The organism is Streptomyces cucumeris (assembly GCF_024295805.1).
GTDB lineage: Bacteria > Actinomycetota > Actinomycetes > Streptomycetales > Streptomycetaceae > Streptomyces > Streptomyces cucumeris.
Genome location: NZ_JANCLX010000003.1, coordinates 114,067 through 171,737, shown reverse-complemented (window position 1 = coordinate 171,737; position 57,671 = coordinate 114,067). Strand labels below are relative to the sequence as shown.

General features: G+C 73.2%; 35 protein-coding genes, 1 pseudogene and 1 riboswitch (2 of these 37 only partly in view). Of the genes and pseudogenes, 24 read left to right on the top strand and 12 right to left on the bottom strand.

Annotation, left to right across the window (positions count from 1 at the left end; translation table 11 throughout):
• On the bottom strand, positions 1-610 hold the 5' portion of the coding sequence (locus tag NMK44_RS06005; RefSeq protein WP_302887838.1) for a YqcI/YcgG family protein. 185 nt of this gene lie to the left of the window's left edge; the window shows 610 of its 795 coding nt (coding positions 1-610); its start codon is at positions 608-610; its stop codon lies off the left edge, out of view.
• Positions 611-910: 300 nt separating this feature from the next.
• Here NMK44_RS06005 and NMK44_RS06000 point away from each other — a divergent pair, with 300 nt between their 5' ends.
• Together NMK44_RS06000 and NMK44_RS05995 are read left to right on the top strand one after the other, a co-directional pair.
• On the top strand, positions 911-2,461 hold the full coding sequence (locus NMK44_RS06000; protein WP_254739031.1) for a methyltransferase: 1,551 nt from the start codon (positions 911-913) through the stop codon (positions 2,459-2,461).
• A 393-nt stretch (positions 2,462-2,854) separates the two neighbouring features.
• The gene (locus tag NMK44_RS05995; protein WP_254739029.1) at positions 2,855-3,547 is read left to right on the top strand and encodes a LuxR C-terminal-related transcriptional regulator; all 693 of its coding nucleotides are present in this window, start codon (positions 2,855-2,857) and stop codon (positions 3,545-3,547) included.
• Between the two features lie 20 nt (positions 3,548-3,567).
• Here NMK44_RS05995 and NMK44_RS05990 read toward each other — a convergent pair whose 3' ends face one another.
• The gene (locus NMK44_RS05990; protein ID WP_254739027.1) at positions 3,568-4,341 is read right to left on the bottom strand and encodes a thioesterase II family protein; all 774 of its coding nucleotides are present in this window, start codon (positions 4,339-4,341) and stop codon (positions 3,568-3,570) included.
• 339 nt (positions 4,342-4,680) lie between these two features.
• Here NMK44_RS05990 and NMK44_RS05985 point away from each other — a divergent pair, with 339 nt between their 5' ends.
• The 3 genes from NMK44_RS05985 to NMK44_RS05975 are packed head-to-tail and all read left to right on the top strand — an operon-like array spanning position 4,681 to position 19,093.
• Complete coding sequence (locus tag NMK44_RS05985) at positions 4,681-8,097, top strand: non-ribosomal peptide synthetase (RefSeq protein ID WP_254739025.1); 3,417 nt, start codon at positions 4,681-4,683, stop codon at positions 8,095-8,097.
• Positions 8,094-12,386: a type I polyketide synthase gene (locus tag NMK44_RS05980; RefSeq protein ID WP_254739023.1), complete on the top strand. Its 4,293-nt coding sequence runs from the start codon at positions 8,094-8,096 to the stop codon at positions 12,384-12,386. Before NMK44_RS05985 ends, NMK44_RS05980 begins: the two co-directional genes overlap by 4 nt.
• Positions 12,387-12,388: 2 nt before the next feature.
• Positions 12,389-19,093: an SDR family NAD(P)-dependent oxidoreductase gene (locus NMK44_RS05975; RefSeq protein WP_254739021.1), complete on the top strand. Its 6,705-nt coding sequence runs from the start codon at positions 12,389-12,391 to the stop codon at positions 19,091-19,093.
• Between the two features lie 76 nt (positions 19,094-19,169).
• Here the strand turns inward: NMK44_RS05975 and NMK44_RS05970 are convergent, their stop codons facing one another.
• The gene (locus NMK44_RS05970; RefSeq protein ID WP_254739019.1) at positions 19,170-19,655 is read right to left on the bottom strand and encodes a carboxymuconolactone decarboxylase family protein; all 486 of its coding nucleotides are present in this window, start codon (positions 19,653-19,655) and stop codon (positions 19,170-19,172) included.
• Positions 19,656-19,828: 173 nt separating this feature from the next.
• Here NMK44_RS05970 and NMK44_RS05965 point away from each other — a divergent pair, with 173 nt between their 5' ends.
• Positions 19,829-20,779, top strand: coding sequence for an RNA polymerase sigma-70 factor (locus NMK44_RS05965; protein WP_254739017.1), 951 nt, complete (start codon positions 19,829-19,831; stop codon positions 20,777-20,779).
• Between the two features lie 234 nt (positions 20,780-21,013).
• On the opposite strand, the gene NMK44_RS05960 is transcribed toward NMK44_RS05965, so the two are convergent.
• From NMK44_RS05960 to NMK44_RS05935, 6 genes are all read right to left on the bottom strand, one after another.
• A complete protein-coding gene (locus NMK44_RS05960) occupies positions 21,014-21,865 on the bottom strand; it encodes an energy-coupling factor ABC transporter ATP-binding protein (RefSeq protein ID WP_254739015.1) in 852 nt (283 codons plus the stop codon).
• Complete coding sequence (gene cbiQ / locus NMK44_RS05955) at positions 21,862-22,608, bottom strand: cobalt ECF transporter T component CbiQ (RefSeq protein WP_254739013.1); 747 nt, start codon at positions 22,606-22,608, stop codon at positions 21,862-21,864. Before cbiQ ends, NMK44_RS05960 begins: the two co-directional genes overlap by 4 nt.
• A 6-nt stretch (positions 22,609-22,614) precedes the next feature.
• Positions 22,615-22,983 (bottom strand): energy-coupling factor ABC transporter substrate-binding protein, encoded by a 369-nt coding sequence (locus NMK44_RS05950; RefSeq protein WP_254739011.1) that lies wholly within the window; start codon positions 22,981-22,983, stop codon positions 22,615-22,617.
• A complete protein-coding gene (locus NMK44_RS05945; RefSeq protein WP_254739009.1) occupies positions 22,980-23,684 on the bottom strand; it encodes an energy-coupling factor ABC transporter permease in 705 nt (234 codons plus the stop codon). The genes NMK44_RS05950 and NMK44_RS05945 overlap by 4 nt, the downstream gene beginning before the upstream one ends.
• 30 nt (positions 23,685-23,714) lie before the next feature.
• Positions 23,715-23,896, bottom strand: a riboswitch (cobalamin riboswitch).
• Positions 23,897-24,028: 132 nt separating this feature from the next.
• Positions 24,029-24,661 (bottom strand): response regulator, encoded by a 633-nt coding sequence (locus NMK44_RS05940; RefSeq protein WP_254739007.1) that lies wholly within the window; start codon positions 24,659-24,661, stop codon positions 24,029-24,031.
• Positions 24,619-25,941, bottom strand: a complete 1,323-nt coding sequence (locus NMK44_RS05935; protein ID WP_254739459.1) for a sensor histidine kinase — start codon at positions 25,939-25,941, stop codon at positions 24,619-24,621. The genes NMK44_RS05940 and NMK44_RS05935 overlap by 43 nt, the downstream gene beginning before the upstream one ends.
• A gap of 213 nt (positions 25,942-26,154) precedes the next feature.
• On the opposite strand from NMK44_RS05935, the gene NMK44_RS05930 reads away from it, so the two are divergent.
• Both NMK44_RS05930 and NMK44_RS05925 read left to right on the top strand, forming a co-directional pair.
• Positions 26,155-26,958 (top strand): ABC transporter ATP-binding protein, encoded by an 804-nt coding sequence (locus NMK44_RS05930; protein ID WP_254739005.1) that lies wholly within the window; start codon positions 26,155-26,157, stop codon positions 26,956-26,958.
• Positions 26,952-29,411 carry an FtsX-like permease family protein gene (locus tag NMK44_RS05925; RefSeq protein WP_254739003.1) on the top strand — a complete coding sequence of 820 codons (2,460 nt, stop codon included), beginning with the start codon at positions 26,952-26,954 and terminating at the stop codon, positions 29,409-29,411. Before NMK44_RS05930 ends, NMK44_RS05925 begins: the two co-directional genes overlap by 7 nt.
• Positions 29,412-29,418: 7 nt before the next feature.
• On the opposite strand, the gene NMK44_RS05920 is transcribed toward NMK44_RS05925, so the two are convergent.
• A complete protein-coding gene (locus NMK44_RS05920; RefSeq protein ID WP_254739001.1) occupies positions 29,419-30,843 on the bottom strand; it encodes a carotenoid oxygenase family protein in 1,425 nt (474 codons plus the stop codon).
• A 228-nt stretch (positions 30,844-31,071) separates the two neighbouring features.
• Here NMK44_RS05920 and NMK44_RS05915 point away from each other — a divergent pair, with 228 nt between their 5' ends.
• The 3 genes from NMK44_RS05915 to NMK44_RS05905 all read left to right on the top strand — a co-directional run bounded on the left by NMK44_RS05915 (position 31,072) and on the right by NMK44_RS05905 (position 34,363).
• Positions 31,072-32,295, top strand: coding sequence for a PP2C family protein-serine/threonine phosphatase (locus tag NMK44_RS05915; protein WP_254739457.1), 1,224 nt, complete (start codon positions 31,072-31,074; stop codon positions 32,293-32,295).
• 74 nt (positions 32,296-32,369) lie between these two features.
• Complete coding sequence (locus tag NMK44_RS05910) at positions 32,370-33,917, top strand: sensor histidine kinase (RefSeq protein ID WP_254739455.1); 1,548 nt, start codon at positions 32,370-32,372, stop codon at positions 33,915-33,917.
• Positions 33,914-34,363, top strand: coding sequence for a response regulator (locus NMK44_RS05905; RefSeq protein WP_254738999.1), 450 nt, complete (start codon positions 33,914-33,916; stop codon positions 34,361-34,363). The genes NMK44_RS05910 and NMK44_RS05905 overlap by 4 nt, the downstream gene beginning before the upstream one ends.
• 18 nt (positions 34,364-34,381) lie before the next feature.
• On the opposite strand, the gene NMK44_RS05900 is transcribed toward NMK44_RS05905, so the two are convergent.
• Positions 34,382-35,866 carry an aminotransferase-like domain-containing protein gene (locus NMK44_RS05900; RefSeq protein ID WP_254739453.1) on the bottom strand — a complete coding sequence of 495 codons (1,485 nt, stop codon included), beginning with the start codon at positions 35,864-35,866 and terminating at the stop codon, positions 34,382-34,384.
• 116 nt (positions 35,867-35,982) lie between these two features.
• Between NMK44_RS05900 and NMK44_RS05895 the strand changes: the two genes are divergently transcribed.
• Positions 35,983-36,618 (top strand): LysE family translocator, encoded by a 636-nt coding sequence (locus NMK44_RS05895; protein ID WP_254738997.1) that lies wholly within the window; start codon positions 35,983-35,985, stop codon positions 36,616-36,618.
• On the opposite strand, the gene NMK44_RS05890 is transcribed toward NMK44_RS05895, so the two are convergent.
• Positions 36,576-37,556 (bottom strand): helix-turn-helix transcriptional regulator, encoded by a 981-nt coding sequence (locus NMK44_RS05890; protein WP_254738995.1) that lies wholly within the window; start codon positions 37,554-37,556, stop codon positions 36,576-36,578. The genes NMK44_RS05895 and NMK44_RS05890 overlap by 43 nt on opposite strands.
• A gap of 601 nt (positions 37,557-38,157) precedes the next feature.
• Between NMK44_RS05890 and NMK44_RS05885 the strand changes: the two genes are divergently transcribed.
• The 12 genes and pseudogenes from NMK44_RS05885 to NMK44_RS05830 all read left to right on the top strand — a co-directional run.
• On the top strand, positions 38,158-39,774 hold the full coding sequence (locus NMK44_RS05885; RefSeq protein ID WP_254738993.1) for an AMP-binding protein: 1,617 nt from the start codon (positions 38,158-38,160) through the stop codon (positions 39,772-39,774).
• A 2-nt stretch (positions 39,775-39,776) separates the two neighbouring features.
• Positions 39,777-40,067, top strand: a complete 291-nt coding sequence (locus NMK44_RS05880) for an acyl carrier protein (RefSeq protein ID WP_254738991.1) — start codon at positions 39,777-39,779, stop codon at positions 40,065-40,067.
• Positions 40,064-41,194: a hypothetical protein gene (locus NMK44_RS05875; protein WP_254738989.1), complete on the top strand. Its 1,131-nt coding sequence runs from the start codon at positions 40,064-40,066 to the stop codon at positions 41,192-41,194. The genes NMK44_RS05880 and NMK44_RS05875 overlap by 4 nt, the downstream gene beginning before the upstream one ends.
• Positions 41,187-42,029: a tryptophan synthase subunit alpha gene (trpA, locus tag NMK44_RS05870; protein ID WP_254738987.1), complete on the top strand. Its 843-nt coding sequence runs from the start codon at positions 41,187-41,189 to the stop codon at positions 42,027-42,029. The genes NMK44_RS05875 and trpA overlap by 8 nt, the downstream gene beginning before the upstream one ends.
• Positions 42,026-42,400, top strand: a complete 375-nt coding sequence (locus NMK44_RS05865; RefSeq protein ID WP_254738985.1) for an ectoine synthase — start codon at positions 42,026-42,028, stop codon at positions 42,398-42,400. The genes trpA and NMK44_RS05865 overlap by 4 nt, the downstream gene beginning before the upstream one ends.
• A gap of 41 nt (positions 42,401-42,441) precedes the next feature.
• Entirely contained in the window at positions 42,442-43,581 is a 1,140-nt protein-coding gene (locus tag NMK44_RS05860) for an acyl-CoA dehydrogenase family protein (RefSeq protein WP_254738983.1), read from the top strand.
• Between the two features lie 38 nt (positions 43,582-43,619).
• Positions 43,620-44,309: a transglutaminase-like domain-containing protein gene (locus NMK44_RS05855; RefSeq protein ID WP_254738981.1), complete on the top strand. Its 690-nt coding sequence runs from the start codon at positions 43,620-43,622 to the stop codon at positions 44,307-44,309.
• A 17-nt stretch (positions 44,310-44,326) separates the two neighbouring features.
• Positions 44,327-45,703 (top strand): TrpB-like pyridoxal phosphate-dependent enzyme, encoded by a 1,377-nt coding sequence (locus tag NMK44_RS05850; protein WP_254738979.1) that lies wholly within the window; start codon positions 44,327-44,329, stop codon positions 45,701-45,703.
• 27 nt (positions 45,704-45,730) lie between these two features.
• Entirely contained in the window at positions 45,731-46,396 is a 666-nt protein-coding gene (gene trpF / locus NMK44_RS05845) for a phosphoribosylanthranilate isomerase (protein ID WP_254738977.1), read from the top strand.
• A complete protein-coding gene (locus NMK44_RS05840) occupies positions 46,393-47,124 on the top strand; it encodes a beta/alpha barrel domain-containing protein (RefSeq protein WP_254738975.1) in 732 nt (243 codons plus the stop codon). Before trpF ends, NMK44_RS05840 begins: the two co-directional genes overlap by 4 nt.
• Positions 47,121-48,581: a UbiD family decarboxylase domain-containing protein gene (locus NMK44_RS05835; RefSeq protein ID WP_254738973.1), complete on the top strand. Its 1,461-nt coding sequence runs from the start codon at positions 47,121-47,123 to the stop codon at positions 48,579-48,581. Before NMK44_RS05840 ends, NMK44_RS05835 begins: the two co-directional genes overlap by 4 nt.
• A 113-nt stretch (positions 48,582-48,694) precedes the next feature.
• Positions 48,695-57,671, top strand: a pseudogene (locus NMK44_RS05830) (amino acid adenylation domain-containing protein) (its annotated part continues 29 nt past the right edge of the window); the annotation flags it as partial.

The following is a 57,671-nucleotide window of genomic DNA, read 5'->3' as shown; positions in this document are numbered from 1 at the left end:
AACCCAGCTCGGGGGAGGCTTCGACGGCGTCGTACCGGCTCAGCCGCTTGCGTATGATCCGCCGCGAGGCCGCCCCCGCGGGGGTGTCGGCACCCAGCTCCTCGAAGACCCACCGGGGCTGGAAGGTGATGAAGAAGCCGGGGCTGTGACGGCTGCGCCGCAGCCGGTGCGCCGGGGTGTTGCAGACCACGAAGACCGGTGTGCCGCCGAAGCTGAACTCCCACCAGGGGTCGTCGGTGTCCCGGGGGACGTCCGCCGGCCACGGCTCGGTGTCCGTGTCGTGCAGATACTGCAGCACCGCCCAGAACCGCTCGCGGTACTCGGCCATGGTGCGGGTCCCGTCGTCCTGTCCGAAGAAGACCACCAGGGAGGTCTCGCGCCCGAGTTCACGGTACTGCTCGAGATACCTGATGAGCATGTCGTCGAGGGCGGTCCAGGTCTTCTCGTCGTCCAGCGACTCAACGAAGCCGAAACGCAGACTGTTTCGCTTCACCCCGGACACCGCGAATGTGCAGGGGAACGGGGAGGTATCCGAAAGAAGGGTCTCCCGCAAGTTCCGAAGGTATTCGGAGCCCCATTCGGGTGTGGTACCGATGACGGCATCTGACATTTCAGTTATCACCCCGGGGGTCGCTATTCCGCTGGTGGCTTTCCTTTTCTCGGTCATTGCTCGGCCAGGACGCTACCAGCGCTGGCCGGGGCCGGTCTTCCAACCTGGGTAGACATTGTTCCGTGCAACCAGGAGTGGAAGAGTCCGGGTACTTGTGCACCAAGAGGTGCACTGCAGGGAGCGTCCCGGTGGAACCTTCCGGGCGGTAATCCCGGTGGGTATCATGTGCGCGAATCCGGTGTGGCCGCCGTATTGAGGCGCAATCAAGAGGCCATCTCTACGCATCAAAAGGAGAAGTGCATGTCTGCTCCCGATTCGGTGATATCCGGTGCGGTGGACGGTGCGGCGGCGCTGGAACGGATCCTTGACGCGCACCCCGGTGTCGACCGCTCGGCCGTACTGACCGGGGAGGGGTCCGACGGCACCCCCCTCCACACCGCCTATGTGGTCCCGCGCCGGAACGACGCCGTCGTGGACGACGGCGCGGCGCTCGGTCGCCAGTACGTGGCCGAATGGCAGGGCGTGTACGACCACGTCTACGCCCAACAGGCCCCGGAGGACCCGACCTTCGACACCCGGGGCTGGCTGAGCAGCTACACCGGTGGTGAGCTGACCGCGGAGGACATGCAGGCCTGGGTGGACGGGACGGTGACGAGGATCAGCGGTCTGGGTGCCCGCCGCATCCTCGAAGTCGGTTGTGGCACCGGGCTGTTGCTGCACCGGCTGGCGGGCGGGACCGACCGCTATGTGGCGAGTGATATCTCCGCGCGTGCGGTGGAGCGGATCCGGGACTCCTTCGGCGGCCGGCTGCCGGACGGGGTGGAGCTGTTCCAGGGGCCCGCCGACGACTTCTCGGCCGTCGCCCCGGGGTCCGTCGACGGCTTCGTGGTGAACTCTGTGTCGCAGTACTTCCCGGACGAGGAGTATCTGGACCGGGTGGTCCGCCAGGCCGTGGACGCGGTGGCCGAAGGAGGTTTCCTTTTCATCGGGGACGTGCGCTCCGCGGCGGTGCACCGGGCGTTCAGCGCCGGCCTCGAACTGTCCAGGGCCCCGGAGCGGGCGCCGGGTGAGAAGGTCCAGACGCTCGTCGAGCGGCGCTGCTGCACCGGCACCGAACTCCTCATCGACCCCTGCTACTTCACCACCCTGCGGACCCGGCTGCCCCGGGTGGCGCAGGTGTCCGTCCTGCCGCGGCGGGGGACGCGCCGCACGGAGATGAACCGGTTCCGCTACGACGCGGTGATCCGGCTCGACGCGGTGCCCGGGGGAGAGGTGGCCGTGCCCGCATGGCAGCCGTGGGAGAGGGACCGCTGGACCCCGGAGCAACTGCGCCGCCACCTCGAGGCGGAGCGGCCCGCCGGCCTCGGTCTGCTCGGCGTCCCCAACGCCCGGGTGCTGGCCGACCACATCGCCTCCGAACTGCTGGCCCGGCCCGACCGCCCGGCGCAGGCGGCGGAGGTGATACGGACGGCCCGGGACGCCGCCGCACACGCGGTCGACCCCGAGGAGATGTGGGCGCTCGGCGACGACCTGCCCTATGCGGTACGGCTGAGCTGGGCCCGTTCGCTGCCGGACGGCGCCTTCGACCTCGCCCTGGTGCGCCATGAGGCTTCCGGGACACCCGCGCCCGGGGTGCGCTTCCCGGACGAGCCCGCCCCGCCCCGGCGGCCGGTCAACCGGCCCTGGTACGGGCGGGTGGAGAACCTCAGCCCGGCCAAGCTGCGCGCCCATGTGCGCGAGCGCGCGGGCGACGGCCCGATGCCCGGCCGCTTCGTCCTGCTCGAGACCTTTCCGCTCACCGCGGAAGGCCGGATCGACACCGAGGCGCTGCGTGCCTTCCAATGGGCGTGATCCAGCCATGGCCGAGGCGCACCACTGTGGTGGGGTGGCTGAATCACATGCCAATAGATGACACTGACAATGATTGTCATCGCACAAAGTCCGTGCAATCTCGCGGTAAAACCAACATCCCGGGTTAATTAACTAGGCCACCCCATGGCCGAGCTGCGAAAGGAAATGGGAATCGCGCCATTCTGGAAACGGTTCCTGTTTCAGATGGTGCTCGCTTAGGCTGTGCGAGTAGCAGGCTGCGCACCTCTGTGTGTCAAAGGCGCGCCGACAGATACGTACCGACTTGTCTACAGGGGGAACTTGGCGATGACAGGCATGCGTGTGATGCGAGGCACGGACGGCCCCGAGAGTCTGGGCGGGACGAGATGCCGGCCGTCCAGCGGGACTTCCGCGGTGAGCCTGTTGCTCGGTGATGAACAGCCCCTGGTGCGCCGGGGCCTGCGCGCGCTCTTCGAGGCCGATCCGGCCTTCCGGGTCCAGGGCGAGGCCAGCAACGGCCATGCGCTGCTGGACCTGGCCCGGGCCCACCGGCCGGATCTGGTGCTGATGGACGCCACCCTGCCCGGTCCCGACACCCTCGATCTGGTGCGCACCCTGGTCGAGGACAGCCCCGCCCCCGTCACCGTGGTGCTGCTCACCTCCGAAGGCGGACTGGCGGACGGCTGGGTCCTCGGTGCCGCCCGCGCCGGGGTACGCGGCTTCCTCTTCAAGCGCGGGTCCCCCGAGGAGATCGTCTCCGGGGTGCGGGACGTGGCCAGGGGTGGCGCCGCGATGAGCCCGGGGATCGTCGGCCAGGTCCTCACGGCGCTGCGCGGTACCCACCGGTCGCCCGCACCGCGCCCCTCCGGGGAGCTGTCCCTGCTCACCTCGCGGGAGATGCAGGTCTTCCGGCTGGTCGCGGAGGGGCTGACCAACCAGCAGATCGCCGATGTGCTGGTGCTGTCGGAAGCCACGGTGAAGTCCCACTTCAACCGCATCTGCCGCAAACTGGCCCTGCGCAACCGTGTCGACGCCGTGATCCTCGCCTATGAGATGGGGATCGCGGGAGCGGTACCGGACCAGCGCTCCACCGCCCTACAGCCCTAGGGCGTGTCCGCAGAGTCCCGCTATCGGGCAGACGTTGGCTGACGCGGCCCCAGCGCGTCCCGCCGCACCTCGGCCACCATCTCCGGCAGGTGGTCGTGGAGATAGAAGTGTCCGCCGGTGAACACCCTCGACCGGAACGTCCCGGTGGTCACCTCACGCCAGCGCAACACCTCCTCGGGCCGCACATGCGGATCGTCGGCGCCGCAGAACGCGGACACCGGCGCGGCGATCCGTGCCCCGGGCTCGGGCCGATAGGTCTCGATCAGCCGGTAGTCGTTCCTGATGGCGGGCAGGAACAGACTCCGGAAGTCCGTGTTGTCCAGGATGGTGTCGGCGGTACCGGCCAGTGAGCGCAAGTCCTCCACCAGGTCGTCGTCGGACAGCAGATGAACCCCGGCGGCCGCCGCCGCATGCGGGGCCGGCCGCCCCGAGACACACAGCCGGGCCAGTCCGCCGGGGCACCGGCGCTCGATGCGCCGGGCCACCTCGAACGCCACGGTCGCCCCCATGCTGTGGCCGAACAGCGCCAGCGGCCGGTCCGCCGACAGCGGCAGCGCCGCGACCACCTCGTCCGCCACCGTGGCCATGTCCGGGGCGGGCGGCTCCTCGAAGCGGTCCTCACGCCCCGGGTACTGCACCACCAGAACCTCGGCCTCGGGGGCGAGCCGCGCCGCCCAACCCTGGTACGAACTGGCGCCGCCGCCGGCATGCGGAAAACAGACAAGCCGTGGTGCTCCCGGAAGTCCCCGGTGCCGTCGTATCCACCCCCGGGAATTCTTCGTTGTCGCAGCCATGTTTCCTCTCCCACGCGTCCGGCGCGCGCCCGACGCCCATGGCCCGGCACGCATCGTCCGCGTCCGGCCCGGTGAATTCCCCACATCCAAGGAGCCGTGAGCGTACATACCCTCCGGGCGTGCGACAAGGACCACACCGGCAAGGGAAAACCTCGGTTGGAGCCCGTAATGGCTACCGCGGTTGGACGACGCCCGCACAACCCGTTGCTACGTTCGGCCGAGGCCAGTGAGAGCGGTTCCCGGCACCATACGCCGACCGCAATTCCAAGGAATTCCCTGACCCGCTCAAGGGCACTTGGCCCGCCGTCTCGAAGCGCGAGAGGTAGGGGACCGGACGCAGTGACGAGTACCGAGGAACAGACGCAGCCCTCACCGGAGGAGCAGCGTCGCGAACTGGCCAGGCTGCTGCTGGCCGAGGCCGGACTGCAAGGATCCGGACCGGCGTTCGAACCTGTCGCCGGGAACGGCGGGGACGGCGGGGCACCCGCACCCCTGTCCTCCGCCGAGCGGCGCATGTGGTTCCTGCGGCAGCTGCGCCCCGACGACATCGCCTACAACCTGTGCGGCGGTGTACGGCTCACCGGGGAGCTGGACCACCGTGTGCTGGCCGAGGTGGTCACCGGCCTGGTGGGTGCGCACGAGATCCTGCGCACCCGCTATCCGGCCGGGGAGGACGGATCGCCGGTCCGCGACGTCCCGCCCGCCGCCGAGGTGCCCCTGCCGCTGACCGACCTCGGTGACGTACCGCCGCCGGAGCGGGCGGACGAGGCGGACCGGGTGATCGCGGAACAGGGCCGCCGCCCCTTCCGGCTCGCGGCCGAACCCCCGCTGCGGTTCCACCTGTTCCGGCTCGCCGCCGATGACCACCTGCTGACCATGACGGTGCACCACATCGCCTTCGACGATCTGTCGTGGGGAGGGGTGCTCGATGAACTCGCCGCCCGCTACGCCACCGCCACCGGTGGATGTGACGTGGCGCCCCCGGCCCACCCCCGGGTGCAGTACGCCGACTTCGCGCGCTGGGAGTGCGACCGCCAGGCCGACGGCGCCTGGGAGGACCAGCTCGGCTACTGGCGCGAGCGGCTGCTGCCCCATCCGCCCGCCCTGGCCCTGCCCGCCGACCTTCGGCCGTCCGGGGCCGCCGCCACCGACGGTGTGCGGCGCGACGCACTGCTCGGCCCCGAGGACAGCCGGGCCCTGCGCACACTGGCCCGGGACCGCGGGGTCACCCTGTACACCGTGCTGCTCGCCGCCTATCAGGCGCTGCTGCACCGCTGGACCGGCGAGAGCGACATCGCGGTCGGCTCACCCGTGGTGACCCGCGGCCGGGCCGAGTTCGAGGACGTCATCGGCAACTTCGGCAACACCGTGGTGCTGCGCACCGACCTCGGCGGTGACCCCGCCTTCGAGGAGCTGCTCCTGCGCACCCGTGACACCTGCGCCGACGCCTTCGCGCACCAGGACATCCCGTACGACCGGGTCACCGAGGCGCTGCGGCCCGCCGGAGCGGTGGGCCAGACCCCGCTGTTCGACGCGGTGTTCTCCTTCGTCACCGCGCGGCCGAGGCGCGTCGCCACCCCCACCGTGCTGTTCGCGGAACACCCCCACCACAACGGCACGGCCCGCTTCCCCCTGGTGGTGGAGGCCCGGGAGACGGACGAGGGCATCGCGTTCGGACTCACCGCCCGTGCCGACCTGTTCTCCCCGGAGGCCGTCGAGCGGATGCTCGGCCATCTGCTCACCCTCGTCCGCGGCGCGACCGGCCGCCCCGGCGACCGGCTGAGCACCCTGCCGGTGCTCACGGCGCACGAGGAGCACCGGGCCCTGGTGGAATGGAGCCGGTCCCATGACGCACCCGCCGAGGACCGGCCACTGCACCGGCTGGTGGCGGAGCAGGCCGCACGCACCCCCGAGCACATCGCCGTGGTGGCCCGTGACAGCGAGCTGACCTACCGGGAACTCGACCGGCGGTCGGATGAACTGGCCGGCCGGCTGCGGGCCCTGGGGGTCGGACCCGAGCGCGTGGTGGGTGTGCACCTGTCGCGTTCACCCGCACTCGTGGTCGCCCTGCTGGCGATCCTCAAGGCGGGCGGCGCCTTCATGCCCGTGGAACCGGACTGGCCCGCGCTGCGCGCCCAGGCCGTGGTGCGGGACGCCGCCCCCGTGCTCGTCCTCACCGACGGCCGTACGACACCGGCGCCGCCTCCGCTGGAGGTGCCGGTGATCGATCTCGCCGCCCCGGCCGCCCCGGCCCACGCGGTCCCGCCCCGCCCTCTCGACATGGAGAACGTCGCCTACGTCATCCACACCTCGGGATCCACGGGCACCCCCAAGGGCGTCATGATCCGGCACCAGGCGATCGCCAACCGGCTGGTGTGGCAGTCGGCCCTGCTGCGGATGACCCCCGAGGACCGGGTTCTGCACAAGGCACCCATGGGCTTCGACATCTCCGTCAACGAGATCTTCCTGCCCCTGGTCAACGGCGCCCGGCTGGTGCTGGCCGACCCCGGCGCGCACGGCGACATCGGCCACCTCGCCGGACTGATCGCCCGGGAGAAGGTCACCTTCCTCTACATCGTGGCCTCGATGCTGGAGGTGCTGCTGGAGCGGGAGGACATCTCCGAGGAGGCCCGCTCGATCCGCCATCTGTGGTGCGGCGGCGAGGCGCTCACCCCCGCGCTCTACCGCCGCTTCCGGGACCGTCTCGACGCGACCATGTACCACGGCTACGGCCCCGCCGAGGCCACCATCGGGGTGAGCTGCCGTGTCTTCGAGGAGCGCGAGGACGGGGCCGTCGTCACCATCGGCCGGCCGAACCCCAACGCCCGTCTCCACCTCCTCGACACGGGGATGCGTCCCGTCCCGGTGGGGGTGCCGGGGGAGCTGTACATCGGAGGCATGCCCCTGGCCCGGGGCTATCTCAACGACCCGCGGCGCACGGCCGAGTCGTTCGTACCGGACCCGTTCGGATCCGGACCCGGCGGACGGCTCTACCGGACCGGGGACCTCGCCCGCTACCGGGCCGACGGGCAGATCGAGTTCATCGGCCGGGTGGACAGCCAGGTGAAGGTGCGCGGTTTCCGTATCGAACTGGGTGAGGTGGAGGCGGCCCTGACCGCCCATCCCGCCGTACGGCAGGGGGTGGCCCTGGTCCGTGCCGGAGGACCGGGCGGCGACCGGCTCACCGCCTGGTGCGTCCCCCAGCAGGAGGCCGCGCTGACCACCGGCGCACTCCGCGACTGGCTGACCGCCCGGCTGCCGCACTACGCGGTGCCCGATGAACTCCACCTGGTGGCCGCCCTGCCGCTCACCAGCGCGGGCAAGACCGACCGCAAGGCGCTGCTCGCTCTTGCCCCCGGCCCGCGGGAGGCCGCCGAGACCCCGTTCATCGCACCCGAGGACGCCCTGGAGCGGGACATCGCCGCCATCTGGAGCGAACTCCTGGACCGGCCCGATATCGGGGTGCGCCACAACTTCTTCGACCTGGGCGGCCATTCACTGCTGCTGGCCCGGGCCCAGGCCCTCTACCACCGCCGGCTCGGCCATGAGCTCCCGCTGGTCGAGCTGTACGACCACCCCACCGTGGCATCGCTGGCCGCCCGGCTCTCCCGGGGCGCCGAGGCCGACGGCGGAGCGGACCTGGACCGGGTCAGGGAGCGGGCACAGCGCCAGCGGCAGCGAGCGGCGCGGCGTGCGGCGGACGCCGCACGGACCGCCCAACAGCGGGCGCGGACGCCCGGAGAGAGGACGCGATGACCACCGTGAACCCCGACGGCGCGGACGACCCCCACGGCACCGAGGACGCCCTCGGAACCGACGACGCCTATGGCACCGACATCGCGATCATCGGCATGGCCGGACGCTTCCCCGGTGCCCGGGACCTCGAGGAGTTCTGGGACAACCTGACGGCGGGCCGGGAGTCGGTCGGCCCCCTGGACACCGCCGACTACCTCGCGGCGGGCGGCGACCCGGCCCGGCTCGACGACCCCTACCTGGTCAGGGTCGCCTCGGTGCTGGACGACATCGCCGGGTTCGACGCCGAGTACTTCGGCTATCCGCCCTCCGAGGCCGAACTCCTCGATCCACAGCAGCGGCTGTTCCTCGAATGCGCCCACCACACCCTCGAACACGCCGGATACGGACCCGGCACCACGGCCGGCTCCGTCGGGGTCTACGCGGGCGCCCTCCAGAGCCGCTACTTCCTCGACCACGTCTACCCCCGGCTGCGCGACCAGGACACCCTCACCCTCCACCACGCCCAGCTCGGCAACGTGGGCAGCACCCTGGCCACCCGGGTGTCCTATGAACTCGGCCTCACCGGCCCCAGCGTCTCGGTGCAGACCGCCTGTTCCACCTCGCTCGTCGCCGTCCACCTGGCCTGCCAGGATCTGCTCGGCCACCACTGCGACATGGCCCTGGCGGGCGGTGTCTCGCTCAACCCGGCCCTGCGCCAGGGGTACCGGTACGTCGAGGGCGGCCCGTTCTCCCACGACGGACACTGCCGCCCCTTCGACGCCGACGCGACCGGCATGATCGCCGCGGAGGGGCTGGGCGCCGTCCTGCTCAAGCGGCTGGAGGACGCCCTCGCCGACGGCGATCACATCCACGCCGTCATCAAGGGCAGCGCCGTCAACAACGACGGCGACCGCAAGGTCGGCTTCGCCGCGCCCAGCGCCGCCGGACAGGCCGAAGTCGTGGTCGCCGCCCAGACGGTGGCCGGAGTGGACGCCGACACCATCGGCTATGTCGAGGCACACGGCACCGGCACCCCGGTGGGTGACCCGATCGAGGTCGCGGCGCTGAAGCGGGCCTTCTCCCGGACCACGGACCGCACCGGCTACTGCGCCCTGGGGTCGGTCAAGAGCAACATCGGGCACACCGACGCGGCCGCCGGTATCGCGGGCCTGATCAAGGCCGTACTGGCGCTGGAACACCGCACCATCCCCGCGACCCTGCACTACCGCTCGGCCAATCCGCTCCTCGGTCTCGACGACAGTCCGTTCTACGTCCCCACCGACAACCGCCCCTGGAAGGAGGGCCCTTCACCGCGCCGGGCGGGGGTCAGCTCACTGGGCATCGGGGGCACCAACGCCCATCTGGTGCTGGAGGAGGCACCGGCCGCCGCGCCGGACCCCGCGCCCGGCCCCGGGCCGGAACCGGACGACACGGCGCTGCTCACCCTCTCCGCCCGCACCCCCGAGAGCCTCGACGCCCTCACCGCACGCCTCGGCCGCCATCTGACCGACCACCCCGGGCTGCCCCTCGCCGATGTGGCGCACACCCTCGCCACCGGCCGCCGCGCCCACTCCTACCGGCGTGCTCTGGTGGCCCGGAACACCATGGACGCGGCCGGTCTGCTGTCCGGCCCGTCCGGCGGTCCGGTCACCGAGGCCGTGGCCGGCCGGCCCGTGGTCTTCCTTCTGCCCGGCGCCGGATCCCAGCACCCGGGTATGGGCCGGGGCCTGTACGACGCCGAGCCGGTCTACCGGCAGCAGATCGACCGCTGTGCGGACATCCTGCGGCCCCTGCTCGGCCGGGACCTCCGCGAGATGCTCTACGGTCCCGAACCGGCCGCCGACGGCCACGGTGTCTTCCCGACCCTCGTGGCCACCGAATACGCCCTGGCCCGGCTGCTGATGTCCTGGGGCGTACGCCCCACCGCCCTGCTCGGCCACAGCCTCGGCGAGTACACGGCGGCCTGTGTGGCCGGGGTGGTGTCGCTGGAGGACGTCCTGCCCCTGGTGGTCCACCGGGAAGAGCTCTTCGCCCGGGCGGCGGGGGAGGGCGGCATGCTCAGTGTCGCCCTCGCCGAGGACGAGGTCTCCCCCCTCCTCGGCGACGGCCTCTCGCTGGCCGCCGTCAACGGTCCGCGGTCCTGCGCCCTCGCCGGGCCGTCGGCCGCGCTGGAACGGGCCGAGCACAGACTCCTCGACGACGGTGTGTCCCACCGCCGTATCCGCTTCCACGCCGCCGCCCACTCGGCCCTGCTGGACCCGGTCCTCGACGACTACGCGCGGACGCTCGCCGCCGTTCCGCTCGCCGCCCCCCGCATCCCGTACGTCTCCAATCTCACCGGTACCTGGATCACCGCGGACCAGGCCACCGACCCCGCGGCCTGGGTGCGCCACACCCGGGAGACCGTCCGCTTCGGCGACGGACTGCGTACGCTGCTGGCCGAAGGACAGCCGGTTCTGCTGGAGGTCGGTCCCGGCGCCGTCCTCACCGGGCTCGCCCGTGAGCGGGGCGGACCGGCCACTCCCGCCCTGTCCACCATGCGGCACCCCCGGGCCCAGGAACCGGACCACCGCACCCTGCTGAACGCGGTGGGACAGCTCTGGGCGCTGGGCGCCGAGGCCGAACCGCCGGTCCCGCACACACACCGCGCTCCCCGGCGGGTACCGCTGCCCGGCTACCCCTTCGCCCGGCGCCGCCACTGGATCGATGTCCACCGGCCGTCCGGGGCCGATCGCGCCACCGCTCCGCCGCCGTCCCCGGAGCCCTTCCCGGTGCAGCTCTCCGCGTATCTGCCGGGGATGGCCCGCGACGAGGAACGGCTGCGCGAGGAGCACCGTGCCCTGCGCCACCCGCGCGAGCTGACGGACCGTCTCGACCGGCTGGCGGTGGCCCATGTGTGCGCCGTGCTCCGCGCCGCCGGGATCGACCCGGTACCCGGCGCCACCGTCGAACGGGAGGCCGTGCACCGGACCTTCGGGACCGTGTCCGCCTACCGGCCGTTCCTCGACGCGCTGCTGGGCCTGCTCACCGATGACGGGATCCTCGTACCGGACGGCGGCGGACTGCGTTTCACCCCGGCCGCCGCCGAGGTCCCCGACCCCGCCGCGCTCACCCGGGAGATCCTCCGGGACCACCCCGGCCAGGCCGAGGACCTCTCCTTCCTCGAACACTGCGTCCGCCACTACCCGCGGGTCCTCGACGGCACCACCGCCGGTACCGAGGTGCTGCTGCCGGACGGCTCCGACGACCGCCAGCGCGCCCTGATCGACCGCCGCATGGCCTACAGCGACGTCCCGCTCTACCGGCGCCTGATCGCCGAGACCGTGGCACGGCTGGTGGCCGGGGCCGACGGGCGCCCCGTGCGGATCCTGGAGGTCGGGGCCGGGCGCGGCTACCTCACCTGGAGCGTGGCCGCGGAACTGCGCTCGCTGCCCGGAGTGGAGTACCACTTCACCGACCTCGGCCGCTCGTTCGTCCTCGACGGCCAGCGCCGGGCCCGCGAGGAGAAGCTGACCGGGATGGAGTTCGGGGTCCTGGACATCGACCGTGACCCGGCCGCACAGGGCTATCCGCCCGCCGGCTTCGACCTCGTGCTCGCCTTCAACGTGCTGCACGCCACCCCCGATGTGCGCCGGGCCGTGCGCAACGCGGGCTCCCTGCTGGTACCGGACGGCGTCCTGCTGCTCCTGGAGGCGTCGAGCCAGCAGCGGTGGTCCCTGATGACGACCGGCCTCTACGAGGGCTGGTGGTACTTCGACGACGATGTGCGCGACGGCTCCCCGCTCATCGGACGGGACCGGTGGGCCGGGCTGCTGAGCGACGAGGGCTTCGCCGACGTCACCACCTTCCCCGGCGACGGCGCCCCTGCCGACCACACGCTCGTGGCCGCCCGCCGCACCGGTGCGGCCGCACCGGCCCCGGCCCGGCCCACGGCCGCCCCGGCCGGACGGTCCTTCAACCGGCGCCCCGACCTCTCCGTGCCGTACACCCCTCCCGGCACCGACCGGGAGCGGGAGGTCGCCCGCGTCTGGGAGGAGGTCCTGGGCATCGACGGCATCGGCGTCCACGACAACTTCTTCGACCTCGGCGGGGAATCCCTGCTCGCCATGCAGCTCATCGCGCGGCTGCGGGACCTCGGCGGCATCGACCTGTCCCTCCAGCGCATCTTCGACGCCCCCACTGTCGCCGAGTTGGTGCCCGTCCTCGACGCGGCGGCACCGGCCACCGCGTCGCGCATCCGGCCCAGCACCCGCCGGGCGCGAGCCGCCGCCGACACCCGGGCCGCCAGCCGAGACGACAGGACGGAGTAGCCGTGTCCCCGGCCGAGAACACCCAAGCCCCCGCCCCCGATACCGCCGAGGACAGCGGGACGCTGCTCTTCCCCACCTCCTACGCGCAACAGCGCATGTGGTTCTTCCACCGTCTGGAACGGGGCAACCCGTTCTACAACATCCCGCTGGCACTCCGGCTGACCGGCGGGATGGACCACGACGCGCTGCGGTCCGCGCTCGGCGACCTCGTGGCCCGCCACGAGGTGCTGCGCACCACCTTCGTCGAGCGGGACGGCGAACCGTTCCAGCGGGTGGCCGACCGCGGCGCGGTCACGCTGGACACGGTGGAGCTGTCCGCCGAACGGGAGCAGCAGTGGGCCCAGGACTGGGTCGCCCGTCCCTTCGACCTCACCACCGGGCCGCTGTTCCGGGCCGCGCTGGTCACCACGGCACCCGACCGCCATCTGCTGCTGCTCTGTCTGCACCACATCGTCACCGACGGCTGGTCGCTCAACATCCTCACCCGCGAACTCGCCGCCTGCTACCGCGAACACCGCACCGGAGACCCCGCCGCCCTCCCGCCCCTGCCGATCCACTACGCGGACTTCGCCGAGTGGCAGCGGGAGCGGCTCGACGACGGCGCGCTGGACCGCGGCCTCGCCTACTGGCGCGGACAACTGCGCGGTGAACTGCCCGTGCTGCGCATGCCCACCGACCGGCCGCATCCGCAGACGCAGAGTTTCCACGGTGCGCGGGTGGACTTCGCGCTGCCGGACGAACTGACCGCGGCGCTGCGCGAGCTCGGCAGGTCCCATGGCGCCACCCTCTTCATGACACTGTTCGCGGGGGTGTCCGCCCTGCTGCACCGCTACACCGGCCAGGACGACATCCTCGTCGGCTCGCCCATCGCGGGCCGGGACCAGGCCGACACCGAACCGCTGCTGGGCCTGTTCGTCAACACCCTCACCCTGCGCGCCGATCTCTCCGGTGAGCCCGCGTTCACCGAACTGCTCGCCCGGACCCGCCGGATGTGCACGGGTGCCTACTCCCACCAGGACGTTCCGCTCGACAAACTGGTGGAGGCCCTCCAGCCCGAGCGCGCCCCCGGCCGCAACCCGCTCTTCCAGACCCTGTTCGCGCTCCAGAACCCGCCCCGGATGGAGTTCTCCCTGCCGGGCGCCGAACTGCGCGCCGAGGCGCTGCCCCGTGAATCCACCCGGTTCGACCTGGAGTTCCACCTGTGGGAGGACGGCGACCGGCTGCACGGCGCCGTGGTGTACAGCACCGATCTCTTCGACCGAGCGGGTATCACCCGGCTGACCGGCCATCTGCGCCGACTGCTGGCCGAGGCGGTGCGTACCCCCGATGTCCCCGTCGCGGACCTGCCGGTGCAGGACGCGGACACCCGCGCCGGGGCGACGGCCGCCGTCCGTGACGCACACGCGACCGTCCCCCGCGCCTTCGCCGCGCAGGCGGACCGCACCCCCGGCGCCGTCGCGGTGGTCACGGCGGACGGGACGCTGGACTACGTCCGGCTGTGCGGGCGTGCGGAGGCCATGGCCGAATGGCTGCGCGAGCGCGGTGTCACCCCGGGGCAGCGCGTCGGGCTGCATCTGCGGCCCGGAACCGCATCCGTGGTGAGCACCCTCGCCCTGCTCTCCCTCGGCGCGGTCTGCGTCCCCGTCGACCCGGACCTCCCGGACCCGGCGGCCCTGCGGTGGATCGCCGCGGCCGGGGCCGGAACCCTGCTCACCGACCCGTCCGGCGCACCGCCGCCGCCCGTACCGGAGGCCGTCGCCGTCATCGATGTCGGCGGTGTCCCCCGGGACGGATCCGAGCCGCTCCCGTCCGCCGGAACCGAAACCGGACCGCGGGGGGCGGACCCCGCGTATGTCGTCCAGGGCGGCGACGGCCCGGTCGTCATCCGCCACGCCGACCTCTGCGACACCCTGGACTGGCTCCAGGAGCGTGGCGGACTCGGCCCGCGGGACACGGTCCTGCACCACAGCACGGCCCCGCTGCCGTCGGCCGTCCACGCGATGCTGTGGCCACTGCTGCACGGCGCGGCCGTACATCCGGTACACCTCCCCGATCCGGCACACCTCGGCGCGGCCGTGGACACCCACGCCGTCACCGTCGCCCTCTTCCCGCCCACCGCGCTGGCCGCGCTCGTCACCCACCGGGAGCACACCGCGGACCCCGCCCGCCCGGACCCGCTGCGCCTGGTGCTCACCGATGACGGCCGGCTCACCGCCCGTCTCGCCGACCGCTTCCACACCGTCTGCGCGGCGGCGCTCCACCGGCTGTGGTCACTCCCCGGGACCGGTGGCCATGTCGCCGCCCACCGCTGTCTGCCGGGGCAGACGGACACCGACCTCGGCGCCGGGCAGCCCGGCAACCGGCACGTCACCGTCGCCGATGAACGGGGCCGCCCGCTGCCGGACGGGGTGCCCGGACGCCTCCACATCCGCACACCCGGTCACCCCCGTCCGGTGCCCACCACCCGCCACGGCCGGTGGCTCGCCGACGGCCGTCTCGCGGTGTCCGACGACGATCCGCACCGGCTGCGCCTCGACGGCCATGAGGCCGATCGTGCCGAGGTGGAGAACGCGCTGCTCAGCGATGACGCGCTGAGCGCGTGCGCCGTCCTGCCCCGGATCACCGCGGACGGGGTCGAGGAACTCGTCGCCTATGTGGTGCCCGTCGGCGCGTTCAGCGCCGCGCGGCTGCGCGAGAGGGCCGCCACCCTGCTTCCGGCGCCTCTGGTGCCGCGCCGCTGTCTTGCCGTCACCACGCTGCCGCTCGACCGCGACGGCCGTCTCAACACCACGGCCCTCACCGCCCTGCCGGTGATCGACGAGGGCCTCGCGCGCCGCTGGGAGCGGGAACTCCCCGGAGCCGCCGTGGTCCTGGAGGAGGACACGCCCCGCGACGCCGAGGAGCGGGTCCATGTGGGCGGGTCGGGCGCCACCGGAACACCGGAGCCGCCGGAGGACACCGGCACGGACACCGGATCCCGCACCGGACACCCGGCAGCTCTCTCCGCGACCCCGGTCCCGGCGCTGGCCACCGGCCCGGAGGCGCCCGATCCCGGTGTCCGGACCCTGCCCGAGGCGCTGCGCCGCGCGGCCGCGGCCGACCGGGGCGGCATCCTGCTCATCGGCCAGGACGGTACGGCCCGCGGCATGAGCCACGCCGAACTGGCCACCGAGGCCGCCCGGGTGCTGTCCGGGCTGCGCCGTCTGGGCCTCGCCCCCGGTGACCGGGCCGTCCTCCAGTGCCCGGACAACCATGACTTCCTGGTCGCCTTCTGGGCCTGTCTCCTCGGCGGCTTCGTCCCCGTCCCGCTCGCCCCCGGTCCCGCCCACACCGGGGACACCCCCCAGACCGACCGGTTGCGGAGCGCCTGGGAACTGCTCGGCGCGCCGCTGATCCTCACCGACGCGACGACCGCCGGGGCACTGCGCGGACTCGGCGACCGGCACGGCTGGGGCGACGCGCTGCGCCTCGGCGTCCTGGACGAACTGCGCCGCGCCGACCCCGACGACAGCCCGCACGTCCCCGACCCCGACGACGTCGCGCTGTTGCTGCTCACCTCGGGCAGCACCGGCCGTCCCAAGGCGGTGCCGCTGCGCCACCGCAACGTCCTCGCCCGCTGCGCGGCGACCGCCGCGGCCAACGGCTTCGGACCCGACGAGGTGACGTTCAACTGGATGCCGCTCGACCATGTCGGCGGTGTGGTGATGTTCCACGTACGCGATGTCTTCCTGGGCTGCCGTCAGATCCACGCCCCCACCGCGTGGATCCTGGAGGATCCGCTGCGCTGGCTGGAGGCCGCCGACCGGCACCGGGTGACCCTCACCTGGGCGCCCAACTTCGCCTACGGACTGGTCAACGACCGTCTCGCACAGGGCGGCGGGCACCACTGGGACCTGTCCTGCCTGCGGTTCATCCAGAACGCGGGCGAGGCCATCATGCCGCGCGTGGCCCGTCGCTTCCTCCAGTCACTGGGTGCGCTCGGTCTGCCGGACACGGCGATGCGTCCGTCCTGGGGCATGTCCGAGACCTCGTCGGCCGTCACCTACTCGGACGCCTTCACCCTTGCCTCGACCGGTGACGGCGATCCCTTCACCGAGGTGGGCCGCCCCCTCCCCGGTACGGTGCTGCGCATCGCGGACGACGCGGGCGACACGGTGGCCGAGGGCGTACCCGGCCGGCTGCTGGTCAAGGGGCCCACCGTGATGTCCGGTTACGAGGAGAACGAGGAGGAGAACGCCGCGGCGTTCACCTCGGACGGCTGGTTCGAGACCGGCGACCTGGGGGTCGTCCGCGATGGCGCGCTCACCATCACCGGCCGCGCCAAGGATGTCCTCATCGTCAATGGCGTCAACCACTACTGCCACGAGATCGAGTCCGTGGTGGAGGAGCTCGACGCGGTGGAGAACTCCTGGACCGCCGCCTGCGCGGTGCGGGAGACCGGCGCGACCACCGACGGGCTCGCCCTGTTCTTCCACACCCGTGCCGGAGCGGAAGTGGCGGACACCATCCGGGAGATCCGCGGTCTGCTGGTGAACCGGCTGGGCATCAATCCGCGCCAGGTGCTGCCGGTGCGGCGGGAGGACGTCCCCAAGACCGAGATCGGCAAGATCCAGCGGGCCAGGCTGCGGACACGCTTCCAGAGCGGTGGTTTCGACGATCTGGTGGCGGAGACCGATCTGCTGCTGGGCAATGAACGCACCCTGCCCAACTGGTTCCATGAACGCGTCTGGCGCCCCGCCCGTCCGCTGCCCGGTCCCGCCGACGGCGGCGCCCCCGTACTCGTCCTGTCCGATGCGCACGGTCTGGCCGACCGGCTGACGGCGGAGTTCACCGCCACCGGACGGCGATGGGTACGCGTCGACCACGGTGCGGAGTTCGGCCGGACGGGGGAGGGCCACTTCCGTGTCCGCCCGGACCGGGCCGAGGACCACACGCGGCTCCTCGATGCGCTGGCCGCCGACGGCTTCGAGGTGAGCGAGGTCCTGGACCTCACCACGTACGGGCCGCCCGCGGAGACCGGCGGCCGGTGGACCGTCCCCGGGGACACCGCCGCTCTGATCCATCTGCTCCAGGCCATCACCGCCCGGCGCGCCGGAGGGCGGATCACCCTCCGGGTGGTGGGCCGCCACACCCAGCGGGTCGTCCCCGGCGATGTGCTGGACTGCGACCGCGCGGCCCGGCTCGCCCTGCTGCTGAGCCTCGCCCAGGAGGTGTCCTGGCTGCACTGCTCCCATCTGGATCTGCCCGAGGCGCCGGTGGACGTACAACTCCCGTATGTACTGGAAGAGTTGGGGGCGCGGCAGGGTGAGCCGGAGGCCGCCGTACGGGACGGTGAGCGGCGGGTGCCACGGCTGGCCACCGTGCGTGCCGGGTCGTCCGCCACGGCCGCTCCGCTCCACCGCGGGGGGCTGTACGTCGTCACCGGCGGGCTCGGAGGTATCGGCGCGGAGATCTGCGCCCATCTGCTCGAGGCGTATGACGCGCGGCTGCTCGTCCTCGGCCGTACCCCGCTGCCACCGGAGGAGGAGTGGGAGGACCGCATCGCGAGCGGCGATGCCACCGGCCGCCGTCTGGAGGTGTACCGCGCGCTGCGCGCCCGCAGCGAGCATGTGCTCTACGCCGTGGCCGACGTATGCCGTGAGGACGAGGTGCGGGCGGCGCTGCGGCGGGCGGAGGACCGCTGGTCCCTCACCCCGTCCGGGGTGGTCCACCTCGCAGGAACGCTGCGGCAGCGGGCCGTCCTCGAGCAGACGGTGGAGGAACTGGCGGAGGTGATGGCGCCCAAGACCACCGGGACCAGGGTGCTGCTCGACTGCCTCGACGGCACGGCGGACCCCGCGTTCATCGTGTTCTCCTCGGTGAACGGCTCGTTCGGCGGCGCCATGGTCAGCGCCTACGCCGCCGCCAACGCCCACGCCGACGCCTTCGTCCGCAACCGCCACCAGGAACGGGGCGGGCGCTTCCACAGCCTGGCCTGGAGCATGTGGGACGAGACGGGAATGAGCCGTGACGAAGGGTTCGCCGAACCCGGCCGGGCCCGTGGCTACCGCCCGATCGGACGGTCGGAGGGGGTGCGGTCGTTCGTCCACGCCCTGCGCCAGGGCCGTCCGCACCTCCTCATCGGGCTGGACCCGGCCAAGCCGTGGATCCGGGGCCGCCTCGACGCGCCCGTCCGTCCCGTCGAGCGGCTGACCGCCTACACCGAGTCCGGTGGCGGTTCCGCCGCCGACGCGCCCCCCGCGCTGCCCGACCGCTACGGGATCCCCGCCACCTGCCATCGGGCGGAGCTGCCCGCGCTGCCGCGGACGGCCGACGGGGCCGTGGACCGCGGGGCCCTGCGCCACGCCGTCCGGCCTCGTGACGCGGCCGAAGTGGCCGGGCCCACCCAGCGGTTGGTGGCCCGGATCTGGTGCGAGGTGCTGGACCTGGACCGGGTCGGCCCGCAGGAGAACTTCTTCGACCTGGGTGGCCACTCCTTGCAGCTCTCCCGGGTGCACGGCCTGCTGGAGGCCGCGCTGGAGCGGGAGTTCTCGATGGTCAACCTCTTCCGCCATCCGACGGTCGGCGCCCTGTCGGCGTTCCTCGACGACGCGTCGGGCACCGTCCGGGACGCCTCCGACGCCTCCTTGGGGCGGAGCCGCGACAAGGGCCAGGACCGTGCCCGCCGCCGGTCGTCGGCGGCCCGCAGACGCCCCCGCCGGGGCTGACGGACCGCCACTGGGCCATGGCCCGGCCCCGCGTCCGAGGACGCCGGGCCGGGCCACTCGCGTCCGCCCCTCGGCCTCAGCCGAGCGCGGCGGCGAACATGCCCGCCTCGTAGGAACCTCCCCGCTGGTGCACGGTCACGGCGAGCCGGTTGGCCGCGTTGATCAGCGCGACCAGACAGATCAGCGCGGCGGTCTGGTCGTCGTCGTAGTGCTCGCGCACCCGGTCCCAGGTCTCGTCCGAGACACCGGAGTGGGTGTCGGCGAGCCGGGTGCCCTCCTCGGCGAACGCCAGCGCGGCCCGCTCGGCGTCGGTGAACACGGTGGACTCCCGCCAGGCGGCCACCAGATGGAGCCGTACCGCGGTCTCACCGGCGGCCGCCGCCTCCTTGGTGTGCATATCGATGCACCAGCCGCAGCCGTTGATCTGGCTGGCGCGCAAGGACACCAGCTCCTGGGTGGACGCGGGCAGCGATGACTGGTGGAGCACCATGCCGGCGTTGGCGAACCGCTTCATGAACTTGTCGGCGAACGCGTTGTCGAACAGGTTGAATCGGGCGTCCATGGCCTCGTCCTCACATGTGGTGGTGCGGTGGATGAACACGAGACGCCGGTGCGCCGCCCGGTGTGACGCCCGGCCGGTGTGACGTGTACCACCGGCCGCGGATGTCACACGGCGGTGGCGAGCGGCGTCTTGTGCGCGTGACGGCATCGGGAGCGGACAGGCGGGAGTACGCGGTGGAGAGCCAGGACAGCGAGTACGGCGCGGGCGCGGAGGACACGGCCGGGCGGCACCCCGGTGACGGACGCACCGACCCCGCAACCGAGGCGTTCGTCGCCCACCGCAATCTGCTCTTCACCGTCGCCTACGAGATGCTCGGCTCGGCCGCCGACGCGGAGGACGTCCTCCAGGAGACCTGGTTGCGGTGGGCGGGTGTCGACCTCGGCACGGTGCGGGACCAGCGCGCGTACCTGGTCCGGATCACCACCCGCCAGGCGCTGACCAGACTGCGTACGCTCGGCCGCCGTAAGGAGTCCTACGTCGGCCCCTGGCTGCCCGAGCCGTTGCTGACCACCCCGGACGTGGCCGAGGACGTCGAGCTGGCCGACAGCGTCTCGATGGCGATGCTGCTGGTGCTGGAGACGCTCACGCCGACCGAGCGGGCGGTGTTCGTCCTGCGCGAGGTGTTCGACCTCGGGTACGAGGAGATCGCCGAAGCCGTCGACAAGACCCCCGCCGCGGTCCGCCAGATCGCCCACCGCGCCCGCTCCCACGTCGCGGCCCGCCGCCCGCGCGGGCCCGTCTCCCGCGGAGAGGCGAAGGACGCGCTCGACGCGTTCCAGCGGGCCGCCGAAACCGGCGACATCCAGGGCCTGCTCGACATCCTCGCCCCGGACGTCGTCTTCCTCGGCGACGGCGGCGGAATCAAGAAGGCCATCCCGCGCCCCGTCGTCGGAGCCGACAAGGTGGCCCGCCTCCTCGCCGCCGGATTCACCCGGATCTCCGCCGAGGGCTCACTGCGACCGGCCCAGGTCAACGGCTACCCGGCCCTGATCCTCCACCTCGACGGCGCGCTCGACACCGTCCTCGCGGTACGCGTCGACGACGGCCTCATCACCGGCTTCTACGCCGTACGCAACCCCGAGAAACTCTCCCATATGCGCCACGTAACCCCCCTCCGCCGCTGATCTTCACCGCCCGGTCCTCCGGACAGGTCGTGCTTCCCGGAGTGCGGGTGTGTGCGCCGGGGGTGCGCCGGGGGCCGGGTGGAGGAGCGGGGGACGGGGGTGGTGCCGGGCGCTGGGGCAACGGGGTGATGTCCGGTCGGAACGCTTGTCACGCGATCAGTCGGCTGCGTCACTTGGGGAGCACGCAGACGCCGGGGCCGCTTCCTCCTCCGAGGCCCCGGCAGGTGCGCCGGCTCAGCCGTCGGCCGGCACCCCCGCGGCGAGGGCGGCGAGTTCTTCCGGGGTGCGCGGTCCGGGCTCGGTGTCGGTCAGCATCCCCCGCGCCCGCAGCAGTCCGGCGGTGGCCACCCCCCATGGCAGGCGCAGCCCCGCCTGCCGGAGCAGATCGGTGCGGGACAGCGCGGTGGCCGCGGGGCCGGTGTACGCACCGGACGGGGTGAGCAGTGCCGCGTCATCGGCCCAGCGCAGTGCGAGGTCCACATCGTGGGTGGCCATGACCACGGTGGTGCCGCTCTCGCGCAGCCCGCCGAGGGTGGTGAGCAGCCGCTCCTGCCCGTCCGGGTCGAGCCCGGCGGTCGGTTCGTCGAGGATCAGGACGCGCGGGCGCATCGCCACGGCACCGGCGATCGCGGTCCGCTTGCGCTGGCCGTACGACAGCAGATGGGTCGGGCGGTCGGCCAGGGCCGCGATGTCCAGGGCGGTGAGCGCCTCGGCGACCCGCGCCCGGACCTCCGGATGCGGCAGGCCCAGGTTCAGCGGGCCGAACGACACGTCCTGTTCGACGGAGGCGGCGAAGAGCTGGTCGTCCGGGTCCTGCACCACCAGCTGCACCGTGGTCCGCAGCCGGGTCAGCCCCTTGCGGTCGTAGGCGGCCGGTACACCCTCGACCGTCAACTGCCCGGAGTGCGGCTTCAGTCCACCGCTGAGCAGCCGCATCAGCGTGGTCTTGCCGCTGCCGTTGCGGCCCAGCAGCGCCAGCGCACGGCCCTCGCGCACCTCGAAGTCGAGCCCGTCCAGCACGGCCGGGCCGTCCTCGTAGGCGAAGGACGCGCCCCGCAGGGCGACCAGGGGTACCGGCTCGCTCATGACAGCGGACCTTCCAGTACGAGGGTGAGGGTGATCAGTGCGGCCAGCAGCGCGGCGCTCGCCGTGGTGAAGCGGGCGGAGACCCGGGCCTTGGGCACCAGGACGCGCAGGGTGCCGTCGTAACCGCGCCCGGCCAGCCCGTTCTGCAGCCGTGCCGCCCGGTCGAAGGCCCGGACGAACGCCGTGGCGCCGAGCCCGGCGAGCGAGCGCCAGGCGGCGGCCCGGGTGGTGTGTCCCAGCCGGGCCGCCTGCGCCTGCCGCACGCTGCGCACGGAGTCCAGGAGCAGGAAGCTCATCCGGTACGTCACGAGGGCGACGTCCACCACCGGCGCGGGCACTCCGGCCTTCACCAGCCGCGGCAGCAGATCGGACATGGGGGTGGTGAACGCGAACAGCAGCACCCCGAGGGACGCGGCGGAGGTGCGCAGCAGCAGCTCTCCCGCGCGCTGCGGTCCCCCTTCGGCGAGGCCCACGAAGCCGTCGCCGCCGACCCGCACCAGCAGGGTGGCCGCCCCGGTCACACAGAAGCCCAGCGGAACCCGGTAGGCGCGCCACAGCCGCCGCCCCGGCACACCCGCCGGGCCGAGCATTACGGTCAGCGCGGTCATCATCACCAGCGCCGCGCCGGGCCACGGCGGCAACGAGATCGCGAGTACGGTCAGGCCGAGTCCGAGCACGGCCTTGTCCACGGGGTGACGGCGGCGCCAGCGACTGCTGTGCGCCGCCTCGTCGATCGGCAGCACGGGGGCTCAGACGCTCTCGTCGTCCGGCTCCCGGGCGGCCACGGAGGCGCCCTCGGCCTCCTGCCGCTCCTGCGCCCGCTGCTCGCCCTGGCGCCGTCCCCGGCGCAGCCCGAAGTAGTAGGCGAGGACGCCGGCGCCCAGGGCCGCCTGGAGGGCGAACAGGGCCGACTCGATCTCCCCGGACGGCGGTTCGTAGAGCGGTGAGAACCACGGCTCGTAGTCGGGCTTCAGCTCGGTGATCGCGGTCTCCGCCTCGGAGTCGGAGCCCGTGAAGGGCTCCTTCTTGTGGTCGCCGAGCCCCAGGGCCAGCGGCACGATCGCGAGCGCCGCCACCGCGAGCAGCAGCAGGGCGTTGATCTTCGTGTTACGGCTCATCGGGCCACCGCCTCGGTCGTCTCGGTCCGCTTCCGCTCATCGGCAGGGAACACGCCCAGCCGGGTCAGCTCACCCTTGCTGGACTGCGCCAGCAGTCGCATCACGAGCACCGTGAGGAATCCCTCACTGACCGCGAGCGGGATCTGGGTGACGGCGAAGATGGAGCCGAACTTGCCCAGCGCGCCCAGGAACCCGCTGCTCGGGTCCGGGAAGGCGAGGGCGAGCTGCACGCTGGTGACGCAGTAGGTGGACAGATCGGCCACGAACGCGGCGAAGAACACGGCGACCATCAGCGGTACCCCGGTCCGCCGCAGCAGCCGGTACACCGCGTAACCGGCCCATGGCCCGACGATCGCCATCGAGAAGACGTTGGCGCCGAGCGTGGTCAGGCCGCCGTGTGCGAGCAGCAGCGCCTGGAAGAGCAGGGTGATCGTGCCCAGTACCGCCATGATCGGCGGGCGGAACAGGATGGCGCCCAGACCGGTGCCGGTCGGATGGGAACAGCTTCCGGTCACCGAGGGCAGTTTGAGGGCCGACAGGACGAAGGTGAAGGCTCCGGAGGCGCCGAGGAGCAGGGTGCTCTCCGGATGCTCCTTGACCTCACGGGTGAGGGACCTCACTCCGTGGACGACGAAAGGCGCGGACGCGACGCCCCAGGCGATCGCGTGCGCCGGAGGCAGAAAACCCTCGGCTATGTGCATGGCTCAGCAGACCCTCTCCAGCACCTCGTGGATGGACGACGTGCCTCGGCCGGTCTCCTGGCTGACGGGTACCACCGCCCGTGCTCCGCCTTCCCGGGTCCGAGGACCCAGTGGCTGCCCGTGAGGGCCGGAGCCGGACTTCCCGATCACAGTGGCGAGGGCCGCACCGGCATCACACCGATTTCCCGTTCACCAAGGCGTGGTGACAGTAATGCCCGGATCGGGGTGGTGACAAGCGCGCTCGGGGGCGCGCGGTCGCACGCCGGTCGCGCGGTACGGCCGGGTTCGGGTGGGTTCGGAACCACCCGCTCCGCTCGTCCTCACGCCTGTGGGACCGCTCGTCCTCAGGCCCGTAGATAGGCCAGCACGGCGAGCACCCGGCGGTGGGTGTCCTCGCCCGGCGGGAGGTCCAGCTTGGTGAGGATGCCGCTGATGTGCTTGCCCACGGCCGCGTCGGACACCACCAGCGCACGGGCGATCGCGGCGTTGGACCGGCCCTCCGCGATCAGGGCGAGGACTTCCCGTTCGCGCGGGGTCAGCCGCTCCAGCGGATCGCGGCGCCTGCGCAGCAGTTGGCGCACCACCTCGGGGTCGACCACGGTGCCGCCGTCGGCGACCGCGCCCAGGGCGTCCATGAACTCCTCGACCTGCCCCACCCGGTCCTTGAGCAGATAGCCGACGCCGGTGCCGTCACCGGAGTCCAGCAGGTCCGAGGCGTACGCCCGCTGCACGTACTGACTGAGCACCAGGACGGGCAGGGCGGGCCGCCGCTCGCGCAGCCGCACCGCCGCGTGCAGTCCCTCGTCCTGGAACCCCGGCGGCATCCGCACATCGGTCACCACGATGTCCGGCGCGTGCTCCTCGACGGCGGCCAGCAGCGCCGGGGCGTCACCGACGGCCGCGACCACCATATGGCCGCACCGGCCGAGCAGCTCTATGAGCCCTTCCCGCAGCAGCACACCGTCCTCGGCGAGCACGACGCGCAGAGGCCGGCCGGAGGATCGCTGTCGGTCGGTTCGCAAGGAAACTCCACACACACCAGGGTCGGTCCGCCCGGCGGGCTGGACAGGGAGAGTCTGCCATCGAGCACCGACACCCGGTCCGCGAGTCCGGTCAGCCCGCTGCCCGCCCCCGGGTCGGCGCCACCCCTGCCGTCGTCGCGCACCCGCAGGACCAGCCGTCCGTCGCGGTGCCCGCCGCTCACCTCCGCCCGGCTCGCCCCGCTGTGCCTGGCCGTGTTGACGAGGGCCTCGCGGACCACGAAGTACGCGGCCGCCTCCACCGCCCGCGGCAGCCGTCCCGGCAGGTCCAGGTCCACGTCCACGGGGACCGGGGAGCGGTCCGCGGCATCGGCCACCGCCGCCCCGAGGCCGAAGTCCGTGAGCACCTGCGGATGGATGCCGTGGATCAGCTCGCGCAGCTCCGCCAGTACCGCGCCCGCCTCCTGATGGGCCTTGGCGAGCTGGTCGGCGAGGGGGCCCGGCGGGGTGTCGAGACGGGCCAGACCGAGCGTCATCGTCAGCGCCACCAGCCGTTGCTGCGCACCGTCGTGCAGATCACGCTCGATACGGCGCCGTTCGGCCTCGAACGCGTTCACCAACCGGACCCGGGAGCGGGTCAGTTCGACGACCCGCGCGCCGAGCGCCGCCTCGCGCGGGGCGACCAGCAGCCGCGTCAGCGCGGCCCTGGCACCGGCCGCGGCCCCCAGGAGATAGCCGCCCAGGGCCATGAGGACCAGACCGAGGACGGCGACCGCGCACGCCGTCGGCCAGGTGGTGACGGTCCACAGCTTCACCACCTTCGCCTCCTGGCCGCCCCCGACGGTGGCCATCAGCAGCGGTGTCGCCACCACGGACAGCGGGAGCAGCAGCGCGCCCATGACCACGAGGGCGTCGACCGGCCACAGCAGGACGGCGAACAGCAGCACGTAGCCCAGCTCCCGCCGGGTGGCCTGCTCCCGCAGACGGGTCGTCAGCCAGGCCCGCAGACCGTGCGCACCGGGGGTGAGATGCGGGTCGGGGGCCGGTTCCCGGTCGATCAGCCGCAGCCGGTACCGCTCCATCCGGCCCACCGGGAGTCCGGCGAGGGCGGCGAGGACCAGCAGCGGCAGCCCCACGAGCACGAGGGCGAGCACACCGCCCAGCGCCACCAGCGCCGTGACGCCCACGAGCGTGACGGCACCGGCCAGCGCGCCGGTGAGCAGATAGCCGGCCGCGCGCCACGGCCAGGAGGACAGCAGGAAGCCCCGTGCGGACATGGCCCGCCACACGTTCCGGGGGGCCACGGAGGTCACCGGGTGCATGGGCGTCACCGTAGAAGGCCCGCTGGGACCACCGCCATCTCCCCAGGGGGAGTGCGGAGGGTGGGGCAGGCCCTACCCCCACTCTCGATCCCGCCGTACTGCGGTGGACGGCTCCCGCGCGGTTTCGTTGAGCCGCCGGTGGAACGAGGGACAGGGAGGCGGCATCCGATGACGCTGTGGGGCACGGGCCGACGCGGACGGCAGACGGACGAGCGGGTACGGACGGACGGACAGGAAGGGGCCGACGCCGTCCAGCTGCGTTCGGTCAGCAGACACCACCGGTCGGGCCCGGAGGAGGTGCGGGCGCTGGACCAGGTCTCCCTCACCTTCCACCGCGGCACCTTCACCGCCGTCATGGGCCCCTCCGGCTCGGGCAAGTCGACGCTGCTGCAGTGCGCCGCCGGGCTGGACCGCCCCACCTCGGGCACGGTCACGGTATGCGGGACGGAGCTGACGGGGCTCGGCGAGACCCGGCTGACCCTGCTGCGCCGCGCTCACATCGGGTTCGTCTTCCAGGCGTTCAACCTGCTGCCGTCGCTGACCGCGGAGCAGAACGTGGGACTGCCGCTGCGGCTCGCCGGGCGCCGCCCCTCCCCGGCCCGCGTGCGCGAGGCGCTCCGTCAGGTCGGTCTCGCGGACCGGGCGCGGCACCGTCCGGCGGAGCTCTCCGGCGGCCAGCAGCAACGGGTCGCCCTGGCCCGTGCCCTGATCACCCGTCCCGATGTGCTCTTCGGCGACGAGCCCACCGGTGCGCTGGACTCGCGGACCGGCCGTGAGGTGCTCGGCCTGCTGCGCGCCACGGTCGACGGGGACGGCCGGACGGTCGTCATGGTCACGCACGACCCGGTGGCAGCCGCGTTCGCCGACCGGGTGGTGTTCCTGGCCGACGGACGGGTGAGCGGTGAACTGACCGGGGCGCGGGCCGAGGACATCGCCGCCCGGATGACCCGTCTGGAGGCCGCCCCGTGCTGAGCGTCGCCTTCCACACCGTGCGCACCCGCTGGACCACCTTCGCCGGCAGTTTCATCGCACTCGCCCTGGGGGTCGCGCTGGTCGCCGTGATGGGCCTGGCCCTGGCCTCGTCGCTGGACCCGCCCACCCGCGGACCCGAGCGGTTCGCCGCCGCACCGGTCGTGGTGCGCGGCGCGGACACCCTCCGCGTCCCCACGGCCGCCGGGGAGCGGGTCCATCCGCTCACCCAGCCGCGCCCCGTACCCGCCGCCACCGTGGCGGAACTGCGCGGGCTGGGCACCGTCGTGGAGGACCGGTCGTTCGGGGTACGGGCCCGGGGCGCGCCCGGTGACCTGGTGGGCCACCCCTGGTCCACGGCCCCCTTCGGCCGGTACGCGATCGAGGCCGGGCGTGCGCCCCGCACCGGCGACGAGGTCGTCGTCAGCGGCGGGTGGGCCCGGCCCGGTGAACGGGTGCGCACCGACCGCGGCACCGTCCGCGTCGTCGGCACCGTCACCGGTGGCGGGTTCGGACACGCCGTCTTCTTCACCGACCGGCGCGCCGCCGCACTGTCCCCGCGCAGTGTGCAGCTCGTGGTGCGCGCCGAGGCCGCCGCCGTGCGCGCGGCGGTACGCGGCAGCGAGGGCGTCCGGGTGCTGACGGGGGACGCGCGCCGGGCGGCCGACCCCCGCCCGGACCGCGACAAGGAGGCGCTGACGGCGATGAACGCCCTGTTCGGCACGGCCGGTGGCGTCACAGCCTTCGTGTCCGCCTTCGTGGTGGCGTCCACCTTCGCGTTCGGGGTCGCCCAGCGGCGCCGGGAGTTCGGACTGCTGCGCTCGGCCGGGGCGACGCCGGGACAGCTCCGCCGGATGGTGCTGACCGAGGCCCTGCTGATCGGGGCGCTCGCCTCGGCCACCGGCTGCGCGCTCGGCGCGTACGGCGCTCCGCTGCTGGCCGACTGGACGGCCGACCGCGGACTGGCGCCGGACTGGTTCACCATCGGCCACCACATCTGGCCGTACCACCTGGCCTTCTGGACCGGCCTCCTGGTCGCGCTGTGCGGTGTGGTGGCCGCGTCCTGGCGGGCGGGGCGCACCGGCCCCACCGAAGCGCTGCGCGAGGCGTCCGTGGACACCGCGACGCTGACCCGGGGCCGACTGCTGGCCGGACTCGGTCTGCTGGTGACGGCCGCCGTGACCCTGGGAATCGCGCTGTCCGGCGACCCGGGGGAGCTGTTGCACCGGAAGAGCCATGTGAGCCGGCCGATGCTGCTGATCACCGCGGTCGCCCTGCTCACCCCCGCCGTGGTGCGTCCGCTGACCCGGCTGCTCGGCTGGCTCCCCGCCCGACTGCCGGGCGCCGGAGGGACGCTGGTGCGGGAGAACGCCGCCGCCGGTGTCCGGCGCACCGCCGCCGTCGCGGCGCCGGTGCTGGTCACGGTCGCCCTCGCCGGTTCGCTGCTCGGCGCCACCGGCACGCTGAACGCGGCCGGGGCCGCGGAGGCGCGCGCCCGGACCGCGGCCGACCTCGTGGTGGTCCCGGCGGCGCACGGCGGGAGTCTCGACGCGGCGACCGTGCGCGGGCTGCGGGCGGTGCCCGGTGCGCAGGTGTCCGCGACCTCCGCCGGCGCGGTGCACGTCCTGGAGGACGGGGTGGCCCTCGTCGCCTCCGAGGCCCGCGCCGCCGAACCGGGACCCCTCGCCCGGACCACCCGGCTGCCGGTCGTGGCGGGCCAGGTGAGTGACCTCGACGACGACTCGATCATCGTCAACGAGGAGTGGCAGCGGCATACCGTCGGACAGCGGGTGCGGGTGTGGCTCGGCGACGGCAGTGAACGGACCCTGCGGATCGCCGCGGTGATGGCCACCGGCACCGGTGACAACGGGGTCTACCTCACACCGCGCAACGCCCCGGGCGCGGCCGTCGACCGCGTCGACATCACCGTCGGGGACGGGGCCGATGCGCACGCCGTGGCCGCCGGGGTGCGCGCGGCGCTGCACGGGGCGAGCGGCCAGGTGCTCACCCGGGACCAGTGGCTGGACTCCACCCGGCCGGGGACGGATGAGAAGACCAGGACCGGCTTTCTGCTGGTCCTCGGCATCGCCCTGCTCTACACCGCCATCTCCCTGGTCAACACCATGGTCATGGCCACCTCCGACCGGATACCCGACCTGGTGGCACTGCGCCGTGCCGGGGCCACCAGGGGACAGGCGCTGCGGCTGGTGGGTGCCGAGGCGGTGATGGTGGTCGCGGTCGGCGGGGTACTGGGGCTCCTGGTCGCCGGGCTCAATCTGACCGGGCTCTGGGCCGCCCTGCGCCTGCTGTCGGTGCCGGCCGTGCCCGTGCTCCCGTGGACGGCCATCGGCGGGGCGGTCGGGGCCTGCGCGGTGCTCGCCGTGGCCGCGTCCGTCGTCCCCGCCGCACTGGCCCTGCGCCGCTCCGCACCGGGCGCGGCCGGAACGCCCCGGTGAGCCGGTTTCATTCCCCGGTGGGCAGCCAGATCCCGTGCAGGCCGAGGGGGACCCGGACCGGAATGCGCACCCGTGCCACCGGGCCTCCGGCCGGATCCTCGGAGGGGATGACGAGGAGCCAACTGGTGCCGTCGGTACGGTCGGTGGCGAAGGTGAGCCAGTGGCCGAGCCGGTCGTCGCTCGAGCCCGGGGCGGGCGCGAAGGCGGGTTCGCCGACGGAGAGGTCGCCCGCGTCCCAGCCCAGCGTCATCAGCCCGCTCTCGTCCACGTCGTACCAGCGCAGGGCGTCGTACTCACCGGGGAGCAGACCGGCGGTCCGCCCGCTGCCCGCGGCCACCGCGATGCGCCGGTGCGGGCGCCCGATGGAGCGGTCGTCGATCCGGGGCAGTTCGACCCGTGTGTCGTCGAGCTGGACCCGCCGGACCGCACCGGCCACCGGATCGATGTCCGCACGGGTCAGACCGTGGTGCGCGGTCCCGCCGGTCACGGCGCTGCCGAGGGTGAGGGCGGGCCACTGGACGTAGTCGAGGACGACGTTCCCCTCGGCGGTGTCATGGGCGTTGACGGTGTGCCAGAGCCAGAACGCCTCGTCCTCCGCCCAGCGGACCGGGCCGCCGTCCCGGGGGATCAGTGCGAAGCGGGTGCCGCGCTCGGGCCGCCAGGCCAGGAACGATCCGCCGCTCATGGCCGCGGCCAGGTCGAAGAAGGCCGGGGCGAGAACCAGGACCAGATAGCGGCCGGTGAGCGCTATGTCATGGATCATCGACGGCTCCGTCACCCCCGCCACGGGGGTGGGGCCGCCGCTCACCGCGCCGTCCGGGCCGATGACCGACCACGTCAGAAAAGGGGGTTCGAGGGCGTAGGTGAAGACCACCATCTCACCGCTGGCCGGATCGATCGTGGGATGGGCGGTGATCCCGGCGGGCAGCAGACCGCCGAACGTCTCCTTGTCGAGGGTCTCCAGCCCGGGGCCCACACGGAACGGGCAGTCGGACTCCGCGAGGGCCAGCAGCCGTCCCGCATGCTCGATGACGTTGATGTCCGGCAGTGGCTTGAAGGTGCCGGCCAGCGCCTCCCCGACCTCCTCGGGGCCCGGGGTGATCATGGACTCCAGACCGCCCCACAGGGCCCGTCCCGCCGCCTCCTCGGCGCGCATGGCCGGGGTGCGGACGAAGCGGTTGCGGTAGCGGGCGCGTCCCTGTGACATCCAGACGCCGTGGAGCATGCCGTCGCCGTCGATCGGATAGAGGTAGGAGCCGATCGGGGTGAACCGCGGGTTGGGGCCGTTGCGCAGATAGACCCCGTCCAGCTCCTCCGGCAGTTCACCGGTGATCTCCAGGTCCACCGCGTCGACCTCCTCGGTGACCGGGGCGAACCGTCCATTGAGATGCGCCACCCGGGACGGGTCGAAGCCCGCGGCATATGCGGTCATGGGGTCCTCCTGCGTCCGGAGCGCCGTCACCACGGTCCAGTCAAATGCCATAGCGGGAGGAACGCCAACGAAGGGGGACGAACCCCTGTGGGGGACCGGTGAAGGTTCGGCCACCATCCTGGGTATCCTCGATCGTTGCCTGTCGGCAACGTCCGACGGTATGCGGTGCATACGGGGTGGGAAGGCGGGACCGTCATGGTGGCGTCGCAGGCGGAGACAGCCGATGTGATGTCAGTGGCCCGGGCCGGCGCGGCGGCATGGGAGCGGGGGGAGCCTTCGGTCCTCCTGGTCGAGGACGACCCGGGTGACGCGCTGCTGGTGGAGGAACTGGTCGCCGACAGCGCCCTGAAGATGCGGCTGCGCTGGGTCCGCTCGATGACCGAGGTCACCGCGGCGCTCGCGGCCGAGATGCCGGACTGTGTGCTCCTCGATCTGAACCTGCCGGACGCCCAGGGACTCGAGGCCGTCTCCCTGGTCCTCGCCCACACCGACCAGGTGGCCGTCGTGGTGCTCACCGGGCTCGCCGAGGAGCAGACCGGGCTGGCGGCGGTCGCCGCCGGCGCACAGGACTACCTGGTCAAGGGCCGGGTCGAACCCGAGCTCTTCGGCAGGGCGGTGCGCTACGCGATCCAGCGCAAACAGGCCGAGCAGGCGGCGGTGGCCCTCCAGGCCAGCCTGATGCAGGCACAGGAGAACGCCCGGCTGGAGCGCGGCCTCCTGCCCCGTCCGCTGCTGCGGGCCGAGGGCGTGGAGGTCGTGGCCCGCTACCGGCCCGGACGGGCGCAGGCCCTGCTCGGCGGTGACTTCTACGATGTCGTCCAGAGCGCCGACGGCACGGTGCACGCCCTGGTCGGAGATGTCTCGGGGCACGGCCCCGACGAGGCGGCCCTGGGCGTGGCCCTGCGGATCGCCTGGCGCACCCTGGTCCTCAGCGGGGTCACCGGCGCCGAGCAGGTGGCCCGGCTGGAGGAACTCCTGGTCGCCGAGCGCGTCCGCGACGAGGTGTTCGCCACCCTCGTCAGCCTGGCCGCGGCCCCGGGCGAACAGCGGGCCCATATCGTGCGGGCGGGCCACCCCGGTCTGCTCCACCGGACCGGCGGGGCCGTGGAGTGGGTGGAGGTGCCCGGCGGGCCCGCGCTGGGCATGGTCCCCGGCGGTGCGCACTGGCCGACCGCGGAGCTCCCGATTCCGGCGGGCGCGTCGATCGTGCTGTTCACCGACGGGCTCTTCGAAGGCCATGTGAGCCGTGGTCCCCAGCGTCTGGGCGAGGAGGGCCTGCTGGCCATGGCCCGGGAGGCGGCCGGGCTCCCGGCCGAGACGTTCGTGGACCGGCTGATCAAGAGGGCCGAGGGGCTGGCCGAGGCCCGCGGCGGACTGGCCGACGACGTCGCCGTCGTCCATCTGAGCTGGAACCGCGCGGCCGGTGTGAGTGGTGTGGGGAGCGGACGGTGACGGACGGGAAGGGCCGGGCGGGGATCGGGCGCCGGCTGACGGTACAGAGCTGGTTCTACCTGGTGCTGGCGCTGATGACACTGGTGGTGGTCGTCGGCACGGTGATCGGCGCGAATCTGCTGGACCGGACCGCCGAGGTGACCGATCGCCTCCTCCAGCGCGTCCAGCCCGCCCAGACCGAGGCGTACCGGCTCCAGGCCGCCCTGGTGAACCAGGAGACGGGTATCCGCGGCTACGCGATCGCCGCCGACCGCCAGTTCCTCGCCCCCTACACCCAGGGCGAACGGGACCAGGCGAACGCGGCCGCCCGGCTGCGCACGCTCATCGGTGACCAGCCCGAACTGCTCGCGGACCTGCGGGCCGTCGAGCGGCAGGCGGCCGACTGGCGGCGCGACTACGCCGAACCCCTGACCGCCTCCGTGACCCCCGGCGAGCCGAAGCCGGTCGACCGGCGGACGGCCGAGCGGGGCAAGAAGGCGTTCGACCGGCTGCGCACCGCGTGGTCCGAGCAGAACACCGGCCTGGCGGAGACGCTCCGGGAGGGCAAGGCCCGCCTCGACCACGAGCGCACGGTGCGCAACACGATGCTGGCGGGCATGGTGGCGGCCTTCCTGATCACCGGCGTGGCGCTCACCGTCCTGGTGCGGCTGCTGGTGGCCCGCCCGCTGGGGGAGCTGCGCACGGCGTCCCGGCGGGTGGCGGGCGGTGACTTCGGCCATGTGATCGAGGTCGCGGGACCGGCCGACCTGACCGCGGTGGCCGATGACGTCGAAGGTATGCGCCGGCGGATCGTGGCCGAACTCGCCGCCTCCCGCGACCAGCAGGAGGAGCTGACCCGGCAGGCCGCCCACCTGGACGACCAGGCCGTGGAACTGCGCCGGTCCAACGTCGAACTGGAACAGTTCGCCTATGTCGCCTCCCATGACCTCCAGGAGCCGCTGCGCAAGGTGGCGTCCTTCTGCCAGCTCCTGGAACGGCGGTACGGCGACAAGCTGGACGACCGGGGGCGGCAGTACGTCGACTTCGCCGTCGACGGGGCGAAGCGTATGCAGGTGCTCATCAACGACCTGCTGACCTTCTCCCGCGTCGGACGGGTCAACGACAGCCGGACGCCCATCGCCCTCCACCAGCCGCTGGACAAGGCCCTCACCAACCTGGGGGCGGCCGTGGAGGAGTCCGGCGCCCGGGTGGACCGGCCGGACCGGCTGCCCGAGGTCATCGGGGACCCGACCCTGCTGACCATGCTCTGGCAGAACCTGGTGGGCAACGCCCTGAAGTTCCGTGACCCCGAGCGCCCCGTACAGGTCTCGATCACCTGCGAAACCGATCCGGACAACCCGGACAGCCTGCTGCTGGGCGTCACCGACAACGGCATCGGCATCCCCGGACAGTTCGCCGAGAAGGTCTTCCTCATCTTCCAGCGCCTGCACAGCCGGGAGGCCTACGGGGGCACCGGTATCGGTCTGGCTCTGTGCAAGAAGATCGTGGAGCAGCACGGCGGGCGGATCTGGATCGACACCGCCCACACCGGCGGCACCCGCTTCCGCTTCGTCCTCCCCACCTCCCGCGCCGGGAGCCCCGACGGGTCCGGCGCCCCCACCGAGACAGAGGCCCTGACATGACCACCCCTGCCGCCAGCCCCATCGTCGTGCTCCTCGTCGAGGACGACCCCGGGGACGAGCTGATGACCCGGGAGGCGTTCGAGGACAACAAGATCGGCAACACCCTCCTGGTGGTCAGGGACGGCGAGGAGGCACTGGACTTCCTCTACCGGCGCGGCGACCACCCCGACGCACCACGGCCCGATCTGATCCTGCTCGATCTGAACCTGCCCAAGTACGACGGCCGTCAGGTCCTGGAGAAGATCAAGTCCGATCCGGAGCTGGCCCATATCCCCGTCGTCGTCCTCACCACCTCCGCGGCCGAGGAGGACATCCTGCGCAGCTACAAGCTCCACGCCAACGCCTATGTCACCAAGCCGGTGGACCTGGACCAGTTCATCGCCGCGGTCCGTCAGATCGACGACTTCTTCGTCCAGGTCGTCCGGCTGCCGGGGCAGGTCAGGTAGCCGTCCCCGCCCCGTCCGTCAGGGGCTCAGATCCGCCCATGCCGCGGCGAGCCGGTCCACCAGTGCGGTCAGCCGCTCCTCCGGCAGGGTGAGCGGAATCCTGATGTGACTGTCGTGCGCCCCACTGGGGTCGGTCACCGCTCCGGGGACGACCTCGACCCCGTGCCGCAGTGCCACCTGGGCGTACACCTGGGCGTCGGTGTCATGGGGCAGCCTCGCCCACAGCGCGGAACCGCCGGGCTGTCTGCTCCACCGCCAGGCGGGCAGCCTCGCGGTGAGGAGCCCCTCCAGGTGGTCCAGACGGCGGCGCAGGGTCAGGGCCCGGCGGGCCTTGAGCTCATCGAGCCGCGGCAGCAGCCGGGCCGCGAGGGCCTGGTCGACCACCGGACTGCCCAGGTCCGCCAGTGCCTTCAGCCGGGCCAGCCGCCCGATCACCTCGGCCGGGCCGCGGACCCAGCCGATCCGCAGCCCGCCCCAGACCGCCTTCGCCAGTGAGCCCACGGTGAGCACCTCGGCGCCCTGGCGCACCCCGCGGCCCGGGCCCGCCGCCGCGAACGCCGCGATGGGCGCGGGCTCCCGAGCCCCCTCGTCGATACCGATGTCATAGGCGAGGTCCTCGACGAGCGGTACGCCGTGGTGGGCACAGAGTTCGGCCACCCGGCGGCGGCGCCCCGCGGACATCAGCACCCCGGTCGGGTTGTGGTACGTGGGCGTCACGTACACCAGCTCGGGACGGTGCCGGGAAAGCGCTTCCGCGAGTCCGTCGACCCGGATCCCGTCCTGGTCCAGCGGCACCCCGTGCGGTACGGCACCGGCGGCGCGGAACACATCGAGACACCCCGGCCAGCTCGGGCACTCCACCACCACCGCCGAGCCCCGGCGCAGATACAACTGGGCCACCAGACCCAGCGCCTGGGTCGCCCCCGTGGTCACCAGCACCTGCTCGGGGGCGGTGGCCAGCCCGGCGGTGGCGAAGTGGTCCGCCAGCGCATGGCGCAGACCCGGCAGTCCACCGGGGTGGTACCCGGTGTCCGCCATCAGCCCGGCCAGATCGGTGCGCAGTACGTCCTGCAGCGCCTCGCGCACCTCCGCCACCGCCGGTTCGGCCGCCATGGCCAGCGAGATGGTGTCCTCCCGGCGGTCCACCATCCGCTGGATCAGCGCGGTCGCCCGGCCGCCGGAGACCCGTCCGTCGGTCCCCGCCGGGCGGGGGACCGGGCGCGGGGTCACCCGGGTGCCGCTGCCGCGGCGGCTCTCCACCGCGCCGAGCGCCCGCAGTTCGTCGTAGGCCGCCACCACGGTGGCCCGGCTGACACCGAGGGCCTTGGCCAGTCCCCGTTCGGAGGGCAGCCGGCCGCCGGCGCCCAGGTCTCCCGCGCGCACGGCGCGGTGCAGCGCCCGCGCCAGTTTGGTGTACAGCGGTCCGGGACCGGCCATCCAGTCGTCGAGCAGGAGCAGCAGCTCCGGTGGATGGGCCGCCCGGTCCGTGCCGAGGTCCGTCATCCGGTCCACTTCCCCCTTCATTGGCCCGGTCGGAAATCCTCCCGCACCGTCAGGCTGGAGGGGACCCCGCCGGAGGCAGGCTTCGACCGCCGGTACCGTACAGCGCTGGAGGGCACATGATCCCGGAGACCTCGCGGCTCCTCGCCTTCATCGCCGCGTCGTTCGCCCTCGTGCTGATCCCCGGCCCCAACCTGGTCTATGTCCTCACCCGGAGCGTCAGCCAGGGGCGTCGCTCGGGGGTGTGCTCGGCGCTCGGGGTGGAGACGGGCACGCTGGTGCACATCGCGGCGGCCGTGTTCGGGCTCTCCGCCCTGATCGCCCGCTCCGACGTGGCCTACGCGACGCTGAGGTACGCCGGTGCCGCCTATCTCGTCCACCTCGGTCTGCGGGCCCTGCGGCGGCCCGAAGCGCTGGATCTGTCCGGGACGGCGGCCCGGATCCCCCTCACCAAGGTGTTCCGGGACGGCGTCCTGGTGAACGTGCTCAATCCCAAGGTCGCCCTGTTCTTCCTCGCCTTCCTGCCACAGTTCGTGGGTCCCGGGCAGGGCACGGCCGGGACACGGGGCCAGATGCTGGTGCTGGGCGCGGTGTTCTTCCTGGTGGCGCTGGCCCTGGACCTGGTCTACGCCCTGGCGGGCGGTCTGCTGAGCGGCTGGCTCCGCGACCGCCCCCGGATCCTGCGGCGCCAGCCGCAGGCGGTCGGAGCGGTCTACATCTCGCTGGGACTCTTCGCGGTGGTTCCGGCGCTGTGATCGAGCCAGCCCAGTTCATGCGCCCGCACCCCCGCCTGGAAGCGGCTGGTGGCGTTGAGCTTGTCCATCAGGTCGGCGGTGATCCGGCGCAAGGTCCGTATGGAGACGCCCAGTTCGCGGGCGATGGCCTCGTCCTTGAGCCCTGCGTTGAGCATCTGGAGCACGGTGAACTGCTGGGTGTCCAGCGGTGGGGCCTGCTCACGGCCGCTGTCGGGATGCATGCTGTCCAGGGGGGTCGCCGAATGCCAGCAGTGCTCGAAGACCCGGCGCAGCAGATGGGTGATGAGCGGGCCGCGGGTGACCAGGGCGGCGGCCTGGTCCTCGTTGCCGGGGGCCGGGGTGAAGGCCATGACGTCGTCGACCACGATGAGCCGGAAGGGGATGGTGTGGGCCAGCCGGATCTCGGCCCCGATGGCCTGGAGTTCACGCAGATAGCGCAGACCGTGCGGGATACGGCTGGTGGATGCGAGGTGGATGGTGCGCATGGCCACCCCGCGTTTGATGACCCGTTCGTTGCGGTTGATGCGGTCCGGGGTGCGGCTCTCGATCACCGGACCGGGCTGCATGCTCAGGACTTCGTTGACCGCGATTTCGGAGGAGTCCTCGAGCACCTCCGAGATCCGGTCCATGCCGATGATCAGTTCCGCCGGGGCCAGGCTCCGCTGATCGTGGTACTGGTCGGCCAGTTCGGTGCAGAGCAGCCGGATCGCCTTGCGCAGCCGCACGGTGTCGGCCAGCCACATATCGGCCGACTCCTCGGCCTGGAGCGCCAGCCTGGCCAGCGCCTTCTCGGTGGAGACGGTGGCGAGCCGGCCGGGACCCGCATCGGTGAGCAGCCCGACCTCGCGCAGCAGATCGGTCGCCTCGCGGCAGGCGTCCGGATCGAGGCTGGTGCGTTCACCTAACTCGCGGAGTTCCAGCGACGGTTCCTTCAGCATGTTCCGATACAGGTCCGCAAGCACTTTTCGGTCCTCTTCGATATCCACGGGTGAACCCCCTTGCGGCAAAACGGAATGATTCATTTTGCTGGCCCATGTGCGTCACGTCCCTTGTCGGCCAGCCTTGGTCACTTTACTGACCTTTTTTCCGGCAGCAGAGTTGTCCTAGGCGCCTTCCTCGCGGGATCGCACCGCTGGGGGGCGGAACGGTTGAAAGGAGTGCACGGGGAGATGGGAACAGTGACTGCATGCGGGTCCGCCGGTACGGCGGCGCGCATGAGGCGGGGGACGGTCAAAGGATCACCGGTCAGAGCGGCGGGCACGCCGTTCACCGTGGTCGCGGCGAAGCGGGGAGTAGAAACCGCTTCCTGGGCGCGCCAGGACGGTGGGGACGACTTCGAGTGGGGCTGATCGTGTCACGCGGCTGAGTCCGCGACAGCACGTTTTCGGCCATTGGGGGCCGGTCCGGATTACCGATAGGCCCCCATTTCAAATGTTCGGCGCTCAACATCTTGGCATTCCTGTGTGCCGGGTGCTGAATTCGCCTGCCCCTTCCCGCCGTTTGCCTTGCACGCGACCGCGTGCCGAGGAGGTCTGACCCATGCCCGCTTGTCTGCCTGCGCTGATCGCGCGGCACGCGGCGAACCACCCTGACGCACCCGCCCTTTTCTGGCACGGAGACACCACCGCTTACGGCGAGCTGGTCGCCATGGCCGACCGGGCCGCCGCGTGGATCGGCACCCACCGCGGTGGTTCAGGAGCCCCCCGGCCCGGGGCCCTGGGCGAACGGCCGGGCCCGCTGGCCCTGGTCGCGAAGAAGTCACCCGAGGCCGTGGCCGTGGTCCTCGCGTGTCTGCTGCTGCGCCGCCCCCTCCTGATCGCCTCCACGGACCTCGGCGCGGAAGCGCTCTCCGCCCTGCTGGCGTCCGCCGGCGCGGAACGGCTGCCCGATCCCACGGAGCTCACCGCGCGCCCCGACGAGGGCGTCCCGCCCGTGCCCACCACGCCGTACCCGGCCGCGGACGACCCCGATGACACCGCTCTGCTGCTGACCACCTCCGGCTCCACCGGCATCCCCAAGATCGCGCCGGTCACCTTCGGCGCGCTCGATCGTTTCACCGCGTGGGCGGCCGGCCACTTCGGCCTCGACGCGGAGACGACCGTACTCAACCACGCCCCACTCAACTTCGACTTGTGCCTCTTCGATCTCTGGACGACGCTCGGCAGCGGTGGCTGTGTCGCCCTGGTGGACCAGGACCTCGCCGTCAACCCGGCCCATCTGGAGGGGATCCTCCGCGCCCGGCCCGTCCATGTGGTCCAGGGCGTGCCCCTGCTCCACGCCCTGCTCACCCGGGGCGCCGCCGGCGGCGCCGCCTCCCACCTCGCCCCGGTCCGGCACGTTCTGATCACCGGTGACGCGATCTCCGGCCCGGCCTTCGCCGCCCTCCCGCCGCTCTTCCCGCGGGCGCGCTTCCACAACGTCTACGGCTGCACCGAGACCAACGACAGCTTCGTGCACGAGATCGACCCGCGGGACCCCATGCCGCACGGCGCACTGCCGCTCGGCTCCCCCGTGGCGGGCACGACCGCGTGGATCCGCACCGACGACGGCGGGGTGCTGCACGGTCCCGGGCGCGGTGAACTCGTGGTGCGCACGCCCTTCCAGACGCCCGGCTACACCGGCGCCGCCCCCGCCGTCAGCCCGTTCGTCCCGCATCCGCAGGACCCGGACGGCGGCCCCTGCTACCGCACCGGTGACCTGGTGCGCAGGCACCCCGACGGCACGCTCACCCTGGAGGGCCGCCGGGACTTCGTGGTGAAGGTGCGGGGCGTCCGCGTCAACACCGCCGAGGTGGAGGCCGCCCTGTGCGCCCACGACGGGATCGAGGAGGCCGCGGTCCTCGCGGTCCCCGACGACGAGGCCGGGAAGGTGCTGCACGCGGTCGTCCGCCGGACCCCCGCCGCCACCCTCGACAGCCTCACCCTCCGCCACTACCTCGGGCAGCGGCTGCCGCGCGCCGCGCTGCCCCGGACCGTGCGCTGGTCCGGCGAGCCGCTGCCCCGCACCTCCACCGGAAAGCTCGACCGGACCGCGCTGACGGACGCGCTCGCCACCGGGCCGTCCGCGTCCGGCGCGCCCGGTGCCCCCGCGGCCGTCGGCGCCCTCGCCGCCCGCGCGTCCGCCGACACCCGCCCCAGCCAAGGAACCGGAGACTGACCATGGCCCGCACCACGCAGATCAAGAAGTACCTGATCGAGCAGTTCTCGCTCGAGATCCAGCCCGAGGAACTCGCGGACGACTACGACCTGCTGGCCGGCGGCGTCATCGACAGCCTGGGTCTGCTCACCCTGGTGAGCTGGCTGGAGGACACCTACGGACTGGACGTGGACGTGCTCGACGTCGCGCCCGACAACTTCCGTTCCGTGGCCGCGATCGACGCGTTCTGCGACGCGGCCGCGGGGGCGGCGGGTTCGGCGGAGACCGCCGCCACGGGGGCACACCAGCCGTGAACGACCTGCTCCCCGCCCTCATCGCCCGCGACCGCCCGGTCCCGGTCCATCTGTGGACCGCGTTCTGGGACCGGCTGCGCTCCGGTGACGGCCCGCCCGGCGAGGCCCTGGCCACGCTGACCGCGATGTCCACGCTGCTGCCCGGCGCCGAGACCCTGGACGCCTTCCTCACCTCGCTCGACGAGCGGCGCGAGGACGGTCCGCGCGGCGGCGGACCGGTTCCGGCCGACTGGCCGGGCACGGTCAACCTGGTCGGGACCGGCGGCGGTCCGCCCACCGTCAATCTGAGCACCGCCGCCGCCCTGCTCGCCGCCACCCTCGGCGTACGGATCGTCAAGACCGGCTCCCGCGGCTACTCGGGCCGCACCGGATCGGTCGACGTCCTGGAGCGGCTGGGCATCCCGCTCACCACGTCCTACGCGCAGTGCGAGGACGCCCTGGACCGCCATGGCATCGCGTTCGCGGGCGGATTCGTCTACCCGCCCGAACTCACCACGCTCGCCCGGCGCATCCTGCCGTACGGCCTGAAGCAGGTCGGCCGGGCCGTCAACACCCTGGGGCCGCTGCTGGCCCGCGTCCCGGTGACCACACAGCTCACCGGGGTCTCGGACCCGCACGTCCACACCGTGTTCACCCGTCTCACCGCGCTGCGCACCCGCCCCGGCCACCGGCTGTGGCTGCTCTCCAACGACCTCGGCGTGGACGAACTGGTCAGCTTCACCGACAACACCGTCCTCACCGGAACCACCGCTACCACCGACCACACCGGCGTCACCGACACCACCGTCCCCTCGCACAACACCACCGCGCAGCGCGTCGGCCCGGGCACCCTGCCCGCGCTGCACCCCGCCCGGGGCACCCTCGCCGATCTGGCCCCCGTACCCGGAGGGCCGCCCCCCGAGGTCCTGCTGAAGGAACTCCTCGGCGGCCGGGGGCCGGAGGCCGCGCTGTCCACCATCGCCCTCAACGCGGCCGCGGCCGCCGTCCTCGGCGGCGCCCGGCCCGACTGGGCGACGGCCCTGGCCGACGCGCGGGACGCGCTCGCCGAGGGCACCGCGCTCGGTCTCGTCGAGCGGCTGACCGCGCCCCGCGCGGGGTCCGGGACGGGGGCGACCGGCCATGGCTGAAGCCACCCCGCCCACCCGTCCGTTCTTCCCCGGCCGCGGACCACATGACCCCGGACTGGCACTGTTCCTCAACGCCGGGGACCCGGGCCCGCCCGAGGTCTTCGCCGATCTGCTGCTCGCCCTGGACGACGCCGGGGTGGACTGTGTGGAACTGGCCGTGCCGTTCCCGGACTCGATCACCGACGGACCGGTGATCCGGCGTTCCGCGGAGCGGGCCCTGGACCGCGGTGTCGATCTGGCGGCGACCCTGCGGCTGCTGGCCGGGGTCCGTCCGCGGATGCGGCACACCGCGGTGGCCCTGCTCGCCGACTGGCGGCACACCGTGGCCCCGCTCGGCCCGCCGGAGTTCATGCGGCGGGCCCGGGACAGCGGCGCCGACGCGGTGCTCGTGCACGGGGCGCCGCCCCGCGCCCGGCCCCGGTGCCTGGAGGCCGCCCACCACATCGGCCAGCCGATGGTGACGACCTGCTACGCCCGGTCCGAACCGGCCGTGCTGGACGAGGCCGCCCGCACCGCGTCGGCCTATCTCTACCTCGTCGCCCACTACGGGCGCACGGGCGCCACACCGGTCGAACCGGTGTCCCTGGAACCGGTCCTGACCCGGCTCCGGAAGCTGACCGACGCACCGCTCGCGGTGGGCTTCGGCGTCCGTACCGCCGGTGATGTCGCGGCGCTGGGCCGGGCGGGGGCGGACGCCGCCGTCGTCGGCACCGCCCTGGTCGCCCGGCTGGAGGCAGCCCTGCTGGCCGGTGAGGATCCGGTCGCCGAGGCCCGCGCCTGCGTCGCGGACCTGCTCATCAGTACCTCGGACACGTCCAACGGGAGGAACCCATGATCATCCGTCAGCTCGCGGAGGTGCCGTCCGTCGAATGGGGCAACGGCCTGAGCCGTCGTTTCCTGCTGGCCTCGGACGGCCTGGGCTACACGGTCACCGACACCGTCGTGACGGCCGGGAGCAAGTCCCTGCTGGAGTACAAGCACCACCTGGAGGCCTGCTACTGCATATCCGGCAGCGGTGAGGTCGTGGACATGGCCGGGGACAGCCACCCCGTCAGCCCCGGCACCCTCTACGCGCTGGACGAGCACGATGCGCACTGGCTGATCGCCCACCCCGACGAGGACCTGCGGCTGGTCTGTGTCTTCTCCCCGGCGCTGCGCGGCGACGAGAAGCACTCGCTGAGCGACGCCGGTTCCTCCCACTACTGAGACACCGGACCGGCAGACGACGAGAAGACGCGGGAGCCCCAGTGATCGAATGGTCCGATGAGCAGACGCGGTTGCGCGACGGACTCACCCCCTGGTTCGAGAAGTTCGCCGCCGAACACGACGCTTACGACGCCGCGGCCGAGTTCCCGCGCGGCCCCTGGGAGGCCGTACGGGACAGCGGGCTCCTGCGGCTGCCGTTCGGCGAGGAGTGGGGCGGGCTCGGCCAGTCGCTCCTGACCACCATGTACGTACTCGACGGCCTCGGGTACGGCTGCCGCAACGGCGGGCTGAACTTCTCGGTCACCACCCATATGGTCAGCACCGGAGTGCCGCTCCAGCGCTTCGGATCCGCCACCCTCAAACGGCGCTACCTGCCGGCGGTGTGCGACGGTTCGCTGATCGGCGCGCACGCCATCAGCGAACCGGACGCCGGGTCCGACGCGATGAGCATGCGGACCACCGCGACCCGCGACGGCGACAGCTATGTGCTGCGCGGTTCCAAGACGTTCGTCAGCAACGGCCCGGTGGCCGGTCTGGTCGTGGTCTACGCCCGCACCGACGCCACCGCCGGGCCGCTGGGGGTCAGCGCCTTCCTGCTCCGGCGCGACACCCCCGGGCTGGTCTTCGGCAACCCCATCGCCAAGATGGGGCTGAAGTCCTCGCCGTTCTGCGAACTTTTCTTCGACGACTGCCGGGTCCCGGCCGACGCCCTGATCGGCCGGGAGGGCAGCGGCTTCCTGATCCTCGACCACGTCATGCGCTGGGAGATCCTGTGCTCCTTCGCCGTGACCCTGGGCGAGATGCGGCGGCGCCTGGAGCGCTGTGTGGCCTACGCCAAGGAGCGCCGCGCCTTCGGCCGGCCGATCGGCGACTTCCAGGCCGTCTCGCACCGCATCGTCGATATGCGGATCGGTGTGGAGAGCGCCCACAAGTGGCTCTACGACACCGCCGAGAAGCACACCAGGGGCCAGAACATCACCGCTGACCTGGCCATGGCCAAACGCGTGGTCAGCGAGGCCAACGTGGCCTCCGCGCTGAGCGCCGTCCAGATCTTCGGCGGCAACGGCTACACCGCGGAGTACGGCCTGGAGCAGGAGCTGCGCAACGCGGTGGCCGGGACCATCTACTCGGGCACCTCCGAGATCCAGTCCTCCCGCGTCGCCGCCACCATGGGCCTGTGAGCCCGCCGCCCGACCACCCACCGAGACGACGAGGCCCCATGGAGACCGACCCCGCACTCGCCCGTACCGCCTTCCTGGACCATGACGCCCCCGAGGTGACGGAGTTCGTCCAGCGGGCCCTGCGCGACACCGGCACCGACGACCGGGAACGCGCGGTGGCGCTCTACTACGCCGTACGCGACCGGATCCGCTACGAGATCTACGGCGCCGACCTCACCCGTACCGGGCTGACCGCCTCCCAGGTGGTCCGCTCCGGCAAGGGGCTGTGCATCCACAAGTCGGTGCTCTACGTGTCCGCGCTGCGCTCGGTGGGCATCCCCGCCCGGCTGGTGCTCGCCGACGTCCGCAATCACCTGTCCTCGGAGGCAGTGCGCGCCCGTGTCGGGGGCGACGTCTTCCACTACCACGCGTTCACCTCACTGCGACTGGACCGGTGGCTGCGCGCCACCCCGGTCTTCAACCGCCTGCTGTGCCGCCTCTACCGCATCGAGCCCATGGAGTTCGACGGGACCGCCGACAGCGTCTACCACCCCTATGACGAGTCCGGCGAACACCACATGGAACTCCTCCGGGAGCACGGCGAGTTCGACGACCTCCCCTACGACGAGGTGCTGGCCGGGCTCCGCCTGAAGCACCCGGGCCTCTTCGTGGCCGGAGGCGGCGACCGGTTCGTCGCCGGCTCGCTGGAAGCCGACGCGGCCGGCACCGCCGCGCTCCCCACCCACTGACCGAGAGGAAAGCCGCAGTGGAATCCGTCAAGTACCAGCTCAGCGACGTCCAGATCCCCCGGACCTGGTACAACATCGCCGCCGATCTGCCCCGGCTCGCACCGGCGCTGCACCCCGGCACCGGCGCCCCCGCCTCGGTCGACGACCTGACCGGCATCATGCCCAAGGAGATCGCCGAGCAGGAGCTGTCCACCACCCGCGAGATAGAGATCCCGGACCCGGTCCGGCAGCTCTACGCCCAGTGGCGGCCCTCGCCGCTGTTCCGCGCCCGCCGGCTGGAGCGCGCCCTGGGCACCCCCGCGCGGATCTACTACAAGTACGAGGGCGGCAGCCCGGCCGGCAGCCACAAGCCCAACACCGCCATCCCGCAGTGCTTCTACAACCAGCAGGCGGGCATCCGGCGGCTGACCACCGAGACCGGCGCCGGGCAGTGGGGTTCGGCCCTCGCCTTCGCCGGTGCGCTGTTCGGGCTCGACGTCCAGGTGCACATGGTGCGCGTCAGCTACCACCAGAAGCCCCAGCGCCGCGCCCTGATGCACGCCTACGGCGCCACCTGTCTGCCCAGCCCCTCCCGCGCCACCGACGTCGGCAGCCGGATCCTCGACGACGACCCGGACTGCCCGGGGAGCCTGGGCATCGCCACCTCCGAGGCGCTGGAGCTGGCCATGAACGACCCGCACACCAACTACGCGGGCGGCAGCGTGCTCAACAACGTCGTACTGCACCAGACCCTGATCGGACAGGAGGCCATGACCCAGCTCGACATGGCCGACGACTACCCCGATCTGATCGTCGGCTGCGCGGGCGGCGGCAGCAACCTCGGCGGACTGGTCTTCCCCTTCCTCGGCGCCCAGTTGCGCGGCGGTGACTCCGTCCAGGTGATCGCCGCGGAGCCGGAGGCCTGCCCCTCGCTGACCCGTGGCACGGTGGCCTACGACTTCGGGGACGCCAGCGGGCTCACCCCGCTGATGCGGATGCACACCCTCGGCCACGCCTTCGTCCCGCCGTCCATCCACGCGGGCGGGCTGCGCTACCACGGCATCTCCCCGCTCGTCAGCCAGGCGCTGTCGGAGGGGCTGATGGAGGCGCGCGCGGTGCCGCAGACCCGCTGCTTCGAGGCCGGGCTGGCCTTCGCGCGCAGTGAGGGCATCGTTCCGGCGCCGGAGTCCACCCACGCCGTGCGCGTCGTCATCGACGAGGCCGTGCGCTGCCGTGAGGAGGGCAGGCCGCGGGTGATCCTGTTCGGTCTGTCCGGACACGGCCACTTCGATCTGGCCTCGTACGAGAAGTACCTCGCGGGTGAGCTGAGCGACGAGGCGTTCGACCCCGACGGGGTGGCGCGTTCGCTGGCCGCCCTCCCGGACGTCCCCGGCTCCGCCGGACAGGAGAACTGAGGCGCCGTGCTGCTGAAGGTGTGTGGGGTGACCGATGTCCACCAGCTACGGCGGATGTCCTGCTTCCCCGTGGAACTGGCCGGGCTCTGGTACGGCGTGCCCGGCGGACGCTGGGACCTGTCGCTGGAGCGGTTCGCCCAACTGGCGGCCGCCGCCCGTGCGATGGCCGTGGAACCGGTGCTGGTCACCCTGCTCGACGACCCCGTGCGGCTGCGGGAGGCGGTCGACGCCTCCGGCGTCCGCTGGGTCCAGTTGCACGGCTACCCGGCCCCGGCCGGGGTGCGGCGGATCCGGGCGGCGCTGCCGGACGTCACCCTGGTCAAGGTGGTCCACGTACGGGAGGGGAAGGCCGTCGAGGAACCGTTCGCCGATGCCTACCGGCGGGCGGGGGCCGATCTCTTCCTCTTCGACTCGGTGGGCGACGACGGCCGGGTCGGCAGCACCGGCACCCCGCTGGACCCCGGCGCCGCCGCTCGGGTCCTGGACCGTGCCGAGCTGCCGTTCCTGCTGGCCGGGGGCATCAGCGCGGACGGCGCCGAGCGCTATGACGCACTGCTGGGGCACAGCGGGTTCCGCGGTCTGGACGTGGACAGCGCGCTGCGCGGCGGGGACGGCACCCTGCGGCTGAGCCGGGTCGACGCCCTGTCGGCCGCTTGGCGCCTGCGGCGCGAGACCGTGCGGTGCGCGTCATGACCGCCGCCCCGGCCCCGGTGCCCGGCACCGGCCCGGCGCCCTTCGCCGACGCGCTGTTCGGCGCGCGCACCCCGGTGATCATGGAGTTGAAGCGGCGCAGCGCCCACGGCGCCGATCTGTTCCGGGGCCGTACGGTGGAGCAACTGGTCGAGATCTACGAGGCGTTGGGCGCACCGGCGCTCTCGGTGGTCACCGGTGCCTGGTTCGGCGGTGACCCCGCACTGCTGGCCCAGGTGACGGCGGCCACCCGGCTGCCGGTGCTGGTCAAGGACTTCCTCACCAAGGAGCGCCAGCTCGCCGGGGCGGCCGCCGACGGCGCGTCCGCCGTCCTGCTCACCGCGGGCCTGCTGCCGCGGACCGTCCTGCCCCGGCTCACCGAGAGCGCGCTGTCCCTGGGGCTGACCCCGTTCGTCGAGGTGACCTCCGAGGAGGAGCTGTCCCGGGTCGTCCACGCCGACCGGTGCGTCATCGCCGTCAACAACAAGGACATCCGGCAGCGGGAGCGCGATCCCGGCGACCCCGGCCGCAGCCACGCCCTGCTGCCCGCCGTCCTGGCCACCGGCACCCCGGTGCCGGCCAGTGCCAGCGGTATCCACACCCCCGGGCAGGCGGCCGGACTGCTCACCGCGGGCTACCGGGCGCTGCTGGTGGGCACCGGGCTGCTGCTCCACGACGACCTCCCGGGCTGGTTCGCCGCTCTGGAGCGCGGACGGGGGGACACCTGGTGAGCGGGGTGACGGCGGTACCGGGACCGGGACTGTCCCTGCGGGCGGCACTGGCCGAGCTGTCCGCGGAGCACCCCGGCGCCGTCCCCGCGCACGAAGGACCGACCGCCCCCACCCGGGTGGCGGACCACTACGCCCGGACCTACGCGGGGGTCCCCGCCACCGGTCTGTCCCGCGACGAACCGGCCGTGCTCTACACGGGGGTGCGCGGCGGCCCGGTCCTGCTGGGGCTGTACGGGGACGAGCGGCGGCTGCGCCGCTGGCTGCCCGGGCTGCCCGCGCATACCGCCCCGGACACCGCGGACCGGCTGGTGGCCGAGGCCACCGGACCGCGGGCCGCGCCGGTGACGGTGACCGGCCCCGGCTGCCAGGAGCACCGGATCACCGGTGACGCACTGGACCTGACGTCCCTTCCGGTGCTCACCTGCACCCCGCGCGACGCGGGCCCGTACCTGACCGCCGCGCTGGTGCGTGCCGAGGACCCGGAGACGGGCGAGACCGCGCTGTCCGCCCACCGGATGCTGGTCCTGGACCGCACCCGGCTCACCGTCTGGATGGTGCCGGGGCGTCAGCTCGGGGCGTTGTACGAGCGGGCGGTCAAGGACGGCCGGCGGCTGCCGGTCACCGTGAACATCGGGGTGCCGCCCGCCGCGATGGTGGCCTCCGCGCTCGGCTCCCGCTTCCTGCCCGGCGGTCTGGACAAGCTGGCCGTCGCCGGTGCGCTCGCCGGGCAGCCGGTCACCACGGCACCCGCCCTCACCCAGCCCGTCCCGGCACTCGCGGAGGCCGAGATCGTCCTGGAGGGGTACCTGGACGGTTCGCTCGCGGACGAGGCGCTGCCGGGGGCCGGACCCGCCGGATCCCTCCCCGAGTTCCTGGGCTACGACGGCGGCGCGCGCACCGGACTGCCGGTGCTGACCGTCACCGCCGTCACCCACCGGACCGCACCGCTGTACCAGGCGGTGATCGGGCCGGGCCGCGAGCAGTCGCACATCCTGGGCACGGCCGGGGCGCTCTCGGCCGCGCTGTCGCTGCGTGCGGTGCTGCCGCGCGCGGCGGGCGTACGGGTGCGGGACATGCACCTGGCCGCGGCGGGCGGCGGCATGCTGCTGCTGACCGTCGCCGTGACGAAGGAGTCGGCCGACGGTGACCGCGCCCTTGACGTGCTCGCCCGCGAACTGCTGGACCGCCACCCGTTCGTGAAGACCGTGGTCTTCACCGACGACGACATCGCCATCGGATGCGCCGAGGACATGCTGTGGGCCCTGCTGACCCGCTGCAACCTCGGTGCCGACACCAGGGCCTGGCCGCAGTTCCGGCCGGTGCCCATGGACCCGTCCCAGACTCCGGAGTGGGCCGCGGCCCGCCACGGCACCGAACGGCCCCCGGGCCGGGTGTCCGTGGACGCCACGACCCCCTACGCGCTGCGCGCCCGCACCGCGCGCAGCTTCGTCCCGTGACCGTCCGCTGGCCGCTACCGGCCATTGCCGGTAGCGGGCACGGCCGGGCCGGGGGACCACACATCACCCGTCGTTAGATTTTTCGGATTCGCAGGCTCTGGAAGGGCATTGAGGTGAATTGGAATGACACTGCCGTGCCGCTGCCCGGCACGGACAGGACCCTGCCGGAGCTGTTCGCCGCGCAGGTGGCACGCACACCGGACCGGGTCGCACTGATCCACGAGGACCACCGTCTCAGCTATGCCGAGCTCGACGAGCGGGTGGACCGGCTGGCCCGGCTGCTCATCGACCACGGCGTCGGCCCGGAGACCGTCGTCGCGATCACCGTGCCCCGCTCGATCGAGCTGATCACCGCGCTGATGGCGGTGGTCCGGGCCGGGGCCGCCTACCTCCCCGTCGACCCCGACTACCCGGCCGACCGCATCACCTATCTGCTGCGGGACTCCGCACCCGCGCTCGTCCTCAGCCACACCGCCGCCGAGGCCGTGCTGCCGTCCGGCGCCCGCCCCGAGGGGCTGGAGACCGTGGTGCTCGACGCCCCGGAGACCCGGGAGCGCCTCGCCGCCTCCACCGGTGGCCCCGTCGTACCGGCCCGTCCGCTGACCGGCCATGACGCGGCGTATGTCATCTACACCTCCGGCTCCACCGGACGCCCCAAGGGCGTGGTCGTGCCCCATGAGGGGATCGTCAACCGCCTTCAGTGGATGCAGGCGGAGTACCGCCTGGACGCCGAGGACCGCGTCCTGCAGAAGACGCCCTCCGGATTCGACGTCTCCGTCTGGGAGTTCTTCTGGCCGCTGTCCTTCGGCGCCGCCCTGGTGATGGCCCGGCCCGAGGGGCACCGCGACCCGGGGTACCTCGCCGAGGTGATCCGCCGCGAGCGGATCACCACCATCCACTTCGTCCCCTCCATGCTCCAGCTCTTCCTGGAGGAGCCGGCCGCCGCGCGCTGCCCGTCCCTGCGCAATGTCATCTGCAGCGGTGAGGCGCTCCCGGCCGACCTGGCCGAGCGGTTCCGCACCACCCTGGGCGCCACCGCCTCGCTGCACAACCTGTACGGGCCCACCGAGGCGTCCGTGGACGTCACCTACTGGGAGTGCGTCGCCGAACCCGGCGCGCACACCGTGCCCATCGGGTACCCGGTGTGGAACACCCGGGTCCATGTCCTCGGCCCGGACCTCAGGGAGGTGGCCCCCGGCGAGACCGGTGAGCTGTACCTCGCGGGCGTCCAGCTCGCCCGCGGCTATCTGGGCCGCCCCGCCCTCACCTCCGAGCGCTTCGTGGCCGACCCCGGCGGTCCGCCCGGCTCCCGGATGTACCGCACCGGGGACCTGGCCAGGCGCCGCGAGAGCGGTGCGATCGAGTACGTCGGACGGGTGGACCACCAGGTCAAGATCCGCGGCGTACGCATCGAACTCGGCGAGATCGAGGCCGCGTTCGCCACCCTGCCGGGGATCTCCCAGTCCACCGTGATCATCCGCGAGGACCGCCCCGGCGACCGCAGGCTCGTCGGCTACCTGGTGCCCGAGCCCGGGGAACCGGCCGACCCGGTCGCCGTCCGCGCCCGGCTGGCCGGGCTGCTGCCCGAGTACATGGTGCCCTCCGCCGTCGTCGTCCTGGACACCTTCCCGCTCACCCCCAACGGCAAGCTGGACCGGGCCGCCCTGCCCGCACCGTCCGGCACCCGCGCCCCCGAGGCGGTGGGCCGGAAGGCCGCAAGCCCCCGCGAAGCGCTGCTGTGCGAGCTGTTCGCCGAGGTGCTGGGCCTCGACGAGGTCGGCGCCGACGAGGACTTCTTCGCCCTGGGCGGCCACTCCCTGCTCGCCACCCGGCTGGTGGGGCGGATCCGGACCGCGACCGGCGCCGTGCTCGGCGCCCGCGGTCTGTTCGAGGCCCCCACCCCCGAGACGCTGGCCCGGCGCCTGGAGGACCCGGACCGGACCGAGGAGGACCGTCCGCCGCTGCTCCCGATGGTGCGGCCGGAGCGCGTCCCGCTGTCCTACGGGCAGCGGCGGCTGTGGTTCCTCAGCCGCATGGACGACATCCCGCCCGCCACGTACCACATCCCGCTGGCCCAGCGGCTCACCGGACCGCTGGACACCGACGCCCTGCGGCGGGCACTCGCCGACGTCTGCGACCGCCACGAGGCGCTGCGCACCGTCTTCCCCTCCGCCGACGGGGAACCCCATCAGAGCGTCCTGCCCGGCCATGCGCCCGAGCTGCCGGTCACCGGTGTCCCCGCGGCCGAGCTGTCCCGGGCGCTGACCGACGAGGCCGGACGCGGTTTCGACCTGGCCGCCGAACCGCCCCTGCGGGCACGGCTGTTCCGGCTGGCCGAGCAGGAGCATGTCCTGCTGCTGACGCTCCACCACATCGCCGACGACGGCTGGTCGCATCAGCCCCTGCTGGACGACCTGGCCCGCGCCTACCGCGCCCGGACCGCCGCAGCCGCCCCCGACTGGGTCCCGCTGCCCGTGCAGTACGCCGACTACGCGCTGTGGCAGCGGGAGCTGCTGGGCGCCGAGGACGATCCGGACAGCCTCCAGTCGCGTGAACTCGCCTTCTGGAAGGAGGCCCTGGCCGGTCTGCCCGACCAGGTCGGCCTGGCCACCGACCACCCCCGGCCCGCCCGGCTGGGCTACCGCGGCCACAGCCTCCCGGTCCGCTTCGACGCCACCTTGCACCAGGCCCTGCGCACCCTCGCCCAGCGCCACCACTGCACCCTGTTCATGGTCCTCCAGGCCGGCCTCGCCGCCCTGCTGACCCGGCTCGGCGCGGGCGAGGACATCCCGCTCGGCGCCCCGGTGGCCGGACGTGAGGACGAGGCGGCCGAGGGCCTGGCCGGACTCTTCATCAACACCCTGGTACTGCGCACCGACACCTCCGGCGACCCGGCCTTCGGCGAACTGCTCGCCCGGGTGCGGGAGCGGGACGTGGCCGCCTACGCCCACCAGAACGTGCCCTTCGAGCGGCTGGTCGAGGCGCTCAACCCGGCCCGCTCGATGGCCCGGCACCCCCTGTTCCAGGTGCTGCTGGCCCTCCAGGGCGGCCCGAGCCCCCGGCTGCGGCTGCCCGGCGTGACCGCGGCCACCGAGCCGGTGGCACTGCCCGTGGCCAAGTTCGACCTGTCGTTCTACCTCGAGGAGGAGTACGGCGCCGACGGCAGCCCGGCCGGGATCGGCGGTGTCCTGGAGTACAGCACCGAGCTGTTCGAGCGGACCACCGCCGAGCTGCTGACCGAACGGCTGGCCCGGCTGCTCACCGACGCCGCGGCCGACCCCGGGCGCCCCCTGACCCGGCTCGCCGTCCTCGGCGACGACGAGCGGGAGCGGGTCCTGCGCGGCTGGAACGACACCGCCCATACCCCGCCCGCCCAGGGGTTCGTCGAGCGCTTCCAGACCCTCGCCGCCCGGAACCCCGCCGCGCCCGCGCTCCTCGCGGGCAGTGACACCCTCGACTACGCCACGCTCAACGCCCGCGCCAACCGGCTCGCCCACCACCTCGTCTCCCGGGGCGTCGGCCCCGAGGACTTCGTGGCCATCGCCCTGCCCCGCACCCCCGACCTGCTGGTCGCGCTGCTGGCGGTGCTGAAGTCCGGGGCCGCGTATCTGCCGCTGGACCCCGGCTACCCCGCCGACCGCGTGGCCTACATGCTCGACGACGCCCGTCCCGCGCTGGCGCTGGCCACCACCGCCACCACGGCCGCGCTCCCCGGCGAGGAGTCCGTGCCCCGGCTCCTGCTCGACCTGCCCGCGACCGCGGACGTGCTCGCCGGACATCCGGACACCGACCCGGACACCGCGCACCTCCCGGCCGACCGGCCCGCCTACGTCATCTACACCTCGGGCTCCACCGGCCGCCCCAAGGGCGTGGTCGTACCGCGCGGCGCCCTGGAGAACTTCCTGGCCGCCATGGGGGAGCGGTTCGACCCCGGACCCGGCGACCGGCTGACCGCCGTCACCACCATCGCCTTCGACATCGCGGCGCTGGAGATGTACCTGCCGCTGCTCGGCGGCGCTGCCGTGGTCCTCGCCGACGAGGACACCGTCCGTGACCCGGGAGCGCTCGGCGCCCTGCTGGAGGACAGCGGCACCACCCTCATGCAGGCCACGCCCTCGCTGTGGCAGACCCTGGCCGGCCACCGCCCGCGGGCCCTGGCCGGGCTGCGCGCCCTGACCGGCGGGGAGGCCCTCCCCGAGGCCCTCGCCGCGCGGCTGCGCCGCCACTGCCGGAGCGTCACCAACCTCTACGGGCCCACCGAGACCACCATCTGGTCCACGGTGGCGGGGCTCGACGGCGAGGACGGCGCACCCACCATCGGCCGGCCGATGCGCAACACCCAGGTGTATGTGCTGGACACCGCGCTGCGGCCGGTGGCCCCCGGAGTGGCCGGCGAGCTGTACATCGCGGGCGACGGACTGGCCCGCGGCTACCGCGGCCGCCCCACGCTCACCGCGGAGCGGTTCGTGGCCTGCCCCTACGGTCCGCCCGGCGCGCGGATGTACCGCACCGGTGACCTGGCGCGCTGGCGGGACGACGGCCGGCTGGAGTTCCTGGGCCGGGTCGACCACCAGGTCAAGATCCGCGGCTTCCGTATCGAACTCGGTGAGATCGAGGCCGTTCTCGCCGATCTGCCCGAGGTGGCCACGGCCGCCGTGGTCGTCCGCGAGGACACCCCCGGCGATCCCCGGCTGACCGGCTACGCGGTGCCCGCGCCAGGTGCGGGCCCCCTCGCCCCGGAGGGCTTGCGCACGGCCGCCGCCCGGCGGCTGCCCGCGTACATGGTCCCCGGCGCGATCGTCGTCCTGGACGCGCTGCCGCTCACACCCAACGGCAAGCTGGACCGTGCCGCCCTCCCCGCCCCCGCCGCCACGGCCGAGGGCGGGGCCCGGAGCCGGGCCGCCCGCAACCCCCGCGAAGCGCTGCTGTGCGAGCTCTTCGCCGACATCCTCAACCTGCCCGCGGTCGGCCCGGAGGACGACTTCTTCGCCCTCGGCGGCCACTCCCTGCTCGCCATCCGGCTGATCACCCGCGCCCGTTCCCTCCTGGGGCGGGAGCTGAAGGTCCGCCACCTCTTCGAGTCCACCACCCCCGCCGCCCTCGCCCAGCACCTCGACGGCGAGCGCGGTGAGCGCGAACCCCTGGCGCGGACGGCCGACCGCCCCGCCGCGGTGCCGCTCTCGTTCCAGCAGCAGCGCCTGTGGTTCCTCAACCGCTTCGAGGACGACGGGGCCCTCTACAACATCCCGCTGGTGCTCCGGCTCGACGGGCCGCTGGACCGGACCGCCCTCACCGCGGCCCTGGCCGATCTGACCGCACATCAGGAGTCGCTGCGCTCGGTCTTCCCGGAGGTGGCGGGGGAGCCCCGGCAGCGGGTCCTGGACGGTGCCGCGGCCGAACCGCCCCTGGAGCACCGCCGGTGCGAGCGCGACGCCGTCGACGACACCGTCAGCGAGCTGTCCCGGCGCGGTTTCGACCTGACCCGTGAACTCCCGCTGCGCGCCCACCTCCTGGAGCTGGCGCCGGAAGAACACGTCCTGCTGCTGGTGCTGCACCACATCGCCGCCGACGGACCCTCCACCACCCCGCTCACCCGCGACCTGTCCCACGCCTACGCCGCCCGGACCACCGGTACGGCCCCCCGCTGGGAGCCGCTGCCCGTCACCTACGCCGACTACGCGCTCTGGCAGCGCCGCACCCTCGGTACCGAGACCGACCCCGACAGCGGGCTCGCCCGCCAGCTCGCCTTCTGGCGGGCCGCCCTGGACGGTCTGCCCGACCAGCTCAACCTGCCCACCGACCGGCCCCGGCCCGCCATCGCCGGATACCGCGGCGGCACCGTACCGGTGGACATCGAACCCGCCCTGCACCGGCGGCTCGGTGAGATGGCACGTGCCGAGGGCGCCACCGTCTTCATGGCGCTCCAGGCCGCCCTGGCCACCGTGCTCACCCGGCTCGGCGCGGGCGAGGACATCCCGCTCGGCAGCCCGGTGGGCGCCCGCACCGACGCCGCCCTCGACGGCCTGGTCGGTTTCTTCGCCAACACCCTGGTGCTGCGAACCGACACCTCGGGGGATCCCACCTTCGCCGAACTCCTCGCCCGGGTGCGGGAAGGCGACCTGGCCGCCTTCGGCCACCCCGACCTGCCGTTCGAGCGGCTGGTGGAGGTGCTCAACCCGGCCCGTTCGCTCGCCCGCCACCCCCTGTTCCAGGTGCTGCTGGCCTTCCAGGACAGTCTGCGCCCGGAGCTCGACCTGCCCGGTCTGGACGGCGCCGTCGAGATCCCGCATCTGGGCACCGCGCGGTTCGACCTCGCGGTGGACCTCACCGAGCGGCGCGCCGCCGACGGCACGCCCGACGGCATCAGCGGTGTGCTGGAGTACAGCGCCGAACTCTTCGAGGAGAGCACGGCCCGCCGTATCGCGGGCTATCTGCTGCGGGTGCTGCGAGCCGTCGCCGAGGACCCGACGCGGCCCCTCAGCCGGATCGCCCTGCTTCCCGACGAGGAGCGGACACGGATCCTGCACACCTGGAACGACACCGGGCGCGAGCTGCCGGTCCGTACCCTGCCCCGGCTGTTCGAGGAGCAGGTGCGGCGGACCCCCGGCCATGACGCCGTGGTCTTCGCCGACGAGACCGTCGGCTACCGGGAGCTGAACGAGCGGGCCAACCGGCTCGCCCACCACCTCATCTCCCGCGGCGTCGGTCCCGAGGACTTCGTCGCCCTGGTCGTGCCCCGTTCGGTGGAGATGGTCGTGGCCCTCCTGGCCACCGTGAAGGCCGGTGCGGCGTATCTGCCGGTGGACCCCGCCTACCCGGCCGAGCGCATCGCCCATATGGTCCACGACGGCCGGCCGGTGCTGGCCCTGACCACCGCTGCCGTGGCCGCTACGGTCCCCGGTGAGGTCCCCACTCTCGTCCTGGACGATCCGGCGACCGTCGACGCCCTGGCGGCGCGGCCCGTCCACGATCCGGCCGACGCCGAGCGGCGGGCCCCGCTGAGCCCCGCCCACCCCGCGTACGTCATCTACACCTCCGGCTCCACCGGACTGCCCAAGGGCGTGGTCGTCACCCACACCGGGATCGCCGCGGTCGCCGGGGTGCACATCGAGCGGCTCGGCCTGGACGAGACCAGCCGCTTCCTGCTGCTGGTCTCCCTCTCCTTCGACGTGTCGATGGCCGATATCGTCATGACGCTGATCTGCGGCGCGGCCCTGGTCGTCCCCGAGCCGGGACAGCCGGTGTTCGGCGACGGACTCGGCGAACTCATCAGCACCCGCGCCATCACCCACACCGACCTGGTGGCACCCATGCTCGCCTCGCTGCCCGAGGGCGCGCTGCCCACCCTCCGCGGCTGTGTGGTGGGCGGTGAGGCGCTCTCCGCCGAACTGGTGGAGCGCTGGGCGCCCGGCCGCCGTGTCATGCAGGTCTACGGCCCCACCGAGGCCACCGTGGTGACGACGATGAGCAGTCCGCTCACCCCCGACGGCACCGCGCCGCCCATCGGACGACCGGTGTGGAACGCGCGGGTGTATGTCCTGGACGGCGCGCTGCGGCCGGTGCCGCCCGGGGTGGCCGGTGAGCTGTACATCGCGGGCGACGGACTGGCCCGCGGCTACTGGGGCCGGGCGGTGCTGACCGCGGAGCGGTTCGTGGCCTGCCCCTACGGCCCGCCCGGCACGCGGATGTACCGCACCGGCGACCTGGCGCGCTGGCGGGACGACGGCCAGCTCGAGTTCCTGGGCCGGGTCGACCACCAGGTGAAGATCCGCGGCTTCCGCGTCGAACTCGGCGAGATCGACGCGGCACTGGCCAAACACCCGGCCGTCGACTCCGCCGTGACCGTGGCCCGCACCGCCGAGGACGGAAGCCGGTTCCTGGTCGGCTACGCCGTCCCCGGCGACGGGGCCACCCTGGCCGCCGCCGAGGTCCGTTCGTTCCTGGCCGGGGCGCTCCCCGAGCACATGGTGCCCGCGGCCGTGGTCGTCCTGGACGAACTGCCGCTCACCCCCAGCGGCAAGCTGGACCGCAACGCGCTGCCGGAACCCACCCTGGACGTTCAGGTGTCCGAACGCGGTCCGCGCACCGTCCACGAAGAGCTGCTGTGCGAGCTGTTCGCGGAGGTGCTGGGGCTGCCCCGGGTCGGTATCGACGACAACTTCTTCTCCCTGGGCGGCCACTCCCTGCTCGCCACCCGGCTGATCAGCCGTATCCGGTCGGTGCTCGGCACCGAACTGGGCATCCGCGGTCTGTTCGAGACTCCCACGGTCGCCGGACTGGCCGGCCGCCTCGGGGACCGGTCCACCGGGGGCGCCGCGCGCGACGACTTCGACGTGGTGCTGCCGCTGCGGGCGCAGGGCGACCTCCCGCCGCTGTTCTGCGTCCACCCCGCCGCGGGCATCGGCTGGGTGTACTCCGGGCTGCTGCGCCATGTGGAGCCCGGGCGGCCGGTGTTCGGGCTCCAGTCCCGCGGGCTGACCGACCCGGAGGCCGCCCCCGCCGATGTGGCGGAGATGGCCGAGGACTACGTGGCCCGGATCCGCGAGATCCAGCCGCACGGCCCCTACCACCTGCTGGGCTGGTCCTTCGGCGGCGCGGTGGCCCATGAGATGGCCGTCCTGCTGCGCGCGGCGGGGGAGCGGGTGGCGCTGCTCGCGCTGCTCGACAGCGCCGTCGGCGACGGGACCGGCGGCACCGCGCCGTCCGGCCCCGAGACCCTGACCCAGCTACTGGAATCGCTGGGCCACCGAGTCCCCGACGATGCCGCCGACCCGGCCGAACTCACCCCGGCGGGCGTCCTGCGGCTGCTGCGGGCCGACTTCAGCCCGCTGGCCGCCCTCGGCGAGGAGCGGCTCGCCGCCGTCGTCACCACCTTCACCGACAACGCCCGCCTGGCCGCCGGGTTCACCCCCGGCGTCCACCAGGGGGACCTGCTCTGCTTCACCGCGGCCGACCGCGATCCGGCGGACGGGGACACACCGCGCCACACCGCCTGGACGGCCCATGTCACCGGCCGGGTCCTGCACCACCCGGTGCCCTGTGCGCACGGCGCCATGGTCCAGCCGGACGCGCTCGCCGTGATCGGACCGG

Bases quoted from the DNA above. Each gene is read 5' to 3' on its own strand.
- NMK44_RS06000 (WP_254739031.1), top strand. From the start codon at position 911: ATGTCTGCTCCCGATTCGGTGATATCCGGTGCGGTGGACGGTGCGGCG.
- NMK44_RS05990 (WP_254739027.1), bottom strand. From the start codon at position 4,341: ATGGCTGCGACAACGAAGAATTCCCGGGGGTGGATACGACGGCACCGG.
- NMK44_RS05980 (WP_254739023.1), top strand. From the start codon at position 8,094: ATGACCACCGTGAACCCCGACGGCGCGGACGACCCCCACGGCACCGAG.
- NMK44_RS05970 (WP_254739019.1), bottom strand. From the start codon at position 19,655: ATGGACGCCCGATTCAACCTGTTCGACAACGCGTTCGCCGACAAGTTC.
- NMK44_RS05960 (WP_254739015.1), bottom strand. From the start codon at position 21,865: ATGAGCGAGCCGGTACCCCTGGTCGCCCTGCGGGGCGCGTCCTTCGCC.
- NMK44_RS05950 (WP_254739011.1), bottom strand. From the start codon at position 22,983: ATGAGCCGTAACACGAAGATCAACGCCCTGCTGCTGCTCGCGGTGGCG.
- NMK44_RS05945 (WP_254739009.1), bottom strand. From the start codon at position 23,684: ATGCACATAGCCGAGGGTTTTCTGCCTCCGGCGCACGCGATCGCCTGG.
- NMK44_RS05935 (WP_254739459.1), bottom strand. From the start codon at position 25,941: ATGTCCGCACGGGGCTTCCTGCTGTCCTCCTGGCCGTGGCGCGCGGCC.
- NMK44_RS05930 (WP_254739005.1), top strand. From the start codon at position 26,155: ATGACGCTGTGGGGCACGGGCCGACGCGGACGGCAGACGGACGAGCGG.
- NMK44_RS05920 (WP_254739001.1), bottom strand. From the start codon at position 30,843: ATGACCGCATATGCCGCGGGCTTCGACCCGTCCCGGGTGGCGCATCTC.
- NMK44_RS05915 (WP_254739457.1), top strand. From the start codon at position 31,072: ATGTCAGTGGCCCGGGCCGGCGCGGCGGCATGGGAGCGGGGGGAGCCT.
- NMK44_RS05910 (WP_254739455.1), top strand. From the start codon at position 32,370: ATGACACTGGTGGTGGTCGTCGGCACGGTGATCGGCGCGAATCTGCTG.
- NMK44_RS05905 (WP_254738999.1), top strand. From the start codon at position 33,914: ATGACCACCCCTGCCGCCAGCCCCATCGTCGTGCTCCTCGTCGAGGAC.
- NMK44_RS05900 (WP_254739453.1), bottom strand. From the start codon at position 35,866: ATGACGGACCTCGGCACGGACCGGGCGGCCCATCCACCGGAGCTGCTG.
- NMK44_RS05895 (WP_254738997.1), top strand. From the start codon at position 35,983: ATGATCCCGGAGACCTCGCGGCTCCTCGCCTTCATCGCCGCGTCGTTC.
- NMK44_RS05890 (WP_254738995.1), bottom strand. From the start codon at position 37,556: ATGCTGAAGGAACCGTCGCTGGAACTCCGCGAGTTAGGTGAACGCACC.
- NMK44_RS05885 (WP_254738993.1), top strand. From the start codon at position 38,158: ATGCCCGCTTGTCTGCCTGCGCTGATCGCGCGGCACGCGGCGAACCAC.
- NMK44_RS05880 (WP_254738991.1), top strand. From the start codon at position 39,777: ATGGCCCGCACCACGCAGATCAAGAAGTACCTGATCGAGCAGTTCTCG.
- trpA (WP_254738987.1), top strand. From the start codon at position 41,187: ATGGCTGAAGCCACCCCGCCCACCCGTCCGTTCTTCCCCGGCCGCGGA.
- NMK44_RS05865 (WP_254738985.1), top strand. From the start codon at position 42,026: ATGATCATCCGTCAGCTCGCGGAGGTGCCGTCCGTCGAATGGGGCAAC.
- NMK44_RS05855 (WP_254738981.1), top strand. From the start codon at position 43,620: ATGGAGACCGACCCCGCACTCGCCCGTACCGCCTTCCTGGACCATGAC.
- NMK44_RS05840 (WP_254738975.1), top strand. From the start codon at position 46,393: ATGACCGCCGCCCCGGCCCCGGTGCCCGGCACCGGCCCGGCGCCCTTC.